The sequence below is a fragment of the Nocardia implantans genome (assembly GCF_035544775.1).
In the GTDB taxonomy this organism is placed as follows: Bacteria; Actinomycetota; Actinomycetes; order Mycobacteriales; family Mycobacteriaceae; genus Nocardia; species Nocardia implantans.
Genome location: NZ_JAYKYQ010000006.1, coordinates 1 through 57671, shown reverse-complemented (window position 1 = coordinate 57671; position 57671 = coordinate 1). Strand labels below are relative to the sequence as shown.

General features: G+C 69.2%; 51 protein-coding genes and 2 tRNA genes (1 of these 53 running past the window's edge). 38 read left to right on the top strand and 15 right to left on the bottom strand.

The window, feature by feature from the left end; translation table 11 throughout:
* Positions 1-585 carry the 3' portion of an SDR family oxidoreductase gene (locus U3653_RS15755; RefSeq protein ID WP_195080572.1) on the top strand. The gene continues 222 nt to the left of window position 1, outside the view, so the window shows 585 of its 807 coding nt (coding positions 223-807); the start codon falls outside the window, past its left edge; its stop codon occupies positions 583-585.
* Between the two features lie 242 nt (positions 586-827).
* Here U3653_RS15755 and U3653_RS15750 read toward each other — a convergent pair whose 3' ends face one another.
* On the bottom strand, positions 828-2027 hold the full coding sequence (locus tag U3653_RS15750) for a benzoate/H(+) symporter BenE family transporter (RefSeq protein ID WP_195080573.1): 1200 nt from the start codon (positions 2025-2027) through the stop codon (positions 828-830).
* A 173-nt stretch (positions 2028-2200) separates the two neighbouring features.
* On the opposite strand from U3653_RS15750, the gene U3653_RS15745 reads away from it, so the two are divergent.
* Positions 2201-3019 carry a sulfurtransferase gene (locus U3653_RS15745; RefSeq protein ID WP_195080574.1) on the top strand — a complete coding sequence of 273 codons (819 nt, stop codon included), beginning with the start codon at positions 2201-2203 and terminating at the stop codon, positions 3017-3019.
* Between the two features lie 4 nt (positions 3020-3023).
* On the opposite strand, the gene U3653_RS15740 is transcribed toward U3653_RS15745, so the two are convergent.
* Positions 3024-3386: a hypothetical protein gene (locus U3653_RS15740; RefSeq protein WP_195080575.1), complete on the bottom strand. Its 363-nt coding sequence runs from the start codon at positions 3384-3386 to the stop codon at positions 3024-3026.
* A 149-nt stretch (positions 3387-3535) separates the two neighbouring features.
* Between U3653_RS15740 and U3653_RS15735 the strand changes: the two genes are divergently transcribed.
* The 3 genes from U3653_RS15735 (at position 3536) to U3653_RS15725 (ending at position 8191) form a co-directional block, all read left to right on the top strand.
* Positions 3536-6346, top strand: a complete 2811-nt coding sequence (locus tag U3653_RS15735) for a DEAD/DEAH box helicase (RefSeq protein WP_195080576.1) — start codon at positions 3536-3538, stop codon at positions 6344-6346.
* Complete coding sequence (locus U3653_RS15730) at positions 6343-7110, top strand: SWIM zinc finger family protein (RefSeq protein ID WP_195080577.1); 768 nt, start codon at positions 6343-6345, stop codon at positions 7108-7110. The genes U3653_RS15735 and U3653_RS15730 overlap by 4 nt, the downstream gene beginning before the upstream one ends.
* A 283-nt stretch (positions 7111-7393) precedes the next feature.
* On the top strand, positions 7394-8191 hold the full coding sequence (locus tag U3653_RS15725) for a helical backbone metal receptor (protein WP_195080578.1): 798 nt from the start codon (positions 7394-7396) through the stop codon (positions 8189-8191).
* Positions 8192-8209: 18 nt separating this feature from the next.
* Here the strand turns inward: U3653_RS15725 and U3653_RS15720 are convergent, their stop codons facing one another.
* Positions 8210-9280, bottom strand: a complete 1071-nt coding sequence (locus tag U3653_RS15720; protein WP_195080579.1) for an amidohydrolase family protein — start codon at positions 9278-9280, stop codon at positions 8210-8212.
* 184 nt (positions 9281-9464) lie between these two features.
* Positions 9465-12683, bottom strand: a complete 3219-nt coding sequence (gene icmF, locus U3653_RS15715; RefSeq protein ID WP_323123965.1) for a fused isobutyryl-CoA mutase/GTPase IcmF — start codon at positions 12681-12683, stop codon at positions 9465-9467.
* A 193-nt stretch (positions 12684-12876) separates the two neighbouring features.
* Here icmF and U3653_RS15710 point away from each other — a divergent pair, with 193 nt between their 5' ends.
* The 6 genes from U3653_RS15710 (at position 12877) to U3653_RS15685 (ending at position 19594) form a co-directional block, all read left to right on the top strand.
* Positions 12877-13848: a DUF2157 domain-containing protein gene (locus tag U3653_RS15710; RefSeq protein ID WP_195080581.1), complete on the top strand. Its 972-nt coding sequence runs from the start codon at positions 12877-12879 to the stop codon at positions 13846-13848.
* Between the two features lie 170 nt (positions 13849-14018).
* Positions 14019-15518 carry a CoA-acylating methylmalonate-semialdehyde dehydrogenase gene (locus U3653_RS15705; protein ID WP_195080582.1) on the top strand — a complete coding sequence of 500 codons (1500 nt, stop codon included), beginning with the start codon at positions 14019-14021 and terminating at the stop codon, positions 15516-15518.
* Between the two features lie 5 nt (positions 15519-15523).
* Positions 15524-16663: an isobutyryl-CoA dehydrogenase gene (locus tag U3653_RS15700; RefSeq protein ID WP_195080583.1), complete on the top strand. Its 1140-nt coding sequence runs from the start codon at positions 15524-15526 to the stop codon at positions 16661-16663.
* Positions 16664-16807: 144 nt separating this feature from the next.
* Positions 16808-17872 (top strand): enoyl-CoA hydratase/isomerase family protein, encoded by a 1065-nt coding sequence (locus U3653_RS15695; RefSeq protein WP_195080584.1) that lies wholly within the window; start codon positions 16808-16810, stop codon positions 17870-17872.
* The gene (gene mmsB, locus U3653_RS15690; protein WP_195080585.1) at positions 17873-18766 is read left to right on the top strand and encodes a 3-hydroxyisobutyrate dehydrogenase; all 894 of its coding nucleotides are present in this window, start codon (positions 17873-17875) and stop codon (positions 18764-18766) included.
* On the top strand, positions 18767-19594 hold the full coding sequence (locus tag U3653_RS15685; RefSeq protein ID WP_195080586.1) for an enoyl-CoA hydratase: 828 nt from the start codon (positions 18767-18769) through the stop codon (positions 19592-19594).
* A 37-nt stretch (positions 19595-19631) separates the two neighbouring features.
* On the opposite strand, the gene U3653_RS15680 is transcribed toward U3653_RS15685, so the two are convergent.
* Positions 19632-20672, bottom strand: a complete 1041-nt coding sequence (locus U3653_RS15680; protein ID WP_195080587.1) for an Hsp70 family protein — start codon at positions 20670-20672, stop codon at positions 19632-19634.
* Positions 20673-20797: 125 nt separating this feature from the next.
* Positions 20798-21349, bottom strand: coding sequence for a MarR family winged helix-turn-helix transcriptional regulator (locus U3653_RS15675; protein WP_195080588.1), 552 nt, complete (start codon positions 21347-21349; stop codon positions 20798-20800).
* A 114-nt stretch (positions 21350-21463) separates the two neighbouring features.
* On the opposite strand from U3653_RS15675, the gene U3653_RS15670 reads away from it, so the two are divergent.
* Positions 21464-21538 (top strand) — tRNA-Cys (locus U3653_RS15670).
* Between the two features lie 70 nt (positions 21539-21608).
* Here U3653_RS15670 and U3653_RS15665 read toward each other — a convergent pair.
* The 6 genes from U3653_RS15665 to U3653_RS15640 form a co-directional block, all read right to left on the bottom strand.
* Positions 21609-22661, bottom strand: coding sequence for an ABC transporter ATP-binding protein (locus tag U3653_RS15665; RefSeq protein ID WP_195080589.1), 1053 nt, complete (start codon positions 22659-22661; stop codon positions 21609-21611).
* Complete coding sequence (locus U3653_RS15660; protein WP_195080590.1) at positions 22658-24211, bottom strand: ABC transporter permease; 1554 nt, start codon at positions 24209-24211, stop codon at positions 22658-22660. The genes U3653_RS15665 and U3653_RS15660 overlap by 4 nt, the downstream gene beginning before the upstream one ends.
* 2 nt (positions 24212-24213) lie before the next feature.
* Positions 24214-25236, bottom strand: a complete 1023-nt coding sequence (locus tag U3653_RS15655) for an iron ABC transporter substrate-binding protein (protein ID WP_195080591.1) — start codon at positions 25234-25236, stop codon at positions 24214-24216.
* A 108-nt stretch (positions 25237-25344) separates the two neighbouring features.
* On the bottom strand, positions 25345-26625 hold the full coding sequence (locus U3653_RS15650; protein WP_323123964.1) for a metallophosphoesterase family protein: 1281 nt from the start codon (positions 26623-26625) through the stop codon (positions 25345-25347).
* 145 nt (positions 26626-26770) lie between these two features.
* Positions 26771-27394: an Rv0361 family membrane protein gene (locus U3653_RS15645; protein ID WP_195080593.1), complete on the bottom strand. Its 624-nt coding sequence runs from the start codon at positions 27392-27394 to the stop codon at positions 26771-26773.
* A 315-nt stretch (positions 27395-27709) separates the two neighbouring features.
* On the bottom strand, positions 27710-28111 hold the full coding sequence (locus U3653_RS15640) for a nuclear transport factor 2 family protein (protein WP_195080594.1): 402 nt from the start codon (positions 28109-28111) through the stop codon (positions 27710-27712).
* Positions 28112-28252: 141 nt separating this feature from the next.
* Between U3653_RS15640 and U3653_RS15635 the strand changes: the two genes are divergently transcribed.
* On the top strand, positions 28253-28627 hold the full coding sequence (locus U3653_RS15635; RefSeq protein WP_195080595.1) for a hypothetical protein: 375 nt from the start codon (positions 28253-28255) through the stop codon (positions 28625-28627).
* Between the two features lie 197 nt (positions 28628-28824).
* Positions 28825-29508 (top strand): hypothetical protein, encoded by a 684-nt coding sequence (locus U3653_RS15630; protein ID WP_195080596.1) that lies wholly within the window; start codon positions 28825-28827, stop codon positions 29506-29508.
* Between the two features lie 234 nt (positions 29509-29742).
* On the opposite strand, the gene U3653_RS15625 is transcribed toward U3653_RS15630, so the two are convergent.
* The 3 genes from U3653_RS15625 to U3653_RS15615 all read right to left on the bottom strand — a co-directional run bounded on the left by U3653_RS15625 (position 29743) and on the right by U3653_RS15615 (position 31978).
* Positions 29743-29815: transfer RNA gene (locus U3653_RS15625), tRNA-Arg, on the bottom strand.
* A 106-nt stretch (positions 29816-29921) separates the two neighbouring features.
* Complete coding sequence (locus U3653_RS15620; protein ID WP_195080649.1) at positions 29922-30557, bottom strand: DUF305 domain-containing protein; 636 nt, start codon at positions 30555-30557, stop codon at positions 29922-29924.
* Between the two features lie 500 nt (positions 30558-31057).
* A complete protein-coding gene (locus U3653_RS15615) occupies positions 31058-31978 on the bottom strand; it encodes a thioredoxin-like domain-containing protein (RefSeq protein ID WP_195080597.1) in 921 nt (306 codons plus the stop codon).
* Between the two features lie 92 nt (positions 31979-32070).
* Between U3653_RS15615 and argS the strand changes: the two genes are divergently transcribed.
* From argS to murA, 24 genes are all read left to right on the top strand, one after another.
* Positions 32071-33729: an arginine--tRNA ligase gene (gene argS / locus U3653_RS15610; RefSeq protein ID WP_195080598.1), complete on the top strand. Its 1659-nt coding sequence runs from the start codon at positions 32071-32073 to the stop codon at positions 33727-33729.
* A 61-nt stretch (positions 33730-33790) separates the two neighbouring features.
* Positions 33791-35212, top strand: a complete 1422-nt coding sequence (gene lysA / locus U3653_RS15605; RefSeq protein ID WP_195080599.1) for a diaminopimelate decarboxylase — start codon at positions 33791-33793, stop codon at positions 35210-35212.
* Positions 35209-36564, top strand: coding sequence for a homoserine dehydrogenase (locus tag U3653_RS15600; RefSeq protein WP_195080600.1), 1356 nt, complete (start codon positions 35209-35211; stop codon positions 36562-36564). The genes lysA and U3653_RS15600 overlap by 4 nt, the downstream gene beginning before the upstream one ends.
* Positions 36561-37709 (top strand): threonine synthase, encoded by a 1149-nt coding sequence (gene thrC / locus U3653_RS15595; RefSeq protein WP_323123963.1) that lies wholly within the window; start codon positions 36561-36563, stop codon positions 37707-37709. The genes U3653_RS15600 and thrC overlap by 4 nt, the downstream gene beginning before the upstream one ends.
* 25 nt (positions 37710-37734) lie before the next feature.
* Positions 37735-38688: a homoserine kinase gene (thrB, locus tag U3653_RS15590; protein WP_195080601.1), complete on the top strand. Its 954-nt coding sequence runs from the start codon at positions 37735-37737 to the stop codon at positions 38686-38688.
* Between the two features lie 328 nt (positions 38689-39016).
* On the top strand, positions 39017-41101 hold the full coding sequence (rho, locus tag U3653_RS15585; RefSeq protein ID WP_195080602.1) for a transcription termination factor Rho: 2085 nt from the start codon (positions 39017-39019) through the stop codon (positions 41099-41101).
* Between the two features lie 49 nt (positions 41102-41150).
* Positions 41151-41312, top strand: coding sequence for a hypothetical protein (locus U3653_RS15580; RefSeq protein ID WP_323123962.1), 162 nt, complete (start codon positions 41151-41153; stop codon positions 41310-41312).
* A 424-nt stretch (positions 41313-41736) separates the two neighbouring features.
* Positions 41737-41967, top strand: coding sequence for a 50S ribosomal protein L31 (gene rpmE, locus U3653_RS15575; protein ID WP_011207583.1), 231 nt, complete (start codon positions 41737-41739; stop codon positions 41965-41967).
* Between the two features lie 81 nt (positions 41968-42048).
* Complete coding sequence (gene prfA / locus U3653_RS15570; protein WP_195080603.1) at positions 42049-43119, top strand: peptide chain release factor 1; 1071 nt, start codon at positions 42049-42051, stop codon at positions 43117-43119.
* A complete protein-coding gene (gene prmC, locus U3653_RS15565; RefSeq protein WP_195080604.1) occupies positions 43116-43991 on the top strand; it encodes a peptide chain release factor N(5)-glutamine methyltransferase in 876 nt (291 codons plus the stop codon). The genes prfA and prmC overlap by 4 nt, the downstream gene beginning before the upstream one ends.
* A 541-nt stretch (positions 43992-44532) precedes the next feature.
* A complete protein-coding gene (locus tag U3653_RS15560; RefSeq protein ID WP_195080651.1) occupies positions 44533-45201 on the top strand; it encodes an L-threonylcarbamoyladenylate synthase in 669 nt (222 codons plus the stop codon).
* Positions 45198-46355: a glycosyltransferase family 4 protein gene (locus tag U3653_RS15555; protein ID WP_195080605.1), complete on the top strand. Its 1158-nt coding sequence runs from the start codon at positions 45198-45200 to the stop codon at positions 46353-46355. The genes U3653_RS15560 and U3653_RS15555 overlap by 4 nt, the downstream gene beginning before the upstream one ends.
* A gap of 11 nt (positions 46356-46366) precedes the next feature.
* Positions 46367-46822: a Cg1360 family ATP-synthase-associated protein gene (locus tag U3653_RS15550; RefSeq protein ID WP_195080606.1), complete on the top strand. Its 456-nt coding sequence runs from the start codon at positions 46367-46369 to the stop codon at positions 46820-46822.
* Between the two features lie 290 nt (positions 46823-47112).
* Entirely contained in the window at positions 47113-47940 is an 828-nt protein-coding gene (gene atpB, locus U3653_RS15545; protein ID WP_195080607.1) for a F0F1 ATP synthase subunit A, read from the top strand.
* A 78-nt stretch (positions 47941-48018) separates the two neighbouring features.
* Positions 48019-48267 (top strand): ATP synthase F0 subunit C, encoded by a 249-nt coding sequence (locus U3653_RS15540; protein ID WP_039796339.1) that lies wholly within the window; start codon positions 48019-48021, stop codon positions 48265-48267.
* A gap of 5 nt (positions 48268-48272) precedes the next feature.
* Positions 48273-48833 carry a F0F1 ATP synthase subunit B gene (locus U3653_RS15535; RefSeq protein ID WP_067811460.1) on the top strand — a complete coding sequence of 187 codons (561 nt, stop codon included), beginning with the start codon at positions 48273-48275 and terminating at the stop codon, positions 48831-48833.
* A gap of 19 nt (positions 48834-48852) precedes the next feature.
* Entirely contained in the window at positions 48853-49662 is an 810-nt protein-coding gene (locus U3653_RS15530) for a F0F1 ATP synthase subunit delta (protein WP_195080608.1), read from the top strand.
* A 54-nt stretch (positions 49663-49716) separates the two neighbouring features.
* Entirely contained in the window at positions 49717-51354 is a 1638-nt protein-coding gene (atpA, locus tag U3653_RS15525; protein WP_067811466.1) for a F0F1 ATP synthase subunit alpha, read from the top strand.
* 126 nt (positions 51355-51480) lie between these two features.
* Positions 51481-52452: a F0F1 ATP synthase subunit gamma gene (locus tag U3653_RS15520; RefSeq protein WP_067811469.1), complete on the top strand. Its 972-nt coding sequence runs from the start codon at positions 51481-51483 to the stop codon at positions 52450-52452.
* A 51-nt stretch (positions 52453-52503) separates the two neighbouring features.
* Complete coding sequence (gene atpD, locus U3653_RS15515; RefSeq protein ID WP_067811471.1) at positions 52504-53952, top strand: F0F1 ATP synthase subunit beta; 1449 nt, start codon at positions 52504-52506, stop codon at positions 53950-53952.
* Positions 53953-53958: 6 nt separating this feature from the next.
* The gene (locus U3653_RS15510; RefSeq protein WP_159839198.1) at positions 53959-54336 is read left to right on the top strand and encodes a F0F1 ATP synthase subunit epsilon; all 378 of its coding nucleotides are present in this window, start codon (positions 53959-53961) and stop codon (positions 54334-54336) included.
* Positions 54337-54590: 254 nt separating this feature from the next.
* Entirely contained in the window at positions 54591-55013 is a 423-nt protein-coding gene (locus U3653_RS15505) for a DUF2550 domain-containing protein (protein ID WP_067811477.1), read from the top strand.
* 57 nt (positions 55014-55070) lie between these two features.
* The gene (locus tag U3653_RS15500) at positions 55071-55652 is read left to right on the top strand and encodes a cob(I)yrinic acid a,c-diamide adenosyltransferase (RefSeq protein ID WP_195080609.1); all 582 of its coding nucleotides are present in this window, start codon (positions 55071-55073) and stop codon (positions 55650-55652) included.
* Between the two features lie 205 nt (positions 55653-55857).
* Complete coding sequence (gene murA / locus U3653_RS15495; protein WP_067811483.1) at positions 55858-57117, top strand: UDP-N-acetylglucosamine 1-carboxyvinyltransferase; 1260 nt, start codon at positions 55858-55860, stop codon at positions 57115-57117.
* The last annotated feature ends 554 nt before the right edge of the window (positions 57118-57671 follow it).

The following is a 57671-nucleotide window of genomic DNA, read 5'->3' as shown; positions in this document are numbered from 1 at the left end:
GCGGAGTTCGGACCGGTCGACTTGTACTTCGCGAACGCGGGCATCGGCGGCGGCGCGGGTCTGGACAGCACCGATGAGCAGTGGGCGGCGGCGCTGGAGGTCAACGTGATGGCCCACGTCCGCGCCGCGCGGCTGCTCGTGCCGGGGTGGCTGGCCCGTGGCGGTGGCTATTTCGTCGCCACGGCGTCGGCGGCGGGACTGCTCACCCAGCTCGGTTCGGCCCCTTACGCGGTGTCCAAGCACGCGGCCGTCGGTTTCGCGGAGTGGCTGTCGGTGACCTACGGCGACCAGGGGGTGCGGGTGAGCTGCGTGTGCCCGATGGGTGTTGACACGCGGCTGCTGCGCGGCGGGCTCGTTCCGCCGGAGCATGCCGCCGAAGCCGAACTCGCGGTCAAGGCCGTGACCAGCGCGGGCGCGGTGCTGACACCGGAGGAGGTCGCCGAAATCGTGCTCGCCGGAGTGGCCGACGAGCACTTCCTGATCCTGCCCCACCCCGAGGTCCTGAAGATGTACCGCCACAAAGGTTCCGATTACGACCGCTGGATCGACGGCATGCGCCGCTTCCAGGCCGCGCTGCGCGCGTAAGCGGCTGCCTCGCCTCCGCTCGGCCCGGCGCGGGCTGTGGGCGGACTGCGTCCGGCTGTGTCTAATAGGGCGGCTGCCTCGGCCTTCGCTCAGCCCAGCGCGGGCTGTGGGCGGACTGCGTCCGGCTGTGTCTAATAGGGCGGCTGCCTCGGCCTTCGCTCAGCCCAGCGCGGGCTGTGGGCGGACTGCGTCCGGCTGTGTCTAATAGGGCGGCTGCCTCGGCCTTCGCTCGGCCCGGCGACTTAGCACAGCACCTTGCGCACCACGAGACCGGCGAGCAATGCCCAGAAGGCGGCGCCGATGTTCGCGAAGCCGACTCCGGAGGCGGCGATCAGGAAGGTCACCACGGCGGCCTCGCGGTGTTCGGAGCGCAGCGCCGCCCCGAGCGCCGCGGCCAGGGTCGCCAGCAGGGCCAGACCTGCGACGGTTTCCAGTGTTCCGGCCGGAGCGGTCGCGATCAGCGTGACCAAGGCGGCCGAGCCGAGCGCGAGCAGCAGGTAGATCGCGCCCGTGGTGAACGCCGCGATCCAGCGCCGCTTCGGGTCCGGATGCGCCGAGGGAGCCGCCGAGAGCGCGGCGCTGATGGCGGCGAGATTGATCGCGTGCCCGCCCGCGGGCGCGCCGACGATGGTGCCGAGCCCGGTGACCGTCATCGCCGCGCGCCACGGCACCCGGTAGTCGAACGAGGCCAGCACCGCGGTGCCCGGGATGTTCTGCGAGGCCATGGTGACGATGTAGAGCGGAATCGCGACACCGATCACGGGTTGCCAGCTCCACTGCGGCAGCGTCAGCTCCAGGTGCGGAACCATCGCGCCGACGTCGAGGCGCCGGTGCTGCACGGCGATGCTGGCGGCGGCGGCGACCGCGGCGGTGGCGAACGCCGCGATCACGGCCCAGCGCTGGGCATATCGTTGCAGCACCAGCCAGACCAGGATCACCGGCGCCACCACCGCCGGACTGGTCTGCACCGCCCGCACCGGCGCCAGGCACAGCGGCAGCAGCACTCCGGCCAGCATGGCCTGCGCTATCTCCACCGGAATCGCCGCGACCAGCGCGCCGAGCCGCTGCCACAGTCCGGTGACGACGATCAGCACCCCCGCCACCGCGAACGCCCCGATCGCGGCGGGCCAGCCGCCCGTCACCGCGCCCGTCCCCGCCAGCAGCGCCGCGCCCGGCGTCGACCAGGCCAGCGTGATCGGCATGCGGTAGCGGTAGCTCAGCGCCATCATGCCGATCGCCTGCGTGACGCACAGCGCCAGCAGGCCCGACGCGGCCTGGGCGTGGCTCGCCCCTACCGCGGTCAAGCCGCTCAGCACCACGGCGAACGAGCTGGTGAATCCGACCAGCGCCGTCACCGCGCCCGCGCCCAGCGGCAGCGCCAGTCCGGCTCGCGACCGTTCCTGCTGCGGGGTGGCAGTGGTCTCGGTGGATACGTTCGACATCGGTGGCATATTGCCGCTGGTCACGAAGGCGTGTCGCCTGCCAGTGCCGCGAAACTGGCCTGACTTGGACCTGCGGGCGGCAGCGGCGCGAGTGTTCGGCGACATCGGCACATCCGGATGCGTAGGGTGGGGGAGTCGGTGCGCGAGGACGCGATTCGGGATGAGGAGCTGAGTTGAGCGCGGTACTGATCTCACCGGAGGAGCTTCGGGAAGCGTTGGCGGACAAACGGCTTCGCCTACTGGATGTGCGCTGGGCGCTGGGTGATCCGGACGGGCCGCAGCACTATCTCGCCGGGCATGTGCCCGGCGCGGTGTTCGTCGATCTGGAAACCGAGCTGGCCGCGCCGCCCTCACCCGCGCGCGGCAGGCATCCGCTGCCGGACCCCGCGCAGCTGGAGAAGTGCGCGCGCAGCTGGGGGTTGTGCGAGGGTGACCCGGTGGTCGTCTACGACGCCACCGGCGGCATGGCGGCCGCGCGCGCCTGGTGGCTGCTGCGCTGGGCGGGCGTCGCGGACGTGCGCATCCTCGACGGTGGGTTGCCCGCCTGGATCGAAGCGGGTGGCGCCGTCGCGACCGGCGCCGAGCCCGACCCGCAACCGGGTGACGTCGAACTGCGCCCCGGCCACCTGCCCGTGATCGACGCCGACGCGGCGGCGCGCTGGAAGGGCGTGCTGCTGGATGCCAGGGCGGTCGAGCGTTTCCGCGGCGAGGTGGAGCCGATCGACCCCCGCGCCGGGCACATCCCCGGCGCGTTGAGCGCTCCGACCGCCGACAATCTCGACGCGGCCGGGCGCTTCCGCGCCGTGGCGGAGCTGCGCGACCGGTTCGCCGGTTTCGGATCCGGGCCGGTGGCCGTGTACTGCGGTTCCGGCGTGACGGCGGCGCACCAAGTGGCGGCGCTCGCCATCGCGGGCGTGGAGGCGGCGTTGTATCCCGGGTCGTGGTCGCAGTGGTCGAACGACCCGAAACGACCGGTCGCGACCGGTAGCTGACGCCTTACAGCCAGGCCCGGGCCAGGAGGTCGTCGTCGGCGACCTCGCTCACCCGGGGCGGGAACCGGGTGGCCGCGATCGACTCGATATGCGTCCCGTCGTGGCCGATCACCCACGAGCCACCGCGCTCCTCGCATTCGGCGATCTTGGCGAAGGTGGTGAGCAGGAAAGTGATCGCCTCACGCGGGTCGGTGGTGCGGGCCAGCCGCTGCGATTCACCCGGACGCGACAGGTCCAGCCACACGCCACACTGCCCGTCGAGGCGCATCCCGACGATCTTGTCGGCATGCACGAAGGTGAATTTGCGCCGTTCCCACGTGGTCGTCGGTGTGAAGCTCTGCTCGAGAACCTGGAGCAGAATCGTCATGCTGCTTCCTCCGCTTTCTCGAAACCAAGCTGCGGTTGTTCTGCGATGACCTGCGGATATTCCAGTATGTGCCGGTTGGGCGCAGAAATCCACAACGGTCGTGGCACGGTGTGCGCGGCCGTGTCGTACCCGCCTGCTTGGATGGGGTGATGCTGCACGGACTGTGGTCGCCGGGTGCCGGGTTGCTGCTCTGGCACGACTCGCAGGCCGCCACGACGTCCGCCGATCTTCCCGATCCGCTGGGCGGCGTGCTGCGGGCATCGAAGTTCCGGCACCGGGCCGAGGTCATGGTCGTCGAGGGCGGGGCCGCCGGGACGGCGCGGGTTCGCGCGCACGCCCTCGCCCCGGCCGCGGCGGCGCGGGCCCTGCGGCAACGGTTGCCCACCGAGCTGGTGTCGGGGGATCTGCGCTACCTGGCACATGTCGCGAGCGGCATCGAACGCTGGGTGCGCGCCGGGCGTGTCGTGCCGGAGCTGCGCAGGGAGGACGGCCAGTGGTGGGTGCGCTGGCGGCTGGTCGGCGGGGAGCGGCAGCGGGCCTGGCTGGCCGAACTGGCGGTCGCCATGCCGGAGGCGTTGCGGGTGGCCGGGCGTCCGGCGGCACTGCTCGACAACCTGGTCACCGAACTCACCGACCCGATCGCGCGGTCACTGGCCGACCTGCCGGACTCACCGCATCCGCTGGTGGCCGCCCTGGTCGGCGATGTTCCGCTCGACAGCGGCAGCTATCAGGTCGCCGAGGTGCTCGAGCGCTGGCGGGCCAGCCTGACCGGTGACGAACCGGAACTGGTGCTGCGCCTGCTCGAGCCGGACGGCGAACTCGGCGCCGCCGACGAGTCGGTGGCGCTGTGGCGACTGGAGGTGTGCCTGCGGCTCACCGGCGAGGCGCCGAGAACCATTCCGCTGCACGATGATCCGAATCTGGTCCGGATAGCGGTGGACAAGCTCGGCGCGGCCCAGCGGGCGTATCCGAGGTTGCGTGATCTGCCGAGCGATCCGCGCAGCATGGATCTGCTGTTGCCCACCGAAGTGGTGCTCGATCTGGTCGCCCACGGCGTACACGCCCTGCATGACGCGGGCGTTCAGTTGCTGCTCCCGCGCGCCTGGAGCGTCGCCGAGCCGAGCATGCGGTTGCGGGTGGAGAGCGCGGTGCCCGCCGCGGAGAGCACGGTGGGTCTGCGCGGCCTGGTCTCCTACCGCTGGGAACTCGCGCTCGGCGGGATGGTGCTCACCACGGCCGAGATGGAACGGCTGGTGCGCGCCAAATCCGATCTGGTCCAGTTGCGCGGCCAATGGGTGCAGGCCGATCACAAGGCGCTGGCCGCCGCGGCCAAGTATGTCGCCGCGCACGCCGACGACTCGCCGATCACCTTCGCGGACATGCTCGGCGAGATCGCGGTCTCCCGGGTGCCGCAGGTGCCGATCACCGAGGTCACCGCCTCGGGATGGGCCGGGGACCTGCTCGACCGCGCTCGGGAACCGGAAGCGGTCGCCGCGCCGGTCGGGCTGAAGGCCGAGCTGCGGCCCTACCAGGAACGCGGCCTGGCCTGGCTGGCGACCATGAGCCGGATGGGGTGCGGGGCGATCCTGGCCGACGACATGGGGCTCGGCAAGACCGTTCAAGTGCTGGCCCTGCTGGTGCACGAACGGGAGACGTCCGAGCCGCAGCCCGGCCCGACTTTGCTGGTGTGCCCGATGTCGGTGGTCGGTAACTGGCAGCGCGAGGCGGAGCGGTTCGCGCCCGATCTGCGGGTGTGGGTGCACCACGGCGCGGGGCGGCGAGCGGGCGCCGAGTTCGACGAGACGGTCGCCGCCGCGGATCTGGTGATCACCACCTACGCGCTGCTGGCGCGCGACGCCGGGGAACTGGGCAGGCAGCAGTGGGACCGCGTCGTGCTGGACGAAGCGCAGCACATCAAGAACGCGGGGACGCGGCAGGCGCGGGCGGCGCGGTCGCTGCCCGCGCGACATCGGCTGGCGCTCACCGGCACTCCGGTGGAGAACCGCTTGGAGGAGCTGCGCTCCATCATGGATTTCGCGATGCCCAAAGTGCTCGGCAGCCCGCAGTCGTTCCGCGCCCGCTTCGCGGTGCCCATCGAACGCGAGCGCGACCAGAACGCGATCAGCCGCCTGCGCTGGCTCACCCAGCCGTTCGTGCTGCGCCGGGTGAAGACCGACCCCACGGTGATCAGCGACCTGCCGGAGAAGCTGGAGATGACCGTGCGGGCCAACCTCACCGTCGAGCAGGCCGCCCTCTACCAGGCGGTCGTCGACGACATGCTCGCCAAGCTGAAGGACGCGAAAGGCATGGCCCGCAAGGGCGCCGTGCTCGGGGCGCTCACCCGGCTCAAGCAGGTGTGCAACCATCCCGCGCATTTCCTGGGCGACGGGTCGAGCCTGCTGCACCGAGGGGCGCACCGCTCCGGCAAGCTCGCCCTCGTCGAGGACGTGGTGGACGCGGTGCTGGCCGACGGCGAGAAAGCGCTGTTGTTCACCCAGTTCCGGGAATTCGGCGAACTGGTCGCGCCGTATCTGGCCGAGCGGTTCGGCGCCGAGATCCCGTTCCTGCACGGTGGCGTGCCGAAGAAGAAGCGCGACGCGATGGTCACCGGTTTCCAGGCGCAGAACGGTCCGCCGCTGATGTTGTTGTCGCTCAAGGCCGGTGGCACCGGGCTGAATCTCACCGCCGCCAATCACGTGGTCCACCTGGATCGCTGGTGGAATCCCGCGGTGGAGAACCAGGCCACCGACCGCGCCTTCCGGATCGGCCAGCAGCGCAATGTGCAGGTGCGCAAGCTGGTGTGCGTGGACACGATCGAGGAGCGGATCGACGAGATGATCAACGGCAAGCGGCAGCTCGCCGATCTGGCCGTCGGCGCCGGGGAGAACTGGATCACCGAACTGAGCACCGACGAACTGCGCGATCTGTTCGCCCTCGGCGCGGCGGCGGTGGGCGAATGAGTCCTTTCATCGACTACTCCGAGTACGGCAAGAAGCTGCCGGTGCGCGGCGGAGTGGAAGCTCGCAGCAGGCGCGGCGGTTTCGGCCGTACCTGGTGGGGCAAGGCGCTGGTGGAATCGGTGGAGCGGATGGCGGAGCCGGGGCGGCTGGCGCGCGGCCGCAACTACGCCAGATCCGGTCAGGTGGTGAACTACCGGATCGAGCCGGGCGCGGTGACGGCGGAAGTGCAGGGCAGTCAACCGCGCCCGTTCACGGCGGTGTTCACCGTGCGCCCGTTGCGCGAGGACAAAATCGAATTGCTCATCGAGACCATCCGCTCGGCGCCGGGCATGCTCGCCGAGATCGCCTCTGGCGCGCTGCCCGCCGGGCTGGGGCCGCTGCTGCTGCCGAGCACCGCGGCGGACCTGGATTTCACCTGCACCTGCCCGGACCCGGGCTGGCCGTGCAAGCACGTGGCCGCGGTCTGCTACCTGATGGCCGAGCGGCTCGACGAACACCCGCGCGAGATCCTGACCCTGCGCGGACTCGATCTGGACACCCTGATCGGCGGCATCGAACGCGAGCCGAGCCCCACGGTCGCCGACGATCCGTACGGTGAGCGCAGCACCTTGCCGGACTTGCCCGCGGTCGAATTCCGGGCCGCCCTGGAAGACTTGGATCCGTTGCTGCTGCGCAAGGCGCTGCGGATGACCTCGGCGGAGGAGACGGTCGCGGCGACCGGTCTGCGCGATCTCACCGCGCTCTATCGGCGGTTCGACCGCTGAGTTTGGTTGGCACCCAGCATCGGGGCTGTCGGTTACCGCCGGTCTGTCGGGGCGGGATCGATACCGGCGGAGCGAAGGGACCGGAGACTTCCCGACGCCGGGTGCCACCATCCAGTGTCGCGCCGCGTAACCCGTGCGGGAACTGCCCCAGCGACGCCCGGCTGCTGCCCTTGTGCCGAACTTGCCGAGTCGTCGGCCTCGCGCCGCCGGAGCGCCGCACACCTCGTCTCCGGGCCGCAAAAGCGCACAGACCTGCGTAAACATCCTGTTATACGCTGACAGTGTGGCAGGAAAGAGCCCGGCGGCCGGGTCGCCCCGCGACGACCTCGGCGCTCCGGTGGATCTGCGAACACCTCCGCGCCGGGTGGTGTCGCTCGTTCCATCACTCACCGAGGCGGTGGCGCGCACTTGCCCGGACGTCTTGGTGGCCGCAACGCGATGGTGCACGCACCCAGCCGACTTGGCGGTCGAGCGGGTCCGTGGGACCAAGAACCCGGATGTCCGCCGGATCATCGAACTCGCTCCCGACCTGGTGCTGTGCAACAAGGAGGAGAACCGCCGCCGCGACGTCGAACGGCTGCGCGCGGCGGGAATCCCGGTGTGGGTGACCGAGATCGAGACCGTCGAGGATGCCATGGCCTCCCTCGCCCGGCTGTGTGTCGAGGCGCTCGGCGTCGACATCCCCGCCTGGCTCGCCGAGGCTCGAACCGCTTGGGCCGCACCACCGCCCGAACCGGTACGCGCGGCCGTCATCCCGGTCTGGCGGAATCCGTGGATGGTGGTGGGCCGCAACACTTTCACCGGCGACATCGCCCGCCGTCTCGGCCTGCGGCTCGTGCACGCCGATCGCCCCGACCGCTATCCGCGCATCACGGAGGCCGAATTGACCGAAGGCGTGGACATCGCGGTGCTGCCCGACGAGCCCTACGTCTTCACCGAAACCGATGGACCGGAAGCATTTCCGGGCATACCGGTCGCGCTGGTCGAGGGCCGGGCCCTCACCTGGTACGGGCCGTCGTTGGCGACCGCCCGCGAGACCCTTACCGCGCAGCTGGCCAGGGCGGCTCAACCCGATTCGTAACGCCCACCGACAACCGGATCAGTCCGCGATCCGGTACACGCGCTGCGCGGTGGTCCGGAAGATCTGCTCGAGTTCGGCCTGCCCGCCGCCGTGGCCGGTGACGGCCGTCGCGATCGCCTCGATGCTGTTCGCGATGCTGGTGACCGGCTTGTCCACCGGGAAGTTGGACCCCCAGATGAGACGGTCCGCGCCGAAGACGTCCAAGGCGTGCTCGACCAGCGGGCCGATGCGGTCGAGCAGTTGCGGCGCCGGTGTCGGCGTGCCGCGCGGCGGGATCGGATGCCCCAGGATCGGCATCATCAGTCCGCTCACCTTCGCGACCACGTTCGGCCGCTCGGCCAGCGCGGCCAGATCGTCGCGCCATCGCACCAGCAACTGCCTGCGCAGGCCCGGATTGGCGCCGGTGTGTTTGCCCACCGCCCCGAAGATGCCAGCGGGGGTGCCGAGGTGATTCAGCACGATCGGAACTTCGGGATAGCGCTCGGCCAGCGCGGTGACGTCGGGAATCGCGTGCGAGTAGACCCACGCTTCGAACGAAAGGCCGCGCTCGGCCAGCCGTGCGAAGCCGTCCAGGAATTCCTTGGTGACGAGTTTGCCCGGCGTGCCGGTGAACGACCGCACCCCGGGATCGGGATGGTGGGCGACCATGGTGCGGATACCGCGCAGAAGCGGCGAGGCGGCGGCGTGCGCGTCGAGCAGTTCGCCGAACCCCGGGTCGGCCGGGTCGCCGCCGGCGAGGATCGCGCCGAGCCGAGGCGCCTCCGCCAGCGGCAGTCCCGCCACCCAGGCGGTCTCCCCGGCCTTCCCCAACGGTCCCGATTGCGACCACTCGACCTCGATGTGCGCGATCACCTCGATCGGCGCGTTCCCGGCGTCGGCGCGGTAGTCGAACGGCAGGTAGGGCCGCAGGTAGGCGACCGGATCACCGACGAACTCCCGGTCCCGCCGCGGCGCGAGGCGCTTGGCCGCGTCCACCGGCACCGGCAGCAGCCGGAACAGTTTCGCCAGAGCGCTGAAATCCCGCGGTGTGGTGAACGGATCCCACTGGTGGATATGTGCGTCGATGATCCGGATTCCCGATAGCTCCATGTCTGCCGTCCCAACCGCGCCGAAGGTTTGCTCGGCGATTGTCACATGCGCGGCGCGCGGTGCGTCCGGAATCCGCGTCGGCCGAGTCTGCGCGGCGGGTCCGGCCGGATCGGCGGGCGAACCCGGTGCGCGAGCGCGAACGGCCGTCCGCTGAGCACCGCCAGCTCGAATCCGCGCGTCCAGCTCACACGTTGCGGCGGTATTGACCGCCGACGGTGAAGAACGTGTCGGTGACCTGCTGCAACGTGCACACGCGTGCGGCGTCCATCAGCACATCGAAGATGTTGTCGTCGGTGCGGGCCACCGCCTCCAGCCGGGCCAGCGCGGCGTGGGCTGCGTCGCGGTTGCGCTGCTGGAACTCGCGCACCCGCCGCAGCTGGGACTGCTTCTCCGCTTCGGTGCCGCGCGCCAGCTCCAGCTCCCGGTGCGGCTCCTCGTGGGAGTTGCGGAAGGTGTTCACCCCGATGATGGGCAGCGAACCGTCGTGCTTGCGCTGTTCGTAGCGCATCGACTCGTCCTGGATCTTGCCGCGCTGATAGCCGGTCTCCATCGCGCCGAGCACGCCGCCGCGTTCGCTGATCCGCTCGAACTCGGCCAGCACCGCCTCCTCGACCAGATCGGTGAGCTCGTCGATCAGGAAGCTGCCCTGCAGCGGGTTCTCGTTCATCGCGACGCCCCACTCGCGGTTGATGATGAGCTGGATGGCCAGCGCGCGCCGCACCGATTCCTCGGTGGGCGTGGTGACCGCCTCGTCGTAGGCGTTGGTGTGCAGGCTGTTGCAATTGTCGTAGATCGCGATCAGCGCCTGCAACGTGGTGCGGATGTCGTTGAAGTTCATCTCCTGCGCGTGCAGCGAGCGGCCGGAGGTCTGGATGTGGTACTTCAGCTTCTGCGACCGCTCGTTGGCGCCGTAGCGGTCCCGCATGGCGATCGCCCAGATGCGGCGGGCCACCCGGCCGATCACGGAGTACTCCGGATCCATGCCGTTGGAGAAGAAGAACGACAGGTTCGGCGCGAAGTCATCAATGTGCATGCCGCGCGCGAGATACGCCTCGACATAGGTGAATCCGTTCGCCAAGGTGAAGGCCAGCTGGCTGATCGGGTTCGCGCCCGCCTCGGCGATGTGATAGCCGGAGATCGACACCGAGTAGAAATTGCGCACGCCGTTGCGCACGAACCACTCCTGGATGTCGGCCATCATGCGCAGGCTGAACTCGGTGGAGAAGATGCAGGTGTTCTGGCCCTGGTCCTCCTTGAGGATGTCGGCCTGCACCGTGCCGCGCACCGTCGCCAGCGTGCGGGCGCGCACGTCGGCCGCTTCGGCGTCGGTCGGCGGCCGTCCCTGCTCGGCCGCGAAGCGGTCCAGCGCCTGATCGATCGCGGTGTTGAGGAAGTAGGCCAGGATGGTCGGCGCGGGGCCGTTGATCGTCATCGACACCGAGGTGGTGGGCGCGGTCAGGTCGAAACCGTCGTAGAGCACCTTCATGTCGTCGAGCGAGGCGATCGACACGCCGGACGTGCCGACCTTGCCGTAGATATCGGGCCGCTCGGCGGGATCGTGCCCGTAGAGCGTCACCGAATCGAAGGCCGTGGACAGCCTTTTCGCGTCGGAATGCTCGCTGAGCACCTTGAACCGGCGGTTGGTGCGGAACGGGTCGCCCTCGCCGGCGAACATCCGCGCCGGGTCCTCGTTGTCGCGTTTGAAGGGGAACACTCCGGCGGTGAACGGGAAGCGCCCCGGCAGATGCTCGGCGCGCAGGAATCGCAGCAGCTCACCGTGGTCGGTGAAACGGGGCAGCGCGACGCGCGGAATCGAACTGCCCGACAGAGTCTCCCGGCGCAGTGGGGTGTGGATCTCCCGGTCCCGCACCCGGACCACCTGTTCTTCGCCGCGATAGGACTCGGCGAGCGCGGGCCACTCCGCCAGCAGCGCGGCGTTCGCGGGGGTGAGATCTGCGCGGGCGCGTTCGGCCAGTTCCGCGACGGCGGTGTCGTCGGGCAGTTCGGCCGCGACCTGCTCCAGACGTTGCAGCCGTCGCGCGGCCGGCACCTGCGCGGCGGTCTCGGCGTGGTAGTCGCGCACGGTCTCGGCGATCTCGGCCAGGTAGCGCACCCGCGCGGGCGGGATGAGCTGGGCGAAGCGGGTGGACGCGCGGGTGTCCACCCGGGGCAGCGCGCCCGGCTCCAGCCGCAGGCCGTGGTTCGCGAGCAGGCCGGTCAGGTGCTGGTAGAGCGCCGTCACGCCGTCGTCGTTGAACGTCGCCGCGCTGGTGCCGAACACCGGCATGTCCTCCGGCGCGGCGTGGAAGGCCTCGCGATTGCGGACCAGCTGCCTGGCCACGTCGCGCAGCGCGTCCGCGGCGCCGCGGCGCTCGAACTTGTTGATCGCCACCACGTCCGCGTAGTCCAGCATGTCGATCTTCTCCAGCTGGGAGGCGGCGCCGAACTCGGGCGTCATCACGTACATCGACACGTCCACGTGGTCGATCACCGCGGCGTCGCCTTGGCCGACGCCCGGCGTCTCCAGGATGACCAGGTCGTAGCCCGCCGCCTTGCAAGCGGCCACGATGAGATCGATGTTGTCCGGCAGTTCGTGTCCGCCGCGGGTGGCCAGCGAGCGGAAGAAGACGTGCTCGCCGTCGAGGGCGTTCATCCGGATGCGGTCGCCGAGCAGCGCGCCGCCGCCGCGCCGCCGGGTCGGGTCGACGGCGAGAATCGCCACGCGCACCTTGTCCTGCTGGTCCGACCGCAGCCTGCGCACCAATTCGTCGGTGAGCGAGGACTTTCCTGAGCCGCCCGTCCCGGTGATGCCGAGCACCGGCACGGTGCGCGCCGCCGCGGCCTCGGCCAGCTTCCTGCGGTCGGCCTCCGGCAGCGCGTCCGCTTGCAGGCAGGTGATGGCGCGCGCCAGGGCGGCGCGCTCGCCCGCGAGCACCGCGTCCGGCGCGGGCGGCTCGGCCGCGAGGTCGACATCGCAAGCGCGGATCAGCTGATTGATCATGCCGGGCAGGCCGAGTCGCTGTCCGTCCTCGGGGGAGAAGATGGTCACGCCGGACGCGGCCAGCCGCGCGATCTCCTCCGCCACGATCACGCCACCGCCGCCGCCGAAGATCCGCACGTGCCCGGCTCCGGCTTCGCGCAGCGCGTCGGCGAGATATTCGAAGTACTCCACATGGCCGCCCTGGTAGGAGCTGACCGCGACGCCCTGGGCGTCCTCGGTGAGCACGGCGTCGACCACCTCACCGACCGAGCGGTTGTGGCCGAGGTGGATCACCTCCGCGCCCTGGCTCTGCAGGATGCGGCGCATGATGTTGATCGCCGCGTCGTGCCCGTCGAACAGGGCCGCCGAGGTGACGAAGCGAACGGGATGGGTGGGCGTGTAGAGCGCGCTGCTGTCAGCCACTGGGGATTCCTCCGGGGATTCCATTGTCGCCCGATACTAGGACGTCAAACTAATCGTACGGTGACTGGCGTCACATCGCCAGCGCGTCGCGCGGCGGTGTCTTCGTGCTGCTGTCGAGCGATGGACCTGGAACTCCGGTCGGTCGCGCGGCCGATCGTGTTGTCATAGCGGCGGACTCGGACATACTGGGCGCATGGTGAGCGACGGCAGAGCGGACGCCGCGATCGGGCGGCTGGTCGCCGACGGCGTGCTGACCCGTGACCAGGCCGACGCGGTGCTCGCGGCGTTGGCCGTCGAGCGGGCCGCGGCGTCGGCGCGCGGCAGGGTGCTCGCCGAAATCGCCTCGTACGTCGGCGCGGGTCTGCTGTTCGGGGGAATCGCCCTGGTGGCGGCCTCGTCCTGGGATGCGCTCGATCGGCCGGTACGGGTCGGCGTGCTCGCCGTCGTGGCGGCCGGTCTGCTGCTCGGAGGAGTGCTGCTCGCCGGGCTGCCGTCCGGTCGCGGGAACGCCCACAGCGCCCGCGGCAGGTTGGCGGCCGCGCTGTTCGCCCTCGGTTCCGTCGCGGTCGCCGGCTCCGTCGGCACCGCGCTCGACGGAGCCGATGCCGGTTGGGTTTTCGCGTGCGCGGCCGGGGCGGTGATCGCGGTGCTCGGTTACCTCGCGCTGCCCTCCGTGCTCGGCATGCTCGTCTGCGCCTGCTTCGTGCCCGCGGCCGTCGCCGGGGTGCTGACCGAAGTGTTCGACCTCGACGACATGTGGGCCGCCGTGGCGGTGCTACTGCTCGGCGCCGGGTGGTTCGGCCTGACCAGAACCGGCGCCACGGCCGACCTCCGGGTCGGATACCTGATCGCGATCGTCACCTCCGTCGCGGCAGCGCAGAGTCTCGACGGCCGGGCCTGGGCCTATGGGGTGACGGCGGTGATCGCCGTGGTCTGCTTCGCGTTGTACGCGACGCAGCGCTCGGCGGTGCTCGTCATCGGGGGTGGGGTCACCATCGCGGTCGCCGCCGGGGAGGCGGTCTCGGAATGGACCGGCGACTCCCTCGGCGCGGCGGCGGTGGTCGTGGCGATCGGCGCGATCACGCTCGCGGCGGGCGCGTTCCGGTTGACGCGGCCGCGGCGGGACAAGCGACCAGATCCGCCGGTGGCGGTGCCGAAGACGTAAACCGCCCGGCGGTCGCGGCCGACCCGGCGGCTGCGCTTGCCGTCGGCATAGCCGCGGTGGTGGGATGAATCACATCGTTCTTGGCGCAGTACCAATACTTGGACGTCCAACTATAGGATGACCGGCATACCGCACCGCGGTGTCCCGATCGCTACGAGAACAGGACTGGCATGGTTCGCGAACTCACCCATTTCATCGGCGGACAGCATGTGCCGGGCACGTCCGGCAACTTCGGCGACGTCTTCGACCCCAACCTCGGCCAGGTGCAGGCGCGGGTGCCGCTGGCGAGCAAGTCCGAGGTCGAGGCGGCCATCGCGAACGCGGAGGCGGCGCAGCCGGTGTGGGCCGCGTTCAACCCGCAGAAGCGGGCGCGGGTGCTGATGAAGTTCCTGACGCTGGTGCAGGACGAGATGGACTCGCTGGCCGCCCTGCTGTCCTCCGAGCACGGCAAGACCATCGCCGACGCGAAGGGCGACATCCAGCGCGGCCTGGAGGTCATCGAGTTCGCCACCGGCATCCCGCACCTGCTCAAGGGCGAGTACACCGAGGGCGCGGGCACCGGCATCGACGTCTACTCGATGCGCCAGCCGCTCGGCGTCGTCGCGGGCATCACCCCGTTCAACTTCCCGGCCATGATCCCGCTGTGGAAGGCCGGTCCCGCGCTGGCCACCGGCAACGCGTTCGTGCTCAAGCCGTCCGAGCGCGACCCGTCGGTGCCGCTGCGGCTGGCCGAGCTGTTCCTCGAGGCCGGTCTGCCCGCCGGTGTGTTCAACGTGGTCAACGGCGACAAGGAAGCCGTCGACACGCTGCTGCACGATCCGCGCGTCAAGGCCGTCGGCTTCGTCGGCTCCACCCCCATCGCGCAGTACATCTACGAGACCGCGACCGCGAACGGCAAGCGCGCCCAGTGCTTCGGCGGCGCGAAGAACCACGCGATCGTCATGCCCGACGCCGACCTCGACGACGTGGCCGATCAGCTCATCGGCGCAGGCTACGGGTCCGCGGGCGAGCGCTGCATGGCCATCTCGGTGGCCGTCCCGGTCGGCGAGGAGACCGCAGACCGCCTGGTGGCCAAGCTGACCGAGCGGGTGCGCAAGCTCAACGTCGGCCGTTCCGACGATCCCGGCGCCGACTACGGTCCGCTGGTCGGCCAGGACGGCGTGAACCGGGTGAACAACTACGTCCAGATCGGCATCGATGAGGGGGCCGAGCTGGTGGTGGACGGCCGCGGCCTGGTCGTGGAAGGCGCCGAGAACGGCTACTTCGTCGGCGCGACGCTGTTCGACAAGGTGACCACGGACATGCGGATCTACCGCGAGGAGATCTTCGGCCCTGTGCTCAGCGTGGTCCGCGCCAAGGACTACGAGGAAGGGCTGCGGCTGGCCAACGAGCACGAGTACGGCAACGGCGTCGCGATCTTCACCAGGGACGGCGACACCGCCCGCGACTTCGCCGCGCGCGTGCAGGTCGGCATGGTCGGCATCAACGTGCCGATCCCGGTGCCGATCGCGTACTACACCTTCGGCGGCTGGAAGCGTTCCGGCTTCGGGGATCTGAACCAGCACGGCCCGGACTCGATCCGCTTCTACACCAAGACCAAGACGGTGACGCAGCGCTGGCCCGCGGGCCTGAAGGAGAGCAACGCGTTCGTCATCCCGACGATGGACTGACGCGGATGTTCGCACTCGACGACGACGAGAAGGCGATCCGCGACACCGCGCGCGGCTTCGCCGACGAATTCCTCGCCCCGAACGCGCTGGAATGGGACGAGCAGAAGCATTTCCCGGTGGACGTGCTGCGCAAGGCCGGTCCGCTCGGCCTCGGCGGCATCTACGTGCGCGAGGACGTGGGCGGTTCGGGGCTGCGCAGGCTCGACGCCGTGCGCATCTTCGAGCAGCTGGCCACCGGCTGCCCGGCCATCGCCGCCTACATCTCCATCCACAACATGGCGGCGTGGATGATCGACCGCTACGGCGACGACGATCAGCGCAACCGCTGGCTGCCCGGACTGACCGCGATGGAGACGCTGGCCAGCTACGCGCTCACCGAGCCGGGCGTCGGCTCGGACGCGGCGGCGTTGAGCACCAAAGCCGTGCGCGATGGTGACGACTACGTCTTCAACGGCGCCAAACAGTTCATCTCCGGCGCGGGCGCCACGGACGTCTACGTCGTGATGGCCAGGACCGGAGACTCCGGAGCGCGCGGGATCTCGGCGTTCATCGTGCCCGCCGACACTCCCGGCATCTCCGTGGGAGCCAACGAGAAGAAGATGGGCTGGAACGCGCAGCCGACCCGTCAGGTGATCTTCTCCGACGCCAGGGTCCCGGCGGCCAACCGGCTCGGCGCGGAGGGCGACGGCTTCCGCATCGCGATGAACGGGCTCAACGGCGGCAGGCTCAACATCGCCGCGTGCTCGGTCGGCGGCGCGCAGGCGGCGCTGGACAAGACGGTGCCGTATCTCGCCGAGCGGCACGCGTTCGGCAAGCCGCTGCTGCGGAATCCGGCGCTGCAATTCGAACTCGCCGATATGCGCATCGAATTGGAGGCCGCCCGCACGCTGCTGTGGCGGGCCGCCTCCGCGCTGGACGCCGACGCGCCGGACAAGGTGGAGCTGTGCGCCATGGCGAAGCGCTTCGCCACCGACGCGGGCTTCGAGGTGGCCAACAAAGCCCTGCAACTGCACGGCGGCTACGGCTACCTGACCGAGTACGGCGTGGAGAAGATCGTCCGGGATCTGCGGGTGCACCAGATCCTCGAGGGCACCAACGAAATCATGCGGGTGGTCGTCGCCCGCGCATTGGTAGGAGCGGCATGAGCGGTCAGGCCCGGAGGCGGCAGCGCAGCGTGACCACGCAGGGCCCCGCTCATGCCGGAAAGGACAGAGCATGAGCGGTCAGGCCCGGAGGCGGCAGCGCAGCGTGACCACGCAGGGCCCCGCTCGCGCCGGAAAGGACAGAGCATGAGCGACCGAGAGGTCCTTCTCGAACGGCGTGACGGGCTCGGCCTGATCACGCTGAACCGGCCCAAGGCCATCAACGCCCTGAACCACTCGATGGCACTGGCCATCACCGAGGCGCTGCGCGAGTGGGCCGAGGACGACGCGGTGCGCACCGTCGTGGTCACCGGCGCGGGGGAGCGCGGCCTATGCGCGGGCGGCGACATCGTCGCCATTCACGCCGACGCGAAAAGCGGCGCGAACACCGCGGATTCGGCCACCGGGCGGTTCTGGCGCGACGAGTACGTCCTCAACGCCTTGATCGGGCGCTACCCCAAGCCGTACGTGGTGGTCATGGACGGCATCGTGATGGGCGGCGGCGTGGGGCTCTCCGGGCACGGCAGCCACCGCATCGTCACCGAGCGGTCGAAGATCGGCATGCCCGAGGTCGGCATCGGGTTCGTCCCTGACGTCGGCGGCACCTACCTGCTCGCGCGGACGCCGGGCGAGATCGGCACGCACGTGGCGCTGACCACCGCCCGGATGAGCGCGGGCGACGCCATCGCCGCTGGCTTCGCCGACTATTTCGTCGCTTCCGAGCATCTGCCCGCCCTGCTGGAGACGCTGCGCACCGAGAGCGCCGACATCGCGATCGCCAAGTTCGCCACCGACGCGCCGGACTCCGCGCTGGCCGCAGGGCAGGACTGGATCGATGCCTGCTACGCAGCCGACTCCGTGGAGGAGATCGTCGCGCGGCTGCAAGCGCACGACGCGCAGGAGGCGCGGGCGGCGGCCACCGAGATCCTGGCGAAATCCCCGGTCGCGCTGAAGGTCACGCTGCGCTCGCTGCGGGCGGCACGCACCGCGCCGAGCCTGGAGGCGGTGCTGAACGAGGAGTACCGGGTGTCCATCGCGTCGCTGTCCTCCCATGATCTGGTCGAGGGCATTCGCGCCCAGGTGATCGACAAGGACCGTGCTCCGAAATGGTCGCCCGCGACCCTGGCGGAGGTCACGGATGCGCAGGTAGACGCATACTTCGCCGAGTTGGGCGATCGAGAGCTGGGTCTGCGGACCCCGGAGGTGGCGTAGATGAGCAAGCGAATCGGTTTCCTCGGCCTCGGCCACATGGGCGGTCCGATGGCGGCGAACCTGGTGCGGGCCGGCTACGAGGTGCTCGCCTTCGACCCGGTGCCCGCGGCGCGGGACCAGGCCGAGCGCGACGGCGCGCTCGTGGTCGGTTCGGCCGCCGAGGCCGCCGCGGCCGAGACCGTGATCACTATGCTGCCCAACGGCAAACTCGTCCTGGACGTGTACGCCGAACTGCTGCCGGCCGCCGCGCCCGGCACCTTGTTCATCGACTGCTCCACCATCGACGTGGCCGACGCCAAGGCCGCGGCCGAACGCGCCACCGCCGCCGGGCACCGCGCGCTGGACGCACCGGTTTCCGGCGGCGTGGCCGGCGCGGCGGCGGGCACGCTGACCTTCATGGTCGGCGGTGCGGCCGAGGACTTCGCCGCCGCGCTGCCGGTGCTCGAGGTGATGGGCGGCAAGGTCGTGCACTGCGGCGGCTCCGGCGTGGGCCAGGCGGCGAAGATCTGCAACAACATGCTGCTGGGCGTGTCGATGATCGCGCTGTCGGAGTCGCTGGTGCTCGGCGAGAAGCTGGGCCTGAGTCATCAGTCGTTCTTCGACGTGGTCTCCACCGCTTCCGGCCAGAGCTGGGCGCTGACCAGCTACTGCCCGGTGCCGGGCCCGGTGCCGACCAGTCCGGCCAACAACGACTACCAGCCCGGTTTCGCGACGGCGCTCATGTCGAAGGACCTGGGCCTGGCCGCGAACGCGTTGCGGGAGAACAACGTCGACGGGCAGCTCGGTTTGCTCGCCGCGACGATCTACGACCGCTTCAACCAGACGGATGCCGGGCGGGACTTCTCGGCTATCGTCACCGATATCCGTAACCGTTCCGACAAAGAGGGTGCATAAATGGACGCATCGCGAAGCGATTCCGTGGGGGGCGGCGGCCGGGTGACGGGTGGGCGTGAGTTCGAGACGATTCTGCTGGAACGCAAGGGCCGGGTCGGCTGGATCACGCTGAACCGCCCGAAGGCGCTGAACGCGCTGAACGCGCAGGTCCTCGACGACGTCATCGCCGCGCTCGACGAGCTCGAGCACGACGACGAGATCGGCGCCATCGTGATCACCGGTTCGGAGCGGGCCTTCGCGGCGGGCGCCGACATCAAGGAGATGCAGCCCAAGTCGTACATGGACATGTTCATGAACGACTACTTCGCCCGCTGGGACCGGCTGGCGCAGTTCCGCAAGCCCACCATCGCCGCGGTCGCGGGATACGCGCTCGGCGGCGGTTGTGAGCTGGCGATGATCTGCGACATCCTGCTCGCGGCCGACACCGCGAAGTTCGGCCAGCCGGAGATCAAGCTCGGCGTCATCCCCGGCATCGGCGGCTCGCAGCGCCTGACCCGCGCGATCGGCAAGGCCAAGGCGATGGATCTGGTGCTCACCGGCCGCAATATGGACGCCGAAGAGGCCGAGCGGGCCGGGTTGGTCTCGCGCATCGTTCCCGCCGCGCAGCTGCTCGACACGGCGCTCGAGGTCGCGGAGACCATCGCGGGGATGTCGTTGCCGGTCACCATGATCGCCAAGGAAGCGGTGAACCGCTCGTTCGAGACCACGCTCGCCGAGGGCCTGCGGTTCGAACGGCGGGTCTTCCACTCGCTGTTCGCGATCGAGGACCAGAAGGAAGGCATGAGCGCCTTCGTGGAGAAGCGTCCGGCGAAGTTCACCAACCGCTGACGGGGTCCCGCCCGGCCGTATTTCCGGGCCGGGCGGGTTATCCGGTGGGTCCCAAGGTGGGGGCGACGATCTCCGCGGGCACCTTGTTCCCCTCCGGCGGGGGAGCGTTGTCGCCGGTGGCGAGCAGTCCGGCGATCGTGGCGCCCAATGCGATGGTGACCGCAGCCGCCGCGATGAGTTTGCGCCGGTCGACGGTGGCCGGAACCAGGGTGGCTCCGGCGCGCAGCCTGGCCATCCTGACCTCGCCGCCCCTGCGTTCGGCGGCGAGCAGCACGGCGCCGCGCGCGGAGACGAAGTCGGGTTCGGGGTCGTAGACGATCGGCAGATCGATCAGTTCGGCCAGCTCGGCGCGAATGCTGGGACTGCGGGTGCAGCCGCCGAGCAGCACCATGGCCTCCGGTCGCACGCCGGTCTCGTCGATGATCTGCCGCACGAACGACACCGAGTGATGAATGCCCGCCGCGCACAATTCGGCCAGGTCGCTGCGGGTCAGAACGGCTCGGTCGCCGGTGCCGTCGTCGATCGCGGTGACCACCCTTGCCTCGCTCAGCTCTTCGCGATGGCGCCGGACGGTGGTCGCGTCGGTGAGCACGCCGTCGCGGGCCAGGCGCCAGCGCAACAGCGTGTCGTAGCCGTCGCCGCCGAGCACCGTGCTGCGTTTGCTGGACAGGATGGTGTCGGTGCGGCAGTCGGCGTGGGTGATGGTCAGCCCCGAGCTGCCCAGGTCGTAGAGGATCACCGAGCCGCTGTCGGGCAGTTGGCCGGTGAAGCGCAGGTAGCGCAGCTGGGCGAGCGGTTCGTCGACGATGGTCACGTCCCGGCGGCCGATGCCCGCGCGGATGGCCTCGGCGTGCAGCGGGCAGCGGCAGGTCACCGCCGTGCCCGAGATCAGCTCGTCCCTGCGGTCGGCGGCGCCGTTCATCCGGCGGATCGCCTCGAAGACCGGTTCCTCGACGCCGCGACCCGCTCGCCGCGGCACTTCGCAGCTATCGATCGGGGGTAGGTGCGGCTGATCGGAGTGTGTCAGCATCGCGTGGGCGCCGCCAGCGCCCGCCGATACACCCAAGACCAGCACCATGTTCTCCATGGTGGACCTTTTCCGTTCCGCTGCCAAGACGGCATGCCCGGTAATTCGCCGGTTGGATGCCGGAATGTCACCCAGCGGTCGGGCAAAAGGTGTATGCGACCGACCGGTACGCCGAATCAGTCTGTGGCCGTGGCCGACCAGCGCGCCGTGCCCTCCGCGGTGTCGAAGTCGCCCGCGGCGTGTCGGAATTCGGCGAGCAGTTGCAGGAGGGTGCGCAGTCGTTCCGGGGGAAGTCCGGGCAGTGCGAAGACCTTGGCGTTGAGTTCCTCGGTCGCCTTCGCCACCAATTCCCGTCCGGCGTCGGTGATTTCGATCAAGGTAGCGCGCCGGTCGCTGGGATGCGGCACCCGCTCGACGAGTTTCGCCGCCTCCAGCCGGTCGACGGTGTTGGTGACGCTGGTCGGGTGCACCTGCAAGCGGGCGCTGGCCTTCGCCATCGGCAGCGCCCCGGTCTTGCTGAAACTGAGCAGCATGAGCAGCTCGTAGCGGGAGAAGGTCAATCCCGTGGGTTTGAGCGCCTCGTCCACCCGTGCCATCACGATTTGCTGAGCCCGGACCAGCGAGGTCACCGCGGCCATGCCGTCGGCGACATCGCCCCAGCCGTGGCCGACCCACTGGCGGTGGGCCTCCTCGATCGGGTCGTTCGGAAGCGGGCGTGGCCGAGACATGTTCCGATCATTCCATGCCATCGCAGGAGGGCGGGGGCATCCGGCCAGGCTTCGGATCACCGTGAGCGTAAAGGTAGGCCGCGGCGACCCGCCGCGGGCACTATCTAGGGCGAGGCGGGCGTGGCTGAGTGGTTTAGGCAACGGTCTGCAAAGCCGTTTACGCGGGTTCAATTCCCGCCGCTCGCTCCAAAAGTCCTCGGTGCTCGGTGCACGCCGAGCACCGAGGGAAGCGTGGCCGGGACGAATCCGGGCGCTCGTTTCAGGAGGCTCCGGTCGGCTCGGAATACGCCACGGCCGAGCCGATCACTTCCAGACGCACGCGCTGCCCGGTTACCGGGGCGGCGACGCTGGCCCGGCGCACCCGAATGGGCGTGGCGGTGCCTTCCAGTTCGATGGTCAGGATGACATCGGCGCCGCGGAAGTCGACGGCGCGGACCCGGCCGGTTTCCGTCTCGCTCTCCGAAGCAACATGGGCGACAAGCTGTTCCGGGCGCAGCATGATCGTCGCCGGTCCGCTCGCGGCATCGCGCTGCACCGGGATCCGGCCCAGTGCGCACTTGGCCACGTCGGCTTCCACCACCGCGTCCAGCAGCACGCAATCGCCGAGAAACCGGGCGGTGAACAGGTCCTTGGGCGTGGCGTAGACCTCCTCCGGCGTCCCCACCTGAGTGAAGCGCCCTTCCCGCATCACCGCCACCTGCTCGGCGAAACTGAGCGCCTCCTCCTGGTCGTGCGTCACCAGGATGCTGGTCATGCCCGCCTCGCGCAGCGTGTCGGCCACCGCCTGCCTGGTCGTCGCGCGCAGGCCCGCGTCCAGCGCGCTGAACGGCTCGTCCAGCAGCATCACCGACGGTTTGCGCGCCAGCGCGCGAGCCAGGGCCACGCGCTGCTGCTGGCCGCCGGAAAGCTGATGCGGCCGCCGGTCGGCATAGGACGCGTCCAGCGACACCATCTCCAGCAGTTCGTGCACCCGCCCGCGGCTGTTGCGGCGCAGGCCGGGCAGCCCGTAAGCGATGTTCTGCCCGACGGTCAGGTGCGGGAACAGCGCGCCGTCCTGGGCGACGTAACCGATGTTACGGCGCTGCGGCGGAACCGAGACGCGTTCGCCGACAACGGTTTCCGATCCGATCGACACCGAACCCGTATCCGGCGACTCGAATCCGGCGATCACCCGGAGCAGCGTGGTCTTGCCGCAACCGGACGACCCGACCACCGCGGTCGCGGTGTGATCCGGCACGTCGAGGTCGATCCCGCCGAGCACCCGGGTGTGGCCGAAGGTCTTCGAGACATCGGCGACGACAACGCGACTCATATCCCGGCCGCCTTCCGCGAGTTGGTGAACAGCAGGTAGGTCACCGGCACCGCGGCGACGATCATGATCAGCGCGTACGGCGCTGCGCCCGCGTAGTCCAATTCGCCGGACAGGCCCCAGAACCGCATCGCCAGCGTGCGGGTTCCGTTGGGCGCCAGCAGCAGGGTCGCGGTGAGCTCCGTCGCCACGGCGACGAACACCAGTGCGGCGGCCGCCGCCGCGGCAGGCGCCGCGAGACGCAGCGTGACCAGGAAGAACGTCGCGGGCCCCGATTTGCCCAGCGACCGGGACGCCTCCTCCAGGCCGACCGGCACCTGGGCGAGCCCGGCCCGCACGCTGACCAGGGCGCGGGGCAGGAACAGCAGGAGATAGGCGGCGATCACCATGCCCGCCGTCTGGTAGAGCGCGGGCGCCCACCGGATGGTCACGGTCACCATCGCCAGCGCGATCACGATGCCCGGCAGCGAACTGGTGATGTAGTTGGCGCCCTCGATCAGCCGGGCGAACGCCGAGGTGGAACGCACCGCGATCCACGCGACCGGGAACGCGCACAGAGTGGTGAGCAGTGCGGCGACGGCCGCGAGGCCGATCGTCTGCCCGAGCGCGTTGCCGATGTCGGTGAGATCCCACACCGCCGTGCCGCCGATGCGCAACCAGCGACCGATGGTCCACAGCGGCACCCCCAGCGCGCCCGCCGTCACCGCGACGAGCGCGGCCAGCACCGGCAATGTCCCGGCGCGCAACCGGATGCGGGTCGCCGCGCGCGGCGCACCGCTGCCGATCCGCGCGTAACGTGCCCGGCCGCGCAGCCCCGCCTCCGCCCCGAGCAGCGCCAGGCAGCACAGCACGAGCACACCGGCCAGCATGCTGCCGGCCGGCCCGGCGAAGCTGGACTGGTACTGCTCGAAGATGGCCGTGGTGAACGTGTCGAACCGGACCATCACGAAGGCGCCGTATTCGGCGAGCAGATGCAGTCCGATGAGCAACCCGCCACCGAGGATCGCCAGGCGCAGCTGCGGCAGCACGATCCGCGCGAACACCGCGACCGGACCCGATCCCAGGGCACGCGCCGATTCCTCCACCGCGGGGTCGAGACGGCGCAACGTGGCCGCCGCAGGCAGGTAGACCAGCGGGAAGTAGGACATCGTCGAGATCACCACGCCCGCCCACAGGCCGTGCATGGTGGGGAAGACGCTCACCCACGCATAGCTGTTGACGAAGGCGGGGACCGCGAGCGGCGCCGCGAAAACCGGCCCCCACCACGACTTCCCCGGCACGTCGGTGCGTTCGACCACCCAGGCCAGCCCGACGCCGAGCGCCACGCAGATCGGCACGGTGCACACCACCAGCGCGGCCGTGTTGCGCAGCAGCTCACCGACTCTGGGACGGAACACCAGCTCGGCCGCCTGATCGAGGCCGGTGGACAACAACGTCGAAACGATGTAGCCGAGCGGCACGAACGTCGCCGCGACCAGCAGCAGCGCCACGCAGGTGACCACCGGCCCCGGCCTGCCGACCCGGGGCGCGGCGACAGCGGTCCGCAGTGCCACGGCTACAGCAGACCCGCTTCGGTCATCAGCTGGGTGACCTTCTTCGAGTCCAGCTCGGACGGATCGACCGCGGGCGCTTGGAGGTCGGCCAGCGGCGGCAGCGCCGGGTTGGCGGCCACACCGGCGGCCACCGGGTACTCCAGCGACGCGCCGTCGCGCAACACCTCTTGCCCGGTCTTGCCGACGATGAACGCCAGGAACTTCTGCGCCGCCTCCTGCTTCTTGCTCGCCTTCAGCACGCCGCCGCCGGAGACGCTGACGAAGGCGCCCGGGTCCTGGTTCCTGAAGTAGTGCAGGGCGGTGCCTGCGCTGCTCTCCTTGGTGTTCGCCTGATCGCGGTACCAGTAGTAGTGGTAGATGACGCCGCCGTCCGGGCTGCCGGAGTTGACCGCCTTCATGGTGGCGACGTTGTTCGGGAACGGCGTCGCGTTCTCCTTCATGCCCTTCAGCCAGGCGCGGGTGACGTCCTCGCCCTTCAGCGCCAGCAGGGCCGCCACGATCGCCTGGAAGTCGGCGCCGGAGACGCCCGCGCCCCAACGCCCCTTCCACTGCGGCTGCGCCAGATCCAGCAGCGAAGCGGGCAGCTGACCGGGCTGGACCTTGTTCTTGTTGTAGACGAAGACCGTCGAACGCGCCGCGACGCCGGTCCACTTGCCGGTGGACGGGCGGAACTGCGCGGGCACCTGCTCCAGGGTCTCGGCGTCCACGTCGGCGAACAGGCCCGCGTTCTCCACCAGCGCCATGGCGGGGGAGTTCTCGGTGAGGAAGACGTCGGCAGGCGAGGCGGCGCCTTCGGCGACCAGCTGGTTGCCCAGCGCGGTGTCGCCGCCCTGGCGCAACGTCACCTTGATGCCGGTCTCCTTGGTGAACGCCTCGGCCCACTCTTTGGTGAGCGACTCGTGCTGCGCGTTGTAGACGGTGATCTCGTTGGCGTCGTCGGAGGAATTCGAGCAAGCCGTGCTGCCGAGCGCCGTCAAGGTGAGGACCAATCCAGCGGCAATCGTCTTCCATCTGACCGGCTTCATCCTCGTCCTTCCGACCGCGCTACCCGTGCATATGTTGAGGCTTACCTAAGGAAGATACCGCGTCCGACATGCGGGAATGTCCGCAGCCGCCGGCATTCGCCCGGTTCGTCACGCCAGTCCCGAGAAGTCGCGCGGCACAACGTGATTGCGGTCGGCGCAGGTGCCCAGCGTGTAATCCGGTTGCAGTCCGAAGTACTCGCCGCGGGTGAGCGCGCTCCAGCGCCGGGCGTCCTCGGTGCGGGTCTTGTAGAAATTCACCATGTAGCCGCCCTCGTAGAGGCGCAGCAGGCTGTAGCCGCCCGGATACTCCTTGACCGCGGCGACCTCCAGGAACTCCACCGCGCACGGAGCGTCCGGCCTGGTGCGGCGATTGCGGTGGGTGTGGCCGCTGTGCTGCAGGAACACCCCGGGACTGCGAGTGTAGAGCGCCTGCAACTCGGCGCTGTCGCGTCCGTCGAGCACGAACCCCGGTCCGGCGAGGTTGGTCAGCCCCGATTCCGCCGTGACCGGGTGATGGCCGAACACCAGCGTCGGCCGGTCGGGGTCGGCACGCAGGCGTTCGGCGAGGTGATCGAACTGCGGGCGCTCGATGGACCCGCCCGCGCCGTCGAGCCTGCTGGTGTCCAATCCCAATACCCGCAGGCCGCCGACCTCGTGTTCGACCAGTTCCTGCCGCGGGGAGAAGACATCGGCCCAGCAGTCGCGGTGGTCGGCGGGCGCGGGTGCGCAACCGGCGTATTCACCACCCACGTGCGGCCGGTCGTGGTTGCCGCGCACGGCCAGGTAGTCGTCGCCGAACTCGCCCCAGGCGTCGAGGCGCGAGCGCACCGTGCGGATGTCGGGCTCGGAGGCTTCGGCCGTGAGGTCGCCCGCGAGCGCGAGGAGTTCAGCCGCGCGGTCGGGCCTGCGCAAGTCGTCCAGCATCGCGGCCAGCATCACCTCGGGATAGGGCGTGAGGCCGGGGTCCTGCCGGAAGCCGGGCGGCAGGTCGCCGACGATCAGCCCGCTGACCTGCTCGCCGTAGTGCACGTCGTTGGCCAGTGCCACCGTGCGCAGCCTGCGGCCGGGCGGCGGGACCAGCGTGGTGAACTCACCGCGTGCTTCCGGCGCGGCGGGGTCGGCCGTGGTGAGCGACAGCGCCGGTGTGGCGCGCAGGCCCGCCGACCAGGCTTCGAAGCGGTAGGCGCGTCCCGGTTCGAGGCCGTCGATCTCGGCGTAGTGGAAGGGTGTGGGGTGGTCGTCGGCGAAAACCGGCGCCGGTGCGCGCGGGGAGTCGGCGGGAGCGATCCGCACCTGGGTGTCGGTGGCGACGGGCAGCAGGCGACCGGCCGGGTCGGGCGCGAGCGTGGTCCAGGTGACGATCACCGAGGTGTCGGTGACGGTGACCACTTCCAGGTCGGTCGCGATAGTCGTATCCGGTCGAGCCCGAGCAGGTTTCGTGTTGACGGCGAAGGGGAGCAGTGCGCTGAGGCCGAACGCGCGCAGGACGGTCCTGCGGCTGGGGCCGCAGCAACTCATGCGTGGGCGCAGGCGATCAGCGCGTCCCCTCCTGGGAGCAGACCTTCCACTTGCCGTCTTCTTTCTTCAGATGCTCGGTCGTGCTGGTCTCGGTATCGGGTTGCTCGCCAGGCACCGCGACGGTGAGTTTGCCGCTGACCTTCGCGGTCGCGGTGTCCCCGGTGACGACGATGTCGTCGATCCTATCGATGGTGACCGACACCGAGGTGCTGTCGAATTCCCGCTTCTCGCTTTCGGTCATCGCCTCGAACGCGGCGCGTTCGCGGACGCACGCCTGTTCGGCCGCCGCGCGGAAGCCGCGGGTGTCCAGGGTCTCGTAGAAGTCGCGGATCGCCAGCTCGATCCTCTTCTCGTCCGAGGCGAGCGGGCCTTTGCCTCGAGTGGTCAAGAAGAATCCGGCGATCACCGCGCCCGCGATCACCAGCACGACTATGACCACCAAGCCCGCGATCAGGCCGGTGTGGCTCTTCTTCGGCGGTGGTCCCCAGGGCGGGTAGCCGGGTGGCGGATAGCCCGGTCCGGGCGGAGGGGGAGGTTGCCCCGGCGGCGGAAAGGGTTGCCCTGGTCCGGGCGGTGGGTAGCCAGGGGGCGGCTGCGGTGGTTGGTCATCCGGCGGTTGCCCGCCCGGTGGATAAGCCATGTCGTCCTCCGGTCTGCCCCCGGGTGCCTGCATCGCTACGGCAAAGGCGTGCCCGGGTGGCCGGAAACCAAACCGGGCCGGATCATCCGCCGGAACGAGGCGGGCCATGTCGCCGAGAACAAGACGGTTGCGCGCGAGCGGTCCGGGTGTCCAGCCTGCGAACGGGCTGGCCCGCAGCGCGCGCGACACGCGGCGCCTCGTCCGTGTCCTTGTCCGCCCGGCCTGCACCACGCGAGTAGTGCAAGTCCCCCGGTTCGGCGTAATGGCCTGCGGTTCGCGCGGCCTGGAGGCAGGGGGGGCATCGCGGTGCGCTGTTCAGGCACCCAAGGCGGCATGCCAGCGTGCGGTGTCGGTGTACTGGTGCAGTCGCGTGATGCGGCCGTCGTCGTCGACTTGCCACAGGTGCACGAATTCGGCTTCGTACTCCCGGCCGGTGGCACGGGCCGCGCCGCGATAGCGCCCCGTCACCACAACGGTGCCGTCGGTGGTCTCCTGCCAGGTCTCGTCGTACGGTGCGGTGTCGAACTCTCGCGCGACCGCGCCCCAGACGCGCGCCATCACCGCCAGCGGACCGTGGAAGACGCCGCCCGCGCCGCACGGCAGGCCCGGTGCGGTTCGCGCCTCGAACTCCGGATGCAGCAGGGCCAGGATCGCCGGTCCGTCGCCGGTCTGCGTCGCGGTGTAGAAACCCTTGACGACCTCGGATCTCGTAGACATGTCGCACTCCTTCTAGTGTGATCGTTCTAGAACGAACATACTAGATCCGGGGGCGTGGCGGCAGTGTGTCCGTCGTCATGCCGCCCGATTCGGGCTGTGTTTGCCTGGTGCTTGCCGCATATGTCCGGCTAACATTCGAACATGGGTTCGATAAGCGATGAAACGCCGCGAACCGAGGGAACGGAACCCGAGCTGGTCTACCCGAACCGAACCGGCCACTACTACCGGACGCTGACCTATCCGCCGCGGCCGGTCTGGGTGCGGCTGGACGCGATCCTGGTCCGCGATCCGGGGACGCCGCGCCATGTGAACGGCGCCGGGGTCATCATGCGCGGCGAGCGTCCGGGAACCCTGACGCACTGGCTGCCCACCGTCGACGGCGACTGGATGGGCCGGGTGAACTACAGCATCCAGTTCGCCGACGGCCGTCCGGACCTGCAAGTGCGCGACCAATTGGTCCCGGCGTACGCGCTGCGCCCGCGTCATACCGGACAATCCGGACCGGAAGCCGATTGATCGGCCGCGCGGAAAGGTCGCGCGAGCCGGGCCCGATCCATTGCCGCGAATTCGCCGGTTCTGCCGGTATTCGCGCGACCGCTGCCAGTGTCGTGTGCTGTGCGGTTTGCTGCTCCCGGCTTCGCGGCCCGAATGGGTTGTCCGGTCGATTGCCGGCCCGGTTGTCGGCGTAGGGGGCCGGTGATACGTTGCCCGGCATGGGATTTCAGTTGCCGCATCCCGAGGTGCTGTGGGCGCGCGTGACCGTCTTGGACGTGATCACCTGCGCCACGCACACCGATCGGGCCGCGAGCGGACAGGAGATCGGGCAGACGGCCAGAGTGGAAGGCGGCCGGCTGATCAACGACGACGGCGAGGGCAATTGGTACTCGCTGGTCAGATACCCCGGTGAGCGCGCGCTGCTATTCGGGCGAGACGAGGACAACGAGGTCGCCGGAACCTCCTACGACCCGCTGGCCGCGGCGCCCGCCTGGGTGCGCTCGGTGGAACCGACGACGAAGCTGCCCGGCGGCGTCGAAGGCCCGGTCAGCTTCGTGCGCTGGTGGGAGTTCGGCCGCTGGCAGCACGCGCCGACCGACCTCGAAGACGGCCTCGAGATCAGCCTCAGCGCCGCCGCCGACCGGGAGGACTTCACCGGCAGCGTCATGAGCGCCGCCATCCACGCGAACTGGGTGGAGATGGACTACGAGGCGGGCAAACTGATCGCCCGCACCGTCGACCCCACCGCCCTGCACGCCCTCTGTGACGCGACCGAGAACGGCGCCGTCACCAAGGCCCACTTCTACTTCCTCGAGCCCGGCCTCACGGCCCCCGCCTTCACCTACCTCACCAACGCGGGCGTCCTCACTTCCACCGGCAAACCCACCGAACCCCTGCCATAACCGTCGCGCGGCGTACGGCACCTACCATCCGAAAAGGGCTCCCGTCCAGGGAGCCCTTTTCCTATGACAACGGCATTCGCAGCATCGCCATGGAACCGCCCCGAAGACGCACCGCTCATCTGTCACCGGATCGGATATCGCCATGGGCCATCGTCTCGGCCACCTCTTGCCCACAGCGCTGAGCTTCCAGACGAGAAAGGCCCCCGACCGGTCTGGTCGGGGGCCTTCGCTCGGTGCCCTCGGCAGGATTCGAACCTGCGGCCTTCTGCTCCGGAGGCAGACGCTCTATCCCCTGAGCTACGAGGGCGGGATAGGGCTCGGTCGGGGCCGGAATGGCGGTCCGATCGGGCTGGGTCAGCCTATCGTATCGGCGGCCGTCCGCCAAAAAGCGCAGACGGCGGCGGGTTTTCGGGTTATGGGAGAGGGGCCGCGCCGCGGGCGGTGAGCATGGTGGTCATCAGGTCGGATTCGCCGCGCTGGGTGGTGGCCATGGTCTCGGCGAGGGTGCGCACCGCGGTGGTGTCGGCGTGCTGGGCGGCGTAGTCGATCATCGACAGCCCGCCCTGGTGGTGGCGCAGCATGAGCTGCAGGAACATCGTGTCCAGCTTGGGGCTGGTGGCCTGGCGCAGCGCGGCGAGTTCGGCGGGGGTGGCCATGCCGGGCATGGTGGAGACCGGGCCGGAATGGTGGGGCATGCCGGCGCCGGAATGGTCGTGGCCGCCCATCGGCTCGGCCATCCAGCCCATGAACCCGTCGACGCTCTGCGCGGATTCGCCCCACAGTTGCAGCCAGCCCTGCATGCGCCCGATCTGGCTCTGCTGGGTGGTGAGGATGTCGTAGGCCAAGCGCCGTACCTCGGTGTCGGTGGAGCGAACCAGCAGCACACCCGCCATCTCGACGGCTTGGGCGTGATGCGCCGACATGTCCTGGCCGAAGCCGACGTCGACCGGGCCCGGGTCGGGCTCGGCGGAACCGTTCAGCGGTATCCGGGCGAGCACGCCGATCGCGAACCCGATCAGGATGGCGCCGATGATGCCGAGAGTCAGCAGCGCGGTGCGCTGGCGGCGGAACTGCCCGCCGAGGCCGGACTCCGCCGCGGCTTCGCGGTCATCGGACCCGCCGGTCGCTTCCCGTGCGGATACGGCGGCTCCGCGATCGCCTGATCCGGCGGGTGCTTCGCCGCCGGAGCCAGTGGAGGCTCCTGGATCGCCGGATCTCGAGGCCGCGCGATCGCCGGTCTTGCCGAATTCATGAGCACCGGACGCAGTGGGTGTCGCGCGATCTCCGGCCCCGGCAGTTTCGCGATTCCCGGACGCGCTGACGTCAGGAGCGCCGGACGTTGCGCGATCCTTGGTTTTGCCAGCGTCAAGAGTCCCGGACACTGCGGAGGCTGCCCGATCCTCAGCCCCGCTGACTTCATGAGCCCTGGATGCTGTGGACCCTGAGCGATCCCCGGACACACTGTCGCGAGCCTTGGACCCTCCGGATGCTTCCCCGGCCCCGACAGCTTCGCGCCTCGCGGACTCCGCACCCTTCCGATCGCCGGACACTACTGCCCCGCGGCGGGCGCGGGCGGCACGGGCGCGGGCTGCACCGGCACCGGAGCGCCGGGCACACCGGGAAGCCCAGGAAGACCGGGCACGCCGGGCACACCCGGCAGACCCCCAGGCATGCCGCCGAGCTCGGTCTGATCCTTCTGCGCGCCCTTGCCGTCCATCGGCACCGCGTCGGGGCCGGGCGGCGTCGGGTCGAACGGCGGCGGGTTGTCGGTGTCGAACACGATGGTCGAGCAGTCCGCGCCGACCTCGGGGTAGGTGTAGTTGTTCAGCCGCAGAGCGGTGATGAACTGGCCGACGCGCTTGTCGTCGGGGCTGTCCAGCTTCAACTGGTGCCCCCAGGACTGCAAGGAGACGGCGGAGTCGAGGCCGGGGTAGGGCGACATCAGCGTGTACGGCTTGCCCTCGACCTTCGCCTTCAGCGTCGCGATGCCGTCGGCGTCCACCTTGTCGGGGTTGTAGGTGATCCACACCGCGCCGTGCTCGAGCGAGTGCACCGCGTTCTCCACCCGGATCGGCTTGTCGTAGACCACGCCGGTGCAGGTCGCCCACGACTGGTCGTGCGGGCCGCCGAACGGCGGGGCTTGGTCGTAGGCCACGCGCTGGTTCGAGCCGATGTGCAGCCCGGCGGGGTATTCCTTCTTCACCACGCCCGCGATCCCGTCGGACGGATCCTTCTTCTGCGCGCTCGGCGTGTACTTGTCCAGGTCGGCCTTTTCCCGGTACTTGGGGACCAGGCTGTAAGCCAGCGCGCCGATCAATGCGATGATTACTACGGCCGCGCCGATGGCCAACCAGGGAATCTGGCGATTCTTCTTCGGAAGCTGTCCTTGTCCACCCCGCTTGCGGGGAGACGACAACTTCGCCGCGGCCTTGGCGGCCTTGGCCGATTTGGCGCTGGGACTGCTAGGCATCGCTCAGTGTGCTCTTTCGACGTGGATGGATCCGCTGGCTGCGCAGTGCCCACCCGAGGTGTACACCCGCCAAGACCATAGGATAGAGACTCGTGACTCCAGCTGACCTTGCAGATCTCCTTCGCTCCACCGCGGCGAAGGTGCTTGTCGAACGCGGACTGGACCCCGCGGTCCTGCCCGACGAGGTCACCGTGGAGCGTCCCCGCAACCCGGAACACGGCGACTATGCCACGAACGTCGCGATGCAGGTGGCCAAGCGCGCCGGAACCAAGCCGCGTGACCTGGCCACCTGGCTGGCCGACGCGCTGGCCGAGGCCGACGGCGTCGCCGCGGCCGAGGTCGCAGGGCCGGGATTCCTGAACATCCGCCTCGCGGCCTCCGCGCAGGGCGCGATCATCGAGCGGGTGCTCGCCGCGGGCGCGGCGTACGGCACCGCGGAGACGCTGAAGGGCACCAGGATCAACCTCGAGTTCGTCTCGGCGAACCCGACCGGCCCCGTGCATCTGGGCGGGACCCGGTGGGCCTCGGTCGGCGACGCGCTCGGCCGCATCCTGGCCGCGCAGGGCGCGGACGTGGTGCGCGAGTACTACTTCAACGACCACGGCGCGCAGATCGACCGGTTCGCCGCCTCGCTGGTCGCGGCCGCCACCGGCGCGCCGACCCCGGAGAACGGCTACGCGGGCGCCTACATCGGCGAGATCGCCGACAAGATCGTTGCCGCCAACCCCGGCGCGCTGAGCAAGCCGGAGGCCGAGCGGCTCGAGCTGTTCAGGGCCGAGGGCGTCGAGCTGATGTTCGCGCACATCAAGGAGTCGCTGCACGAGTTCGGCACCGACTTCGACGTCTACTTCAACGAGAGCTCGCTGTTCGCCTCCGGCGCTGTCGAGCAGGCCGTGGAGCGGCTGAAGAACTCCGGCGACCTGTACGAGAAGGACGGCGCCTGGTGGATCGCCAGCTCGGAATACGGTGACGACCAGGACCGGGTGGTCATCAAGAGCGACGGCAAAGCCGCCTACATCGCAGGCGACATCGCCTATTTCCAGGACAAGCGGGCGCGCGGCTTCGACCTGTGCATCTACATGCTCGGCGCCGACCACCACGGTTACATCGGCAGGCTGAAGGCCGCCGCGGCCGCGTTCGGCGACGACCCGGCCACGGTCGAGGTGCTGATCGGGCAGATGGTGAACCTGCTGCGCGACGGCGTCGCGGTGAAGATGAGCAAGCGGGCGGGCACCGTGGTGACCCTGGACGACCTGGTCGAGGCCATCGGCGTGGACGCGGCGCGGTATTCGCTGGTGCGTTCGTCGGTGAACTCGAGCATCGACATCGATCTGAACCTGTGGGCCAGCCAGAGCAACGAGAACCCGGTCTACTACGTGCAGTACGCGCACGCGCGGACCGCGTCCATCGCGCGCAACGCCGCGCAGTTCGACTACGACTCCGTCACCGCCGACCTCGCGCTGCTGTCGGCCGAGGAGGAGGGCGAACTGATCCGCACTCTCGGTGAGTACCCGCGGGTGGTGTCCAGTGCGGCGAGCCTGCGCGAACCGCATCGGGTGGCCCGCTACCTGGAGGAACTGGCGGGCGCGTACCACCGATTCCAGACCAACAAGAACCTGCGCGTCCTGCCGCTGGGCGACGACCCCGTCTCGCCGACGAACGCGGCCAGGCTCGCTCTGGTCAACGCCACGCGACAGGTGCTGGCCAACGGCCTCGGCCTGCTCGGCGTCAGCGCGCCGGAGCGCATGTGACCGGCCGGTCGACCAGAGCGAGGAAGGAAGCGACAGTGAGCGAGCGCAGCGAGGGGCAGCTATGAGCGTGCATCCCGCCGGTCCACGGCATGCCGAGATTCCGCACGCCCCGAACCTGCCGGAGCGTCCCGGCGATCCGAAGCAGATGATCGATCTGCCCGCGAACGTGTGGCCGCGCAACGCCACCCGGGACGACGCGGGCGTGGTCCACTTGGCGGGCGTGCCCGTGTACGAGCTGGCCGAGCGGTTCGGCACGCCGCTGTTCGTGGTGGACGAGGACGACTTCCGTTCCCGCTGCCGCGACATGGTCCGCGCGTTCGGGGCGAACGCGCGAGTGCACTACGCGTCCAAGGCCTTCCTGTGCGGCGAGGTCGCCCGCTGGATCCGAGACGAGGGCCTCTCGCTGGACGTCTGCTCCGGCGGCGAATTGGCCATCGCGTTGCACGCGGGCTTCCCCGCCGAGCGAATCGCGTTGCACGGCAACAACAAGTCCGTCGAGGAATTGGAAGCCGCGGTGTCGGCCGGCGTCGGCCACGTGGTGGTCGACTCGCTCATCGAGATCGAGCGCCTGGAAGCCGTCGCCGCCCGCGCCGGTGTGGTGCAGGACGTGCTGGTCCGGGTCACCGTCGGCGTGGAAGCCCATACCCACGAATACATTTCGACCGCGCACGAGGACCAGAAGTTCGGCTTCTCGATCGCAGGCGGCGACGCGATGGAGGCGCTCGCGCGCGTCTTCGACGCCGACAACCTGCGCCTGGTCGGCCTGCACAGCCACATCGGTTCGCAGATCTTCGAGATCGACGGCTTCGAGATCGCCGCGCGGCGCATGCTCGGCCTGCTGCGCGAGGCCATCGACAAGTTCGGCATCGAGCGCACCGCGCAGATCGCGACGCTGGATCTCGGTGGCGGACTCGGCATTTCGTACCTGCCGTCGGACGATCCGCCGCCGCTGGACCAGTTCGCGGCGAACCTGCGCGAACTGGTGGCCGCCGAAGCCGAACGCGCCGGCCTGCCGACGCCGACGATCGCGGTCGAGCCAGGCCGCGCCATCGCAGGCCCGGGCACGGTGACGCTCTACGAGGTCGGCACCATCAAGGACGTCTCGCTCGACGGCGGCCTGCGCCGCCGCTACGTGAGCGTCGACGGCGGCATGAGCGACAACATCCGGCCCGCGCTGTACCAAGCCGACTACGACTGCCGCCTGGTCTCGCGGTCGTCACAGGCCGGGCCGGTGGTCGCGCGCGTCGTCGGAAAGCATTGCGAGAGCGGCGATATCGTCATCCGGGACACCTGGATGCCCGCCGACGTCGGCCCCGGCGACCTGATCGCCGTCGCCGCCACCGGCGCGTATTGCTACTCGATGTCCAGCCGGTACAACCAGTTGACCCGCCCCGCGGTCGTCGCGGTGCGGGACGGACAGCCGCGCCTGATCCTGCGCAGGGAGACGGTGGCGGACCTGCTCAGCCTGGAGGTGGAAGCGTGACGGCCAACGCGAAGAACGGCGTGTGGGGGACCGATCGCCCGATCGGGGTCGCGGTCCTCGGCATGGGCAATGTGGGCACCGAGGTCGTGCGCATCCTGCGTGAGCACACCGAGGACCTGCGTTCCCGCGTCGGCGCGCCGGTGGTGCTGCGCGGTGTGGCCGTGCGCAGTCTCGACACCGACCGCGGCATCCCCGCCGAGCTGCTGACCACCGACGCGGACGCACTGGTCGCCCGTCCCGACGTCGACCTGGTGGTCGAGGTGATCGGCGGCATCGATCCGCCGCGCCGGTTGATCCTGGCCGCGCTGAACGCGGGCAAATCCGTGGTGACCGCGAACAAGGCGCTGCTGGCCGACTACACCGGCGAACTCGCCGCCGCCGCCGAAGCCAGCCGCGCCGACCTGTACTTCGAGGCCGCCGTCGCGGGCGCGATCCCCGTGGTGCGCCCGCTGATCCAGTCGCTGGCGGGCGACCGGGTGAACCGGGTCGTCGGCATCGTCAACGGCACCACCAACTTCATCCTCTCCGCGATGGACGAGACCGGCGCGGACTATTCGCAGACGCTGGCCGAGGCCACCCGCCTGGGCTACGCGGAAGCCGACCCGACCGCCGACGTGGAGGGTTACGACGCCGCCGCCAAGGCCGCGATCCTCGCCTCCCTGGCGTTCCACACCAGGGTCACCGCCGCCGACGTCTACCGCGAAGGCATCTCGCGGATCTCCGCGGAGGACCTGGAGACCGCCTCGGCGCTCGACTGCACGGTGAAATTGCTGGCCATCTGCGAGCGCGTGGACGCAGGCCCCGGTGAGCCGGGACCGGAGGACGGCGGCAAAGAGCGCGTCTCGGTGCGCGTCTACCCGGCGCTCATCCCGCGCAAGCACCCGCTGGCCGCGGTGAACGGCGCGTTCAACGCGGTGGTCGTCGAGGCGGAGAACGCCGGGCGGCTGATGTTCTACGGGCAGGGCGCAGGCGGCGCTCCGACCGCGTCGGCCGTGCTCGGCGATCTGGTGATGGCGGCGCGGAACAAGTTCTACGGGGGTCGCGCTCCCGGCGAATCGGTTTATGCTGAGCTACCGATCGCGCCGATCGGCGATACGCCCACCCGCTATCACGTGAACCTGCAGGTCGAGGACCGCCCTGGGGTCCTGGCTGCGGTGGCGGGCGAATTCGCCGCACACGGGGTGAGCATCTCGACCGTCCGTCAAGAAGGGCACGGCTCGGGTGCGCGCCTGGTCGTGGTGACCCACCACGCCGTGGAGTCGGCGCTCGCGGACACCGTGGCCGCACTGGCGGAAATGGAATCCGTCACATCCGTGACCAGCGTTCTGAGATTGGAAGGCACCGAAGAATGACCACAGCGTCGCGTAGCGACTCCATCAGGGGCGGCGGCCGGGACAGCGGTGGGCACACGCCTGGCGTCGCGCCTCAGGCCGGAGCGCACTCACGCTGGCCCGGCCTGATCGCGGCCTACCGCGACCGCCTCGCGGGCGCGGCCGACTGGGAACCGGTCACCCTGTTCGAGGGCGGAACGCCGCTGGTGCCTGCGCCGCACCTGTCCGAGATCACCGGCTGCGAGGTGTACCTGAAGGTCGAGGGCCTGAACCCGACCGGCTCGTTCAAGGACCGCGGCATGACGATGGCGATGACCGACGCCAAGTACCGCGGCCAGAAGGCGGTGCTGTGCGCGTCCACGGGCAACACCTCGGCATCCGCCGCGGCGTACGCGACCCGCGCCGGCATGAGCTGCGCCGTGCTGATCCCGCAGGGCAAGATCGCCATGGGCAAGCTGGCCCAGGCCGTGATGCTCGGCGCGAAGATCATCCAGGTGCAGGGCAACTTCGACGACTGCCTGGAGCTCGCCCGCAAGGTCACCGCCGATTTCCCCAGCATCGGCCTGGTCAACTCGGTGAACCCGGCTCGCATCGAGGGCCAGAAGACGGCGGCCTTCGAGATCTGCGACGTGCTCGGCAAGGCCCCCGACGTGCACGCCCTCCCCGTCGGCAACGCGGGCAATATCACCGCGTACTGGCGTGGCTACCGGGAGTACTACGCCGACGGCGTCACCGGCGGGCTGCCGCGCATGCTCGGCGTGCAGGCCGCCGGCGCGGCTCCGCTGGTCAACGGCGCCCCGGTGAAGGATCCCGAGACCATCGCCACCGCGATCCGGATCGGCGCGCCCGCCTCCTGGAACGGCGCCGTCGAGGCCAAGGAGCAGTCCGGTGGCGCGTTCCGCGCCGCCACCGACGAGGAGATCCTCGACGCGTACCGCCTGGTCGCCGCCACCGAGGGCGTGTTCGTCGAGCCCGCGTCGGCGGCCAGTGTCGCCGGCGTGCTCGCCGCACGCAAGGAAGGCTGGCTGGACGCCGGGCTCACCGTGGTGTGCACCGTGACCGGCAACGGCCTCAAGGACCCCGACACCGCGCTGTCGGGCATGCCGCAGGTGCAGCCGATCGCCGTCGACCCGGTCGCGGTGGCCGCCGAATTAGAGCTGGCCTGAGTTGAATTCGCGCGAAAGCCAGGTCATGAGCGCGACGCTGCCCGCTGGTCTGACTGTGACCGCGAGGGTGCCCGCGTCCACGGCGAACCTCGGTCCCGGGTTCGACTCGCTGGGTATGGCATTGGGGATCTACGACGAAATCCAGGTGCGCACCACCGATTCCGGGCTCACCATCCGGGTCGAAGGCGAGGGCGCCGACGATGTGCCTTGGGGCCCTTCGCATCTCGTGGTCCGCGCGATCGAGCGCGGCCTGGAGTCGGCGGGGGTGTGGGCCGATGGCCTCGATGTGGTGTGCCGCAACGTGATTCCGCATTCCCGCGGACTCGGCTCCTCGGCATCGGCGGTGGTCGGCGGACTGGCCGCCGGGTGCGCCCTCGCCGCGAAGCTGGACCCGGCGCTGGCCACGTCCACCGACCGAATGGTGCAGCTGGCCGCGGAATTCGAGGGACATCCGGACAACGCGGCGGCCAGTGTGCTCGGCGGGATCGTGGTCTCCTGGACCGAGACCGATCACCCGGCCGACGAGGCCCCCGGCACGGAATACCACGGTCGCGTCTACCGCGCGGTGCGGCTGGAGGCGCATGCGGCGCTGCGCCCGGTGGTGCTGATCCCGCAGGAGCGCTCGTCCACCGCGCACACCCGCGGCCTGCTGCCCGACGTCGTGCCGCACAGCGACGCGGCGTTCAACGTCAGTCGCGCCGCGCTGGCCGTCGTGGCGCTCACCCAGCGTCCCGACCTGCTGCTTCCCGCCACCGCGGACCGGCTGCACCAGGCCCAGCGTGCTCCCGCGCTACCGTTGACCACCGCTTGGATCACCCGCCTGCGCACGGCGGGCCTCGCGGCCACCGTCTCCGGGGCGGGACCGACCATCTTGGCCCTGGGGACCAGCGAATTTCCCGCGGAACTCCGCGAACTGGCGGCGGCCGACGGCCTGCGCGTGGTGGAGCCGGGAATCGCCGAAGGCGTCCTGGTCGACTGACGGCGAGTCTGTCTTGCCGAGATTCGCAATGGACAGCTATTCTGGGCAGGTCCGTACATCGTGCGCATCAGACGCCGGTGCTTCATCAGGGCAATCGCTCCAGCAGGCTCCAGGCTCGAGCCTCCAGGCCATGGGGGTGCTGCGTAGCTGCGCAACTGGAATGATCTCTCCCCACCTTTCACCAACGGTGGAGAAGCCGCCGGGCCGGCGGGGCAGGTGATACGGCACACAGCGCCCGGACGGACGCATCCCAGTCCGGCAGAATGCCCGGGCTGCGGGACGAACCCTCGAAACAGCACACGGCAATCGAGGGAAGGAAAGGATTTCCGTGACAGATACGGACCTGCTCGCGACACCCGGCGTGGAATCGAGCCCGACGGGCGAGCGCGAAAGTGAATCCGGACAGATTTCGAAGATGAGCGAACACACCGACGTCGCACGATCGGGGCTGACTGGAATGTTGTTGCCGCAACTGCGCGCGCTCGCGGGGGAGCTCGGTATCCGAGGCACCTCCGGGATGCGCAAGGGCGATCTGATCGCCGCCATCAAGGAAAATCAGGCCGCGGGCAAGGCGGCGAAGGTGGAGAAGCCCGCCAAGAGCGAGGCCAAGTCCGCGGCAACCGCCAAGGCCGACGCGCCCGCGAAGGCCGGTGCCACCGCCAAGACCGCCGCTGCAGCGCAGCAGGCGCCCGCCAAGGCCGAGCAGGCGACCCTCGATGTGACGCCCGCGGCCTCCGCCGCGCCCAGCGAGGCTCCCGCCCCGGCGAAGACGGCCCCCGCCGATGCCGCGCCCGCCGCCGACGCGGCGCCGTCCACGGCGACCGAGACCACCGAAGAGTCCGGCCGGGAGAGCGGCCAGCGTGGCCGCGGCCGGCAGCGGCGCGGCCGTGACCAGGCGCGATCCGCCACCGAGTCCGCACCCGCCGAGACCCGTGCCGACGAGCAGAAGCAGGACGCCGAGCAGGGCGGCGAGCGTCGCCGCGACCGCGGCCAGGGTGACCGGCAAAGCGATCGCGGTCAGGGCGACCGTGGCCAGGGCGACCGTGGCCAGGGCGAGCGCGGCCAGGGCGAGCGCGGCCAGGGCGAGCGCGGCCAGGGCGAGCGCGGCCAGCAGAGCCAGAACGGCAGCGCGGGCGGCCGCGGCGGTGACGACGAAGAGGGCGGTCGCGGACGGCGCGGACGCCGCTTCCGTGAGCGTCGTCGTGGGCGCGACCGTGACGGCGGTGGCGGTGGCGGCGAGTCGCGCGAGCTGGAGATCCGCGAGGACGACGTCCTCCAGCCGGTCGCAGGCATCCTCGACGTGCTGGACAACTACGCCTTCGTCCGCACGTCGGGCTACCTGGCCGGGCCGAACGACGTCTACGTGTCGATGAACCTGGTCCGCAAGAACGGCCTGCGCCGCGGCGACGCGATCACCGGCGCGGTGCGCGCCCCGCGCGACGGCGAGCAGTCCAACCAGCGCCAGAAGTTCGATCCGCTGGTGCGGCTGGACACGGTCAACGGCGGCGACGTCGAGGCGGCCAAGCGCCGTCCCGAGTTCGGCAAGCTCACTCCGCTGTACCCGAACCAGCGCCTGCGGCTGGAGACCCAGCCGAACAAGCTGACCACCCGGGTGATCGACCTGATCATGCCGATCGGCAAGGGCCAGCGCGCCCTGATCGTGTCGCCGCCCAAGGCGGGTAAGACCACGATCCTGCAGGACATCGCCAACGCGATCGCGACCAACAACCCCGAGTGCTACCTGATGGTGGTGCTGGTCGACGAGCGTCCGGAAGAGGTCACCGACATGCAGCGCTCGGTGAAGGGCGAGGTCATCGCCTCGACCTTCGACCGTCCGCCGTCGGACCACACCTCGGTCGCCGAACTCGCCATCGAGCGCGCCAAGCGCCTGGTGGAGATGGGCAAGGACGTCGTCGTGCTGCTCGACTCGATCACGCGGCTCGGGCGCGCGTACAACAACTCCTCGCCCGCCTCGGGCCGAATCCTCTCCGGCGGTGTGGATTCCACCGCGCTGTACCCGCCCAAGCGGTTCCTCGGCGCGGCACGCAACATCGAGAACGGCGGCTCGCTGACGATCATCGCCACCGCCATGGTGGAGACCGGTTCCACCGGTGACACGGTGATCTTCGAGGAGTTCAAGGGTACCGGCAACGCCGAGCTCAAACTGGATCGCAAGATCGCCGAGCGCAGGGTGTTCCCCGCGGTGGACGTCAACCCGTCCGGTACCCGCAAGGACGAGCTACTGCTCAGCCCCGACGAGGCGGCGGTACTGCACAAGCTGCGCCGCGTGCTGTCCGGCCTGGACTCGCACCAGGCGATCGATCTGCTGATCGACCGTCTGAAGAAGTCCAAGAACAACCTCGAGTTCTTGATGCAGGTGAGCAAGACCGCGCCGGGCGCGCTCGACGAGTGAGCAGTCCCGCCAGGTTGTCGCCGTGACAACGGCCGAAAGGGTCCCGCTGATGCGGGACCCTTTCGGCGTCTGGGGAGCGAAGAAGACGAGGCCCACCGTGGCCGCGCCGCCGATCAGGACCGCGAGGATCAGTCCGCAGGCCCCGCCGTCGGGATCGGGAGTGGCGGATTCCGAGGTCTGGACGTACACGGCGTTCTTCGGCGCGGGATAGTTCGCCAGGTCGGGGAGTGCGGATACACCGATGGCGACCGAGAGAGTCAGTAGAACGAAAATCGCGGCCGCGATTCGGATGTTCACGGGGTCTCCTTCCTGTCTCGGCACGCCGATGTGCACCAGGTCTGCAACTCTATGAACGAATTCGTTCATATTCATGAGTAGCGGACTACCCGACTTCAGGGTCCCGGAGGCGGCGCGGATTCGCGTGCCCGGACTTCCGGGGGCGCGAACGGTGGGGGAGTACCTGGGCGGGAACAAACCGCTCGCCGGGGGCGTTTTGGGAGCGTAACGGCAGTTCTGGCATACTGAACGGTCGTTGCGTCTGCTCAGGTGAGCAGAGCTCCCGCCTAGTCGGTTCCGGTTCACGCTTCGCGCGCTTTCGCGCGGGCGACCCGGCGACCACAATCGAGAGGACATCCATGAAGGCAGGAATTCACCCGGCGTATGTCGACACCACGGTCGTCTGTGGTTGCGGCAACACCTTCCAGACTCGCAGCACCAAGGAGTCGGGACACATCACCGTCGAGGTCTGCTCGCAGTGCCACCCGTTCTACACCGGCAAGCAGAAGATCCTCGACACCGGTGGTCGCGTGGCCCGCTTCGAGGCCCGCTACGGCAAGCGTGCAGGCAAGAAGGCCGACGCCAAGTAGCTTCCTCGCCGACGCCCGGTCCTGCTGCGCAGGCCGGGCGTCGGTGTTTTGTCTGGACAGCTACCAGGAGAAGGAAGCACCGTGACGCAACCGTCCGCCATCGACGACATTCTGGCCGAGTACGCCGGCTTGGAGACGCAGCTGGCCGATCCGTCGCTGCACAACGATGCGGGCGCCGCGCGCCGGGTCGGCAAGCGGTTCGCCGAGCTGGCCCCGGTCATGGCGACCTACCGCAAGCTCGAGACCGCGCGCGACGACCTGTCGGCCGCGAAGGAACTCGCCGCCGACGACTCCGCGTTCGCCGCGGAGGTCCCGGATCTGGAACGGCAGGTCGAGGAACTGGAACAGGCCCTCGCCGACCTGTTGGCGCCGCGCGATCCGCACGACGGCGACGACGTCGTGCTCGAGGTGAAGTCCGGCGAGGGCGGCGAGGAGTCCGCCCTGTTCGCCGCCGACCTGGCCCGCATGTACGTGCGGTATGCCGAGCGCCACGGCTGGAAGGCCGAGATCCTTGACGTCGCCCTGTCCGACCTGGGCGGATACAAAGAGGCGACGCTGTCGATCAAGAGCCGCGACGCGGCGCGCGACGGTGTCTGGTCGCGATTCAAGTTCGAGGGCGGTGTGCACCGGGTGCAGCGCGTCCCGGTGACCGAATCGCAGGGCCGCATCCACACCTCGGCGGCGGGCGTGCTGATCTACCCGGAGCCCGACGAGATCGAAGCGGTGCAGATCGACGAGACCGATCTGCGCATCGACGTGTACCGCTCCTCCGGCAAGGGCGGTCAGGGCGTCAACACCACCGATTCCGCGGTACGCATCACCCATCTGCCCTCCGGCATCGTGGTCACCTGCCAGAACGAGCGTTCCCAGCTGCAGAACAAGGCGCGCGCCATGCAGGTGCTCGCGGCGCGGCTGCAGGCGCTGGCGGAAGAGCAGGCCGATCAGGAGGCGGCGGCGGGCCGCGCCAGCCAGATCCGCACGGTGGACCGCTCCGAGCGCATCCGCACCTACAACTTCCCGGAGAACCGGATCACCGACCATCGGATCGGCTTCAAGGCGCACAACCTCGACGCCGTGCTGGACGGGGATCTCGACGCCCTGCTGGACGCTCTGGGGAAGGCGGATCGCGAAGCGCGTATGGCCGCGGAATGACCACCCGAGTAGCGCTGCGCCCCGCTATCAACGAGGCCGTCGAGACGTTGCGGACCGCCGGGGTGCACAGCCCGCAGGCCGACGCCGAGCATCTGGCTGCGCACGTCCTCGGCGTGCAGCGGACCAGGCTGATGCTGACCCCGCTCGTCTCGCCCGCCCAGCTGGCCGCCTACCGGGAGCTGGTCGCCCGCCGGGCCGAGCGAATCCCGTTGCAGCACTTGATCGGCACCGCCGTGATGGGCGCGCTGGACCTCGCGGTCGGCCCCGGCGTCTTCGTGCCGCGCCCGGAGACCGAGTTGCTGTACGCGTGGGCGCTGGCGCAGCTGGAAGCGCTGCCGCACGATCACGCGCCGGTCGTCGTCGACCTGTGCACCGGTTCGGGCGCGCTCGCGCTGGCCGTGGCGCACACGCGCCCCGACGCCGAGGTGCACGCCGTCGAACTCGATCCCGCCGCGCTGGTCTGGGCGCGGCGCAACGCCGACGACCGGATCGCCGCGGGCGATACCCCGATCACCCTCTACGCCGACGACGCCACCGATCCCGCTCTGCTCACCGACCTGAACGGCCGCGTTGACATCGTGGTGTCCAACCCGCCCTACATCCCCGAAGGCGCCCCGCTCGATCCCGAAGTGGCCGACCACGATCCGTCCATCGCCCTGTTCGGCGGCCCCGACGGTCTAGCGGTCATTCGCGGCATGATTCCGAACATCACCAGACTGCTGCGCCCCGGCGGAGCCACCGCCATCGAACACGACGACACCAACGGCTCCGGCGTAGCCGCCCTCCTCACCGCCACCGGCGCCTTCACCGACGTCGTCGAACACCCCGACCTCGCGGGCAAGCCCCGCTTCGTCGCCGCAACGCACACATGAGCAGGTCCTCTGCACGGTCTCCCGCGCCGTTGCGCACCGAATCCGTGTGGTCCTTCCCGGCGCCTGTGCTGCCGACCGAGCACATTCCGCTGATGGTCGCGTCCTCTGACGACCGCACCGCCGGATGAAGCAACACGACGACGCCTGCACGACTGCGAGGCGGCCTCGCATGAACTGGTGGCGCGGGACGTCTCGCGACCGGTCGCTGGGCCGAGGAACAAACGCGTCACCGGCGCGACCTCCACGCGGCACCGCGCAACCGAACAACGGCGGGGGTGCGAGACGATGGCGTGCGGTGCGGCGGAGTACGGATCCAGGCATGGTTCCGAGCCGCAAAGGTCGCGTCGAGGACGCTCCCGATGCGCGGCGGCAGCCGCCGCATCCCACGTGACAACAGATTTCGTACGCACATGGGTAACTCGCCGGGCACGCTCAGAACTCGCTCGGCACCCGGCGCAAGACCTGAACGCAACTCTCGTTTCACCCCACTAGTACGGCCTGAGTTCTCGGAGAGGCGGCCCAGCATGCCAGGATGGTTGCCGTGAGTACCGTCTACGACTGCGCGGATCCCGACTCGCGCGCCGCCGGACTGTCCGCAGCCACCAGCGCCCTGAAATCCGGACGGCTGGTCGTGCTGCCCACCGACACCCTGTACGGGCTCGGCGCCGACGCGTTCGATTCGGCCGCGGTGAGTTCGCTGCTCGCGGCCAAGCGCCGCGGCAGGGACATGCCGGTCCCGGTGCTCGTCGGTTCCTGGCACACCATCGACGGCTTGGTGTTCTCGGTGCGCCCGCAGGCGCGCGAGCTGATCCGGGCGTTCTGGCCCGGCGGTCTGAGTCTGGTTGTGCAGCAAGCGCCTTCGCTCGCCTGGGATCTCGGCGACACCCGCGGGACGGTGATGCTGCGGATGCCGCTGCACCCGGTCGCGCTCGAACTGTTGCGTGAGGTCGGTCCGCTGGCGGTGTCCAGCGCCAACGTGTCGGGGCAACCGCCCGCGAAGACCGCCGCCGAGGCCCGCGAGCAGCTCGGCGACCTGGTGGGGGTGTATCTCGACGGCGGCCCTGCCGAACACGCGGTCGCCTCGACCATCGTGGACCTGACCGCCGACCAGCCGCGGATCCTGCGCGTGGGCGCGGTGCCCGTCGCCGACATCGCCGAGGTGCTCGGCATGTCGCCGGAAGCGCTCAGCGGCGCCGCCCAGCTCGGATGATGGGTTCGAGCGCCGTCGTCCCGCTCCGGGAGCTGCTCGTCGTGCTGCTCATCTCCGCGGTGGTGACGTTCCTGGCCACCGGTGGGGTGCGGGTGCTCGCGATCGGCTTCGGCGCGGTGGCCGTGCCGCGTGACCGCGACGTGCACGTCAAACCGATTCCGCGGATGGGCGGCGTCGGCATGTACATCGGCGTGGTCGCCGCGGTGCTGTTCGCCCACCAGCTGCCCGCGCTGCGCAGCGGCTTCGACTACAAACCCAATATCCCGATCGCCGTGCTGGTGGCCGCCACGATCATCGTGCTGGTCGGCATCGTCGACGACCGCTGGGGGCTCGACGCGCTGACGAAGTTCGCGGGTCAGGTGACGGCGGCGGGCGTGATGGCCGTCATGGGCCTTGGCTGGTACGTCATCTACAACCCGTTCAGCAACACCACGGTGGTGCTGGACGGACTGCAGGGCGGTCTGGTCACGGTCGCGGTCACCGTCACCCTGGTCAACGCCATGAACTTCGTCGACGGTCTGGACGGCTTGGCGGCGGGTTTGGGACTGATCGCCGCGCTGGCGGTCTTCGTGTTCTGCCTCGGTCTGATGAACGAGCAGGGCGGCTCGGTCGACACCTATCCGCCCGCGCTGCTCGCCGCGGCGCTCGCGGGTGGCTGCCTGGGATTCCTGCCGCACAATTTCCAGCCCGCCCGCATTTTCATGGGCGACTCCGGCTCGATGCTCATCGGATTGATGCTGGCCGCGGTCTCGACCGGCGCCTCGGGGCGAATCCCGCTGCAGGGATACGGCCCGCGCGACATCGTCGGTCTGCTTTCTCCGCTGTTGCTGGTCGGCGCGGTGATGTTCATTCCGGTGCTCGACCTGTTGCTCGCCATTGTGCGCCGGGTGCGCGCCGGCGTGAGTTTCTCGACGCCGGACAAAATGCACCTGCATCATCGCTTGCTGCAGATCGGTCATTCCCATCGGCGCGTGGTGTTGCTGATCTATTTGTGGGTCGGCGTGCTCGCCTTCGGCGCGGTCGGCACCTCGCTGATGGATCGCAGGCTGGTCGTATTGCTGATGGCGGGCGGGCTGGTTTTCGCGTTGGTGATCACCGCCGTTCCCGGGCTGCGGCGTGGGGACCCGGCGGGCGACGGATCGGCGTCCGGGTAAAGTCGGCGGCTGTGAGCTTCACACCCAGACCCGTCCCCGGCCCCGACGCGCCGCTGCGCTCCGCGCTGCGTTACGGACTGATCGGCCTGGGCGTGCTGGTGGTCCTGTCGGTCGCGCTCGGCGCGGCCGTCTCGGGTGTCCCCGGCGTCTGGGGCGCGGTGCTCGGCGCCGCGATCGGCGGTGGCTTCATCCTCACCACCGCGGCCGTGGTGCTGTTCGGCGCGAAACTGCCGCCGAGCACCGCTGGTCTGGTCATGCTGGTCAGCTGGGTGCTCAAGCTCCTGGTGGCGCTGATCGTCGTCGCGATCCTCCAGCGGTTCGACTTCTACGACCGCGTCGTCCTGTTCTTCACCGTGGTCGGCGCCTTGATCATCGTGCTCGGCGCGGAGACCTATGGCGTTGTGCGGCAGAGGGTTCCGTACGTCACGACGACCGACTCCGAACCCGCGTCCGGTACTCGGGAGTAACGAAAACCCCCACCCCCTACACGCTGTCGTAGATGACTTGGTAAAGTGTTGGTAAGCAAGCGACCAAGTCGGGGATCAGTGAGGGGTCACCGCCGAGATCCCCTGCATGGGTCGCTATGCTTACTGCCGTGCCGGGCTCCGAGGGGTGTTCCGGTTCTGCATGTCGACGAATGTCGCCGACACACGTACAGACGCCTGGTGGATTTCGAACCACCGCACAGCTGCTGACGAACTTCGAGCCGACCTGAGTCGACCCAAATTGATCGTCAATGTCCGATCGAACCGCGGGAATGACCGTACCCGCGGCCCGAACACGGGAGAGAACGCTGAGCGTCACCACTCTGGCGGCCGAGTTCCACGCGCCGTCGCTTACCGACTTCTTCCCTCCAGCTGTGCTGTTCGAGGGAACGCCGTTCGAACTCGATCGATTGATGCTGATCCGCATTCTGATGACGGCCGTTCTCGTGGTCGTGATGGTGCTGGCATTCCGCTCGCCCCGGATCGTTCCGCGCGGCCTGCAGAATGTCGCCGAAATCGGCCTGGTCTTCGTCAAGGAGCAGATCTGCGACGAGGTTCTCGGCAAGGAAACGGGACGGAAGTTCTTCCCGCTGATCGCGACGATCTTCTTCACGGTCCTCTTTCTGAACTTCTCGGGTGTCGTTCCGGGGTTGAACATCTCGTCGAACGCCCGAATCGGCATGCCGCTGGTGCTGGCCGTCATCGCGTACCTGGCGTTCAACTACGTCGGTATCAGGAAGTACGGCTTCTTCAACTACATGCGCAGCAGCATCGTCGTTCCGAACGTTCCCCCCGCGCTGCACGTGCTGCTGATTCCGATCGAGTTCGTCTCGACCTTCATCCTGCGCCCGTTCACGCTGACCGTCCGACTCATGGCGAACATGCTGGCCGGCCACATCATGCTGGTGCTGTTCTTCAGCGCGACCTGGTTCTTCCTGTTCGACGCCACCGCGTGGATGAAGGTGTTCTCGCCGTTCTCGCTGCTGGCCGGACTCGGATTCACGCTCTTCGAGCTGTTGGTCATCTTCCTGCAGGCTTACGTGTTTGCGCTGCTGACCGCCGTATACATCGGACTCGCACAGCACGCGGCCGATCACTGACCCGACCGACACAACTACCGGAAACCTGCTACACCACGCCGACCGGCGGGTGAGCAACAGAAAGGGAATGGAAGACTCATGAGCCTCGCTTACCTGGCCCAGGAAGCCGCCACCAACGAGAGCACCTTCAAGGGCCTGGGCGCCGTCGGCTACGGTCTCGCCGCGATCGGCCCCGGCATCGGCGTCGGCATCGTCGTCGGTAAGGCGATCGAGGGCATCGCGCGTCAGCCCGAGCTGCAGGGCACGATCCGCACCAACATGTTCCTCGGTATCGCGTTCACCGAGGCCCTCGCCCTCATCGGTCTCGTCGCCGGCTTCATTTTCTGATTCCGATGTACGAGTCAGTTTTGCTCGCGGCGGCGGAGGGAGAGGATGTGAATCCTCTCGTCCCCGAAACGTACGACATCGTCTGGTCGATCGTCTGCGTCGTCATCATCGCGGCCCTGTTCTACAAGTACGTGGTCCCGCGCTTGATGAAGACGCTCGACGAGCGTTCCGAGAAGATCGAAGGCGGCATCGCTCGCGCGGAAGCCGCGCAGGAAGAAGCTCAGCTCACCCTGCAGCAGTACCAGCAGCAACTGGCCGACGCCCGGCTCGAGGCCGCGCGCATCCGTGAGGACGCGCGCACCCAGGGCCAGGAGATCCTGGCGCAGATGCGCTCGGAGGCCCAGGCCGAGGCCGACCGCATCATCGCGGCGGGTCACACCCAGCTGGAAGCACAGCGCCAGCAGATCCTGACGGAGCTGCGCCACGAGGTCGGCCGCACGGCCGTCGACCTGGCCGAGAAGATCATCGGGCAGTCGGTTTCGGACGAGGCCAAGCAGGCGGCCTCGATCGACCGGTTCCTCGACGAGCTCGACCAGACCGACGCAGGCATCGGGGTCGGAAGGTAACGACGCGAAAGTGAGAAGCATGTACGCAGCGAGCCGCGAGGCCAGTGCCCGGTCTCGGGAGGCGCTTCGGGCCGCTCTGACCGGAAGCGACAGTGCTGCGGCCACGACGGGCTCGGAACTGTTCGCCGTTGTCGCCGTGCTGGACGACCAGCGTTCGCTGCGTGTGGCGCTCGCGGACGTGTCGGTGCCGGGTTCCGTGCGCGCGGAACTCAGCGAGCGGGTTTTCGGCGGCAAGGTCAGCGCTGCCACGCTGGCAGTGCTGACCACCGCGGTGGCCGAGAACTGGTCGCGCACCTCCGACCTGGTGGACACCTTGGTGTTGCTCGGCCAGGAGGCGTTGCTGGAGTCGGCGGCCCAGCGCGGCCGGATCGAAGCGGTCGAGGACGAGCTGTTCCGGCTCGGCCGGATCATCAGCGACAATCCCGAGTTGGAGCAGGCGCTCTCGGACCGGTCGCAGCCGGCTTCGGCCAAGGGCGAGCTGGTCCAACGGCTGCTCGCGGGCAAGACGGAGCCCATCACCCTGACCCTGGCGGAGCAGGTGGTGACCAGGCAGCGGTCGGGCATCAGCGCCGCCTTCGACGAGCTGTCCGACCTCGCGGCGGCGCGCCGCGATCAGATCGTCGCGCACGTGCGCGCCGCGATCGGGCTCACCGAGCAGCAGCGCGACCGGCTGGCCGCCTCGCTGCGGCGCATCTACGGCAAGGCGACCACGGTGCACATCCAGGTCGACCCGAGTTTGCTGAGCGGAGTCGTGGTGCGCGTCGGTGACGACGTGATCGACGGCAGCGCCATCGGCCGACTGGAGAAGATGCGCAGGGCCCTGACCTAGCGCGCTTCCACCACCCCCGACATTCCAGACCCAGACAGCGAGAGCAGGAAGAACATGGCGGAGCTGACGATCTCCTCCGACGAGATCCGTAGCGCGATCGAGAGCTACACCAAGAGCTACACCCCCGAGACCTCCATCGAAGAAGTCGGTGTGGTCACCGACACCAGTGACGGCATCGCGCACGTCAGCGGCCTGCCTTCGGCGATGGCCAACGAGCTGCTCGAGTTCCCGGGCGGCGTGCTCGGCGTCGCGCTGAACCTCGAGGACCGTGAGATCGGTGCGGTCATCCTCGGCGAGTTCGCCGAGATCGAGGAGGGCCAGGAGGTCCGCAGGACCGGTGACGTGCTCTCGGTTCCGGTCGGCGACAAGTTCCTCGGCCGCGTGGTGAACCCGCTGGGCCAGCCGATCGACGGCCTCGGCGAGATCGAGTCCGAGGAACAGCGCGTGCTCGAGCTGCAGGCCGCGACCGTGCTGGAGCGCCAGCCGGTCGAGGAGCCGCTGGCCACCGGCATCACCGCGATCGACGCGCTGACCGCCATCGGCCGCGGCCAGCGTCAGCTGATCATCGGCGACCGCAAGACCGGCAAGACCGCGGTCTGCATCGACGCGATCCTGAACCAGAAGGCCAACTGGGAGACCGGCGACCCGACCAAGCAGGTCCGCTGCATCTACGTCGCCATCGGCCAGAAGGGCTCCACCATCGCGGGCGTGAAGGCCGCGCTGGAGCAGCACGGCGCGCTGGAGTACACCACCATCGTCGCCGCCCCGGCCTCCGACTCCGCCGGCTTCAAGTGGCTGGCCCCCTACACCGGTTCGGCCATCGGCCAGCACTGGATGTACCAGGGCAAGCACGTGCTCATCGTGTTCGACGACCTGACCAAGCAGGCCGAGGCCTACCGCGCCATCTCGCTGCTGCTGCGTCGTCCGCCGGGCCGCGAGGCCTACCCCGGTGACGTCTTCTACCTGCACTCCCGTCTGCTGGAGCGCTGCGCGAAGCTGTCCGACGAGCTGGGCGGCGGCTCGATGACCGGTCTGCCGATCATCGAGACCAAGGCCAACGACATCTCGGCGTTCATCCCGACCAACGTGATCTCCATCACCGACGGCCAGGTGTTCCTCGAGTCCGACCTGTTCAACAAGGGCGTCCGCCCGGCGATCAACGTCGGTACCTCGGTCTCCCGCGTCGGTGGCGCCGCCCAGACCAAGGGCATGAAGAAGGTCGCCGGTTCGCTGCGCCTCGAGCTGGCGCAGTACCGCGAGCTGGAGGCGTTCTCCGCCTTCGCCTCCGACCTGGACGCGGCCTCGCTGGCTCAGCTCGAGCGCGGCGCCCGCTGGGTCGAGCTGCTCAAGCAGGACCAGTACTCGCCGGTGCCGGTCGAGGACCAGATCATCTCGATCTACCTGGTCGACCGCGGCCACTTCGACTCGATCCCGGTCGCCGACATCCGCCGCTTCAACGCCGAACTGCTCGAGGATCTGCACCGCAGCGCCGCCGACGCGTTCAAGGCGATCGAGGGCGGCAAGGTGCTCGACGGCGAGGCGGCCGAGCAGGTCGAGGCGGCGACCAAGAAGTTCCTCGGCACCTTCCTCACCTCCGACGGCACCCCCGTGGTGAACGAGGCCGAGGCGGGTCAGCTCGACCACGAAGAGGTCGAGTCGCTGTCGGTGACCCGCAAGCACGTCGAGAAGTAACGCGAGCCGGCAAATGCGCTATTCGATCCGCGGCGGACGCGACGGGCAGGGAAGTGGAAGCGACCACTTCCTGCCCGGCGGACGCCGCCCATCCCACGCAGCGAATGAAGGGAGTGTGAACCGCTGATGGCAAGTTTGCGTGAATTGCGCTCCCGCATTCGTGGTGTGAATTCGATCAAGAAGATCACCAAGGCCCAGGAGCTGATCGCGACCTCGCGCATCTCCAAGGCCCAGGCGAGGGTCGCGGCCGCGAAGCCGTACGCGGAGGAGATCACCAAGGTCCTCAGTGAGCTGGCGAGCGCGTCGAAGAACCTGTCGCATCCGCTGCTGACCGAGCGTCCCAACCCGCGCCGGGCAGCCGTGCTGGTGATCACCAGTGACAGCGGCATGTGCGGTGGCTACAACTCGAACGTGCTCAAGCGCGCCGAAGAGCTGATGACCACCCTGCGCGACGAGGGCAAGGAACCGGTGCTCTACGTCATGGGCAACAAGGGCCTGACGTATTACGCCTTCCGCAACCGTCCGTACGTGTCGGCGTGGACCGGGTTCTCGCAGCAGCCGAAGTACACCGATGCTTCGTCGGCCTGCCACCACCTGGTCGATGCCTTCATGGCGGGCTCCGACGGGGCCGTGCCGGCTCCGAACGGCACGGGTGACATCGCCGGTGTCGACGAGCTGCACGTCGTGTACACCCGCTTCGTGTCGATGCTGACGCAGACCCCTGAGGTGCGCCGCTTGGCGCCGATCCAGGTGAGCTACGTCGACGAGAACTTCGACCTGGGTGAGGACATCGTGTCGGATTCCCCGACCGCGGACGTCCACGCGCAGTACGAATTCGAGCCCGACGCCGATGTGCTGCTGGCGGCGCTGCTGCCGAAGTACGTCAACACGCGCATCTACGCGTCGTTGCTCGAGGCAGCGGCATCCGAGTCAGCGGCTCGGCGCACCGCAATGAAGGCCGCCACCGACAACGCCAACGAGCTCGCGAGCGTGCTCCAGCGCGAGGCGAACTCGGTGCGTCAGGCCCAGATCACGCAGGAAATCAGCGAAATCGTCGGCGGCGTGAACGCGCTGGCGTCGAGCTCGGACCGCGACTAAGCGCCTGCGGCTCCCGAGAGCCGCACATCGACACGGAGAGAACCAACACCAATGACCGCAGCTGTCACTCAAGACAACACGAGCCGGACCGGCGGCGCCGCAGGTCGCGTCGTCCGGGTCATCGGCCCCGTCGTGGACGTCGAGTTCCCGCGCGGAGCCATCCCCGAGCTGTTCAACGCTCTGCACGCCGAGATCACCCTGACCTCGGTGGCCAAGACCCTGACCCTCGAGGTCGCCCAGCACCTCGGCGACAACATCGTGCGCACCATCTCGATGCAGCCGACCGACGGCCTGGTCCGCGGCGCCACCGTCACCGACACCGGCAAGCCGATCTCGGTGCCGGTCGGTGACGTGGTCAAGGGCCACGTCTTCAACGCGCTCGGCGACTGCCTGGACACCCCCGGCCTCGGCCGCGATGGCGAGCAGTGGGGCATCCACCGCAAGCCGCCGTCGTTCGACCAGCTCGAGGGCAAGACCGAGATCCTGGAGACGGGCATCAAGGTCATCGACCTGCTCACCCCGTACGTGAAGGGTGGCAAGATCGGTCTGTTCGGTGGCGCCGGCGTCGGCAAGACCGTCCTGATCCAGGAGATGATCACCCGTATCGCGCGGGAGTTCTCCGGCACCTCGGTGTTCGCCGGCGTCGGCGAGCGCACCCGTGAGGGCACCGACCTGCGCCTGGAGATGGAGGAGATGGGCGTCCTCCAGGACACCGCCCTCGTCTTCGGCCAGATGGACGAGCCGCCGGGCACCCGTATGCGCGTCGCCCTCTCGGCCCTGACGATGGCCGAGTACTTCCGCGACGTGCAGCACCAGGACGTGCTGCTGTTCATCGACAACATCTTCCGGTTCACCCAGGCCGGTTCCGAGGTCTCGACCCTGCTCGGCCGCATGCCCTCCGCCGTCGGTTACCAGCCCACGCTGGCCGACGAGATGGGTGAGCTGCAGGAGCGCATCACCTCGACCCGTGGTCGGTCCATCACGTCGCTGCAGGCGATCTACGTGCCCGCCGACGACTACACCGACCCGGCTCCGGCGACCACCTTCGCCCACCTCGACGCGACGACCGAGCTCTCCCGCCCGATCTCGCAGAAGGGCATCTACCCGGCCGTCGATCCGCTGACCTCGACCTCCCGCATCCTGGAGGCCTCGATCGTCGGCGACCGGCACTTCCGGGTGGCCAACGAGGTGAAGCGGATCCTGCAGAAGTACAAGGAGCTGCAGGACATCATCGCCATCCTCGGTATGGACGAGCTGTCCGAAGAGGACAAGGTGCTCGTCGGCCGCGCCCGTCGTCTGGAGAAGTTCCTCGGCCAGAACTTCATCGTGGCCGAGAAGTTCACCGGTCAGCCGGGTTCGGTCGTGCCGCTCGAGCAGACCATCGACGACTTCGACCGGGTCTGCAAGGGCGAGTTCGACAACTACCCGGAGCAGGCCTTCAACAGCTGCGGTGGTCTCGACGACGTCGAGGCGGCCGCCAAGAAGATCCTCGGAAAGTAGTCACCGATGGCGGAAATGTCAGTCGATCTCGTCGCGGTCGAACGCCTGCTCTGGTCCGGCCAGGCGACGTTCGTCAGCGCGCAGACCACCGAGGGCCAGATCGGCATCATGGCCGGCCATGAGCCGCTGCTCGGCCAGCTGGTCGAGGGCGGCACCGTAACGATCGTGGACACCGATGGTCAGCGGGTCGTCGCCGCCGTGCACGGCGGCTTCTTCTCGGTGACCGCGAACTCGGTTCGGGTGCTCGCCGAGTCGGCGGAATTCGCCGACGAGGTGGACGTCGAGGAGGCCCGCCGGGTGCTGGCCGACTCCGACGCCAGCGAGGAGCAGCAGCGGGCCGCGCAGGCTCGGGTGCGCGCGGTCGAGCAGACCGCGAACGCCTGACCACAACCTGTTATCGAGAACGATCGCTGTCGGCGGTGAAGCCTTCTTCACCGCCGACAGCGTCGTTCAGGCGAGTCGGACACGGCCGGGGCATTTGTAAACTCGGGGCCGTGATTGAATGACCGCACGCGGTGTACGCATCGGGCTCGGCGGCGGAAGCCTGCTGACCACGAAGATCTTGTGAACATCGCCAGTGGAATACCGTGTGGATCACACGGCGGCGGAGCGAAGGGACGAACGCATTGCAAACCGGGATGGTTCTCCTGATCATTCTGGTGCTGACGCTCGTGTTCCTCGCCCTCGCTTCGACTTACCGCCTGATCATGCTGCGGCGCGGCGGAACCGCCGCGATTCTGCGTGTCCTCCCCGCTCGCGGCGGTCAGGGGTGGCGGCACGGACTGATCCGCTACGACGAGGATCGTCTCGTCTTCTTCAAACTCACCAGCCTGAAACTCGGCCCCGACTCCACTATTCAGCGGCAGGGCATCGAGATCGGCGATCGCCGCGGTCCGCGCGGCGACGAGTACGACATCATGACCGACGACATCGCCGTGATCGCGGTGTCCGACCGCGCGGGCGACTTCGAGCTGGCCCTCGACCGCGACTCCTTGACCGCTTTTCTCTCCTGGGTGGAGTCCCGCCCCTCCGATCGCACCCGGCGGATGCCGGGCCTGTAGTCCCCGGTCCGACGGCCATCGGCAGTCCGAGCCCGCCGCGCCCGTTAGGGTTGTGCTGTGAGCGTGCACTTGACCCGGATCTACACCAGGACCGGCGATGACGGGACCACGGGATTGAGCGACTTCTCCCGGGTCGCGAAAACCGACCCACGCTTGGTCGCCTACGCCGACTGCGATGAGACGAACGCCGCCATCGGCGTCGCGATCGCCCTCGGCCACCCGGACGAAACGATGCTCGCGGTGCTGCGGCAGATACAGAACGATCTGTTCGATGCCGGGGCCGATCTCTCCACCCCCGTGGTCGCGGAGCCGAAGTACCCGCCGCTGCGGGTCACCCAGCCCTACATCGATCGGCTCGAAGCATGGTGCGACGAGTTCAATTCCGGGCTGCCCGCGCTCGATTCGTTCATCCTGCCCGGCGGTACGCCGCTGGCGGCGCTGCTGCACACCGCGCGTACGGTCGCCCGCCGCGCGGAGCGCTCGGCCTGGGCGGCGATCGAGACCCATCCGGAGGACACCAACGTGTTGCCGGCCAAGTACCTCAATCGCCTCTCGGACCTGCTGTTCATCCTGAGCCGGGTGGCCAATCCCGGCGGCGATATCCTGTGGAAGCCCGGCGGAGAACGGCCGGGCGTCTGATCGCGTAGCACCGCCAGGCGAGTACCCGAACGATCACTGGGTATGGCCAGCCAAGGTCTCGCAGATCGCAGTACGCCCATCCCGCGGCACTCGCTCCAACGGCGAAAACGTCCGGAGGCGAGGGGAGTCGTGGAGAGGCGGCACCGTAGTGCGCCGCCCCAACTATCCTTGCACCAACAGTGCGCCGAATACGCGGAGAGGCGGCATGGAACGGTTTTTGGTTACCGGCGGAAATCGACTCGTCGGTGAGGTCACGGTGGGGGGCGCCAAGAACAGCGTCCTCAAACTGATGGCCGCTGCGTTGCTGGCCGAGGGCACCACCACGATCACGAACTGTCCGGACATCCTCGACGTGCCGCTGATGGGTGATGTCCTGCGCGGACTCGGCTGCGACGTGACCATCGACGGCGGCGTGGTCAGCATCACCACGCCCGCCGAACCGAAGTATCACGCGGACTTCCCCGCGGTGACCCAGTTCCGCGCGTCGGTGTGCGTGCTCGGTCCGCTGATGGCGCGGTGCAAGCGCGCCGTCGTCGCGCTGCCCGGCGGTGACGCCATCGGCTCCCGCCCCCTGGACATGCATCAGGCCGGTCTGCGCCTGCTCGGCGCGACCAGCGAGATCGAACACGGCTGTGTGGTGGCCAAGGCCGACGAGTTGCAGGGCGCTCGGATCCGCCTGGACTTCCCCTCGGTCGGCGCGACCGAGAACATCCTCATGGCGGCGGTGCTCGCCGAGGGCGAGACGGTGATCGACAACGCGGCGCGCGAGCCCGACATCGTCGATCTGTGCAACATGCTCGTGCAGATGGGCGCGCGGATCAGCGGTGCGGGAACTTCGGTGCTCACCATTCAGGGGGTCGAACGTCTCCACCCGACCACGCACCGCGTGATCGGAGACCGCATCGTCGCCGCGACCTGGGGCATCGCCGCCGCGATGACCCTCGGCGACATCCGGGTCACCGGCGTGAACCCCAAGCACCTCTCGCTGGTGCTGGACAAGCTGCGGTCAGCGGGGGCACGCATCTCTTTCGAGCAGGACGGCTTCCGGGTGGTCCAGGCCGAGCGTCCGCGCGCGGTCAACTTCTCCACCCTGCCGTTCCCCGGTTTCCCCACCGACCTGCAGCCGATGGCCATCGGGCTCGCGTCCATCGCGGACGGCACCTCGATGATCACCGAGAACATCTTCGAGGCGCGCTTCCGGTTCGTGGAGGAGATGATCCGGCTCGGCGCCGACGCGCGCACCGATGGGCACCACGCGGTGGTGCGCGGGATCCCGCGGTTGTCGAGTGCGCCGGTGTGGTCGTCGGACATCCGGGCCGGCGCGGGTTTGGTCCTCGCGGGCTTGGTGGCCGACGGGACCACCGAAGTGCACGACGTCTTCCACATCGACCGCGGATATCCGAATTTCGTCGAGCAGCTGCAGGCGCTCGGTGGCGATGTCACGCGGGTCGGCGTCACGGATTGAGCGCCGCGGCGTTCGGGTCAGTGGGCGAGTTACCGAAAGTGTTCCGCAAAACGCGCGCTGACCAGGGGATTTGACATGGTGCACGCAGACACGTAACTTATTCCAAGTCAGAGCGACACGGACACCGACCCGGGGCCCAGGAGCTGAGCGGAAACGCTGAGCGAGAGGCCAGGGAAACGAGGTAGGACGAGGAGCGCCTGACGATCACACTAGCTCGAACGAGGCCCCAGTTTGCAACTGGGTTCACGGCTGAGCTAAGCTGGAAAAGTTGCTTCACCGATCAATCGGCTCAAACCGAACGATGGTGTGTGCGTGTGTTCTTTGAGAACTCAATAGTGTGTCGATGAATGTCAGTGCCAATTATTTTTGGTTTCGGCTCTTCATACCCCCGTGTGGAGGGTCGGACATTTTTAGTCAGCTAATTTCCGGCTGGCGATTGTTTTGCTGGGTTTTCGGACTCTGGTTTTTGATCTGATTGCATCTTTCGGGGTGTGATTGTGAGTCTTCAACGGAGAGTTTGATCCTGGCTCAGGACGAACGCTGGCGGCGTGCTT

Coding starts and splice junctions, on each gene's coding strand:
- U3653_RS15530 (WP_195080608.1), top strand. CDS start 48,853: ATGTACGCAGCGAGCCGCGAGGCCAGTGCCCGGTCTCGGGAGGCGCTT.
- U3653_RS15710 (WP_195080581.1), top strand. CDS start 12,877: ATGGTGAGCGACGGCAGAGCGGACGCCGCGATCGGGCGGCTGGTCGCC.
- thrC (WP_323123963.1), top strand. CDS start 36,561: ATGACCACAGCGTCGCGTAGCGACTCCATCAGGGGCGGCGGCCGGGAC.
- U3653_RS15615 (WP_195080597.1), bottom strand. CDS start 31,978: ATGCCTAGCAGTCCCAGCGCCAAATCGGCCAAGGCCGCCAAGGCCGCG.
- U3653_RS15580 (WP_323123962.1), top strand. CDS start 41,151: ATGCGGGACCCTTTCGGCGTCTGGGGAGCGAAGAAGACGAGGCCCACC.
- U3653_RS15635 (WP_195080595.1), top strand. CDS start 28,253: ATGGGTTCGATAAGCGATGAAACGCCGCGAACCGAGGGAACGGAACCC.
- U3653_RS15680 (WP_195080587.1), bottom strand. CDS start 20,672: ATGGTGCTGGTCTTGGGTGTATCGGCGGGCGCTGGCGGCGCCCACGCG.
- U3653_RS15640 (WP_195080594.1), bottom strand. CDS start 28,111: ATGTCTACGAGATCCGAGGTCGTCAAGGGTTTCTACACCGCGACGCAG.
- U3653_RS15665 (WP_195080589.1), bottom strand. CDS start 22,661: ATGAGTCGCGTTGTCGTCGCCGATGTCTCGAAGACCTTCGGCCACACC.
- U3653_RS15700 (WP_195080583.1), top strand. CDS start 15,524: ATGTTCGCACTCGACGACGACGAGAAGGCGATCCGCGACACCGCGCGC.
- atpB (WP_195080607.1), top strand. CDS start 47,113: ATGACCGTACCCGCGGCCCGAACACGGGAGAGAACGCTGAGCGTCACC.
- thrB (WP_195080601.1), top strand. CDS start 37,735: ATGAGCGCGACGCTGCCCGCTGGTCTGACTGTGACCGCGAGGGTGCCC.
- U3653_RS15555 (WP_195080605.1), top strand. CDS start 45,198: ATGATGGGTTCGAGCGCCGTCGTCCCGCTCCGGGAGCTGCTCGTCGTG.
- lysA (WP_195080599.1), top strand. CDS start 33,791: ATGAGCGTGCATCCCGCCGGTCCACGGCATGCCGAGATTCCGCACGCC.
- prmC (WP_195080604.1), top strand. CDS start 43,116: ATGACCACCCGAGTAGCGCTGCGCCCCGCTATCAACGAGGCCGTCGAG.
- U3653_RS15630 (WP_195080596.1), top strand. CDS start 28,825: ATGGGATTTCAGTTGCCGCATCCCGAGGTGCTGTGGGCGCGCGTGACC.
- U3653_RS15705 (WP_195080582.1), top strand. CDS start 14,019: ATGGTTCGCGAACTCACCCATTTCATCGGCGGACAGCATGTGCCGGGC.
- U3653_RS15685 (WP_195080586.1), top strand. CDS start 18,767: ATGGACGCATCGCGAAGCGATTCCGTGGGGGGCGGCGGCCGGGTGACG.
- U3653_RS15645 (WP_195080593.1), bottom strand. CDS start 27,394: ATGGCTTATCCACCGGGCGGGCAACCGCCGGATGACCAACCACCGCAG.
- U3653_RS15535 (WP_067811460.1), top strand. CDS start 48,273: ATGTACGAGTCAGTTTTGCTCGCGGCGGCGGAGGGAGAGGATGTGAAT.
- U3653_RS15540 (WP_039796339.1), top strand. CDS start 48,019: ATGAGCCTCGCTTACCTGGCCCAGGAAGCCGCCACCAACGAGAGCACC.
- U3653_RS15655 (WP_195080591.1), bottom strand. CDS start 25,236: ATGAAGCCGGTCAGATGGAAGACGATTGCCGCTGGATTGGTCCTCACC.
- U3653_RS15740 (WP_195080575.1), bottom strand. CDS start 3,386: ATGACGATTCTGCTCCAGGTTCTCGAGCAGAGCTTCACACCGACGACC.
- U3653_RS15735 (WP_195080576.1), top strand. CDS start 3,536: ATGCTGCACGGACTGTGGTCGCCGGGTGCCGGGTTGCTGCTCTGGCAC.
- U3653_RS15505 (WP_067811477.1), top strand. CDS start 54,591: ATGGTTCTCCTGATCATTCTGGTGCTGACGCTCGTGTTCCTCGCCCTC.
- murA (WP_067811483.1), top strand. CDS start 55,858: ATGGAACGGTTTTTGGTTACCGGCGGAAATCGACTCGTCGGTGAGGTC.
- mmsB (WP_195080585.1), top strand. CDS start 17,873: ATGAGCAAGCGAATCGGTTTCCTCGGCCTCGGCCACATGGGCGGTCCG.
- atpD (WP_067811471.1), top strand. CDS start 52,504: ATGACCGCAGCTGTCACTCAAGACAACACGAGCCGGACCGGCGGCGCC.
- U3653_RS15520 (WP_067811469.1), top strand. CDS start 51,481: ATGGCAAGTTTGCGTGAATTGCGCTCCCGCATTCGTGGTGTGAATTCG.
- rpmE (WP_011207583.1), top strand. CDS start 41,737: ATGAAGGCAGGAATTCACCCGGCGTATGTCGACACCACGGTCGTCTGT.
- U3653_RS15510 (WP_159839198.1), top strand. CDS start 53,959: ATGGCGGAAATGTCAGTCGATCTCGTCGCGGTCGAACGCCTGCTCTGG.
- U3653_RS15695 (WP_195080584.1), top strand. CDS start 16,808: ATGAGCGACCGAGAGGTCCTTCTCGAACGGCGTGACGGGCTCGGCCTG.
- U3653_RS15720 (WP_195080579.1), bottom strand. CDS start 9,280: ATGGAGCTATCGGGAATCCGGATCATCGACGCACATATCCACCAGTGG.
- U3653_RS15750 (WP_195080573.1), bottom strand. CDS start 2,027: ATGTCGAACGTATCCACCGAGACCACTGCCACCCCGCAGCAGGAACGG.
- U3653_RS15675 (WP_195080588.1), bottom strand. CDS start 21,349: ATGTCTCGGCCACGCCCGCTTCCGAACGACCCGATCGAGGAGGCCCAC.
- U3653_RS15730 (WP_195080577.1), top strand. CDS start 6,343: ATGAGTCCTTTCATCGACTACTCCGAGTACGGCAAGAAGCTGCCGGTG.
- atpA (WP_067811466.1), top strand. CDS start 49,717: ATGGCGGAGCTGACGATCTCCTCCGACGAGATCCGTAGCGCGATCGAG.